We start from the raw sequence: 57,671 nt of genomic DNA, 5'->3' as shown, positions 1-57,671 counted from the left end.
AATTTTTGCATTAAACCCAAGTTTAAATACTCTATCTATAATCCAATATTTGAAAGAATTAATATCACTTTTATTTAATTTCCAATCTGCAGATATATATTTTGCTTCTAAAAATGGAATTACTTTTTCCAACAAATACAGTTTTTCGTTAGAATCAAAAATATCATCAATAAAATTCAACATTTTATTTAAAAAATCATCAATACTTTTTAATTGAGATTTGTGTTTATCTTCACCATATTTATATGTGAAAAGAGACTTATTTTTATTTATTGAAGCTTTTGTTTTTAAAATTTCAATTATTGTTCGTAAAAACTTCTTTTTACTATTATTTAATGATTTATAAAATGAATTATATTCTATTTCAAACGTAAAACTTGTTGGGGCAAAGTCATCTAAACAACCATCAATATGCTTACTAAAATCACCATAACCTGTTACTGAATGGTATATTCTATTGTTAGTTAATCTATAATCTTTTTTAGATTTAGGGTCATCATATGGAACGCTATATTTTAATACTTCTTCCTTAGAAGGCAGTCTGTTGGGTAGCTTACTTTTAAATGGAGGTCTTATTAAACTTATGTCAATTTTTAGTTTAGGATTTTTATATAAAGCATATTCTATCGTATTTCTTGCATAATCCCTTAATAAAATATGATTTGGAGGTATTCCTTTTTTGAAAATATAATTATAAATAACTAAAGCAATTTTATTGATCGAATCTACGTTTTCAGTTCTTAAAACACATCCATAGGCTATAGCATACAGTCTTTCAGATATGTATAAATCATCAATGTTTTTGAATACTTTTAAAATAGATATTAGTGCATCAGGTTGTTGCTCTAAAAGATTAACCATTGCTTTGGTAGTTTGGTCCCGTAATTTAATATTGGTAGAGGATAAAATCCAAGTTAGTGTTTGAGCAGTTAATCTAGTTGTTTCAGAATCTAACTTGTTAGAAATATCTGGTGTCCAAGCCCAATCAATTAAGCGACGAATGGGATAACCATTTTCATTGTCATCATAACTACTAAAATATCGTAAATGCTGTTGCCAAAAGCTATCTCTCACTGGCATTTTATAACTCTTCAATATTCTAAACAATCTATCACTATTAAATGGATGCCCTTTAATAGTTGATAATTCAATCAACTTATAAAAATAGTCATCGTCAGAAACTCTAAAATATTCTCCTCTGAACCAATTTACAAGTTTTTCATTATCTATGCTTTCAATCTTTCGCCAATTTAAGCTGTCTAGTAAAAAGCTATTTAATACTTCTATGATGTGTGATTTATGAAATTTATCAATTTCGTCATTCTCAAAATACCAATTATAAACTTCAAATATTTCTAACTTGAATTTTTCTGGTAACAAAATCGAAAAAGCTTCGAGAATACCTTCATTATACCAATATCCGTTTCTATCGCTAATTAATTTTCCAAACTTATTTTCTTTTTTAAAACTATTTATGACATCATCTGAATTACTAAAGTTCTTTAATAAATTTTCGGCAATATAAAAATCTCCAAATCGTTGGTATGCAAAATATATTACTTCTTCTTGCTGATTTGTTTTATAGTTTGTTTGTGGATTTGTTATGAATATACTTTCTTCTATTAAATCATTTAATAAAAGTTTGTGGTCTGGAAATTCTGTTTTTAGCAATTGTCTAACATCTTTGAGTAGTAAAGAGTTATTTTCATTATTGTAGTTTGCAAATGCTACTTTGTGAATTGCGTCTAAAACAACATTACAATATTTATACTCATCGCGTTTGTTTTGAAACTTACGATTTATTGAATCAATATAAACTTGAAAAATACTACTTACTCCTTGGAAACCCTGCGGAAATGTTTTTTCGGGTGTGTCTTTAATTGTATCACAGATTAATTGCAAAAACAACGGTTTTGTAAATTCAGGTGCTAATATTGGAAAGTTAGGTTGTTTTAGTCCGTGAAATTCGCAGAATAATTTAAGAGCTGCATATTCATTGCCTTTAAATCCTTCGTGAGTTTTAAAAGTTATTTTAGCATCTTTTCTAACATTCTCCGGAATTACAAAATCTAAATAGGTTGTTCTAATGGTTAAAACTAAGCCAAGAAAAGGATAGTTGCTAAATTCATTAATAAAACTTGCAATTCGAGAATTCCATAAATCCGCGCCTGCTCCTTCATTTATTGCATCAACTAAAAGTAAAACCCTTGAGCCAACTTGTTTTCCTATATTATTTAAAGTTGCTAATAATTGTTTATTTGTACAATTAACAGATAAATTGGATTTAGTGTTTTCCCAAATATCTTTGGAATTATTAAATTGCTGGCCAAGTAATAAAACGGTTGGCAAACTCCTTTTTAATCTAGTTTTTGCAATATCTCCCAATAAATGTGATTTCCCATTTCCAGCATCTCCTTTAATTATTAAGTAAGGATTATTGGCAAGATTAACATTTATCTTATTTGAAAGATCATTAATAAAATCATTATTACATTGTTTTATTTCTCTTAATCTGCTTGTTTCTTGCTCATAAGGAGTTCGATAAGTATGATCTTGTTTGACATTTTTATTTTTTTCCTCTTCCTCCCTTCTCAATTTATAGACTTCTTGAGATTTATCGTCAATACAATCATTGAGTTTTTCTAAACTTTCCAAAAGCCATTCTACATTAATCTTTTGAGTAATTGAATTTTCTAATTTTTTAATCCAGGTAATAGTTTTCTGCTTGACAGTTTCATATTCTGTCTCAATTTTATTAAGATGAATATTATCATTTAATTGTCTATAACCTCTTTCTACAATCCATTTATCAACGATATTTAAAAATCTTTTGAAGAAATAATCATCTTTTGCAATATCATTGAAAATTTTAGCAATTGGTAATTGAAAATTCAAGTCTTCATTAAATCTAGGACCTAAATCTTTTATAGAGTTTTGAATATGCTTACTAAAAAACTCAGATGTTAATCCGTAATTTCCAAAATATCCAAAAGTTATACTTGGTAGATATTGTTTATTTAACAATTCGTTAATTATTTCAATATATTGGCAATAGATAACTTTCCCTTTTTCTTCAGGTCTGAATCTAGTGAAAATCCCATATAAATAAATTTCGTCTTCAGCTATTATATAAATTGGACTCCCAGAAAAGCCCTCAATTGAATATTTTGAATAGTCTTCATGTAGTTGTAATTGAAATTGATTATCTATACCGTGCACCCAAGTTGGGTATAAAGTTGCAAGTTCTTTTCCATAAGTAGCGTTTGGAAACCCTTTAGTTATGAAATTACTATAATTGCTTCTTTCTTTTACAGGTGAAATTTTTGGAATTATACCAATAATATTTTCAACTTCTTTTTTATCTAAAATTAAAACAGCGACATCTTTAGTTATATCGGTAAATAATAATTCTCTACTTACTTGTACTTTGATAGTCTCATATTCTGTAGAATCTGATTTTAGAATGTCTATGCAGATTTCATTTCTTATGTCTTTGAATGTATCTCCATCTACGAATAGGCAATGTGAAGCAGTTAGTACGTAAACTTTGTCCTTAAAGTTATCTTGAAAATGTAAAACACCACTTCCTATATAATTATTGTTTGAATATTCTTTAAGTCTTACTGTAATTTTTGTAATTATTCTATCTAAGGATGTTTCTAACATAAGATTTCAATTATGAACAATAGGGAAAGCTTGTGAATTGTCCTTTTTAATTTATTATTTGTTCTATTTTCTTCATCAACATTTGAAATAGTTCTTCTCTAATTAACAATCTTTCATCATGCTGTATTGCATATTGCGATTTAAAATATAACATTATTGATTACTCAAATTTAGTGATTTTTACTATCACAAAGTAAATTATAAAGTCTTCTTCTGCCAAACAACTCCACATAAGGACAACTTATTAAACTGCAACTGTTTCCAAATGATATTTGTTCCGTACTCCTGTAAAGTACAGGAACAAAGAACAATTTAATTTTTTCAAATCATGGAAAAACAAAGAAAAAAAGTTTTGCTGTCAGCAATGGTAATGCTGACAGGTTTGGGTGCGATGGCACAGGGAGACGGTTCAGCTGGTATCACCGAAGCCACTCAAATGGTTACATCCTATTTCGATCCTGCCACACAACTCATCTATGCTATTGGAGCCGTGGTAGGTCTCATTGGAGGGGTTAAAGTGTACGGCAAGTTCAGTAGCGGAGATCCCGACACAAGCAAGACTGCAGCAAGCTGGTTCGGTGCCTGTATCTTCTTGATTGTTGCGGCTACCATTTTGCGTTCATTCTTCCTTTAATCCCTTGCCTTATGAATTACAATATCAACAAAGGCATCGGAAGAACAGTAGAATTTAAGGGCCTGAAAGCACAATACCTGTTCATATTCGCAGGCGGACTGCTAGGAACGCTTATTCTGGTCATGATACTTTACATGGCCGGCGTCAATTCCTACATCTGCCTATTTCTTGGAACTGGTGGTGCTTCGCTGATAGTATGGCAGACCTTTTCACTGAACAAAAAATATGGAGAACATGGTCTGATGAAAATCGGTGCAAGAAAAAGGCATCCTCGTTACATCATCTGTCGCAAGCCTGTACATCGCTATTTAAAGTTCACCCCTAAATCGAATGCCGTATGAGGAATGTAGCCAAGACCACTACGTTGGAAAAGAAGTTTCCCTTACTAGCGCTGGAAAACAACTGTATCCTGTCAAAGGATGCAGACATTACTGCCTGTTTTGAAGTGCGTTTACCGGAACTGTTTACGGTGGCTTCTGCGGAATATGAAGCCATTCATTCTGCTTGGCACAAAGCCATCAAGACGTTGCCAGATTATACAGTTATCCATAAACAGGACTGGTATATCAAGGAAAATTATGCACCCGATATTGCGGATGATGGTTTGAGTTTTTTGGGCAAATCCTACCAACAGCATTTTAACGAACGTCCTTTTCTTAACCATTATTGCTACCTGTTCCTGACCAAAACCACTAAGGAAAGAATGCGTACGCAGAGTAATTTTTCATCGCTTTGTAAAGGTGCTCTCATACCAAAAGAAATCAGGGATAAGGAAGCGATTCATCGTTTTATGGAAGCGGTTGCACAGTTTGAGCGTATTATAAATGACAGCGGATTTATCGGGTTACGACGCCTAACGGAAGAAGACATCATCGGTACGGATGAAAAACAAGGATTATTGGAACAGTATCTAACGCTGTCAAGGGAAGCCGGAACACCAATGCAGGATATAGCAATCGGAGCCGAAGAAGTGCGCGTTGGTAACAAAAGATTGTGCCTGCACACTTTATCCGATACGGACGATCTGCCTTCAACTGTATCAGCAGATACCCGTTATGAAAAACTATCTACCGACCGGAGTGACAGCCGTTTGTCGTTTGCTGCTCCAGTGGGCTTGCTCTTAAATTGCAATCATATCTACAACCAATATCTGTTTTTGGATAACAGCGAAGACAACCTACAAAAGTTTGAGAAGTCCGCAAGGAATATGCACTCACTGGCTCGATACAGTCGTGCCAACCAGATCAATAAAGAATGGATAGAGCGGTACCTGAACGAAGCACACAGTTTTGGACTGTCGTCCATCAGGGCACACTTTAACGTTATGGCTTGGTCGGATGACCCTAGCGAATTCAAACAGCTAAAGAATGATAGCGGTAGTGCTTTGGCACTGATGGAATGCAAACCCCGCCATAATACCACCGATGTGGCTACGCTCTACTGGGCAGGAATGCCTGGAAATGCTGGAGATTTTCCAAGTGAAGAAAGCTTTTACACGTTCATTGAACCCGCTTTGTGCTTCTTCACTGAAGAAACCAATTATCATAATTCGCCATCACCATTTGGTATCAAGATGGCAGACCGTCTGACTGGAAAACCTATCCATCTTGACATTTCCGACCTGCCGATGAAGCGAGGTATTATCACGAACCGAAACAAGTTTATATTGGGTCCTTCGGGAAGCGGTAAATCTTTCTTTACCAACCACATGGTTAGGCAATACTACGAGCAAGGCGCACACGTTCTGCTGGTAGATACGGGTAACTCGTATCAGGGATTATGTGAACTTATCAAAGGAAAAACCAAAGGCGAAGACGGGGTTTACTTCACTTACACAGAAGACAATCCCATTGCCTTCAATCCATTCTATACCGATGATGGCGTGTTCGACATAGAGAAAAGAGAAAGTGTCAAAACCCTGATACTTACACTTTGGAAACGTGACGATGAACCGCCGACCCGTTCCGAAGAAGTGGCATTATCCAATGCGGTAAGTGGCTATATAGAGCGTATCAAACAGGATGATGTATATCCTTCTTTCAATGGTTTCTATAATTACGTGCAGGGCGATTATCGTAAGGTACTACACGAAAAACAGGTCAGGGAAAAAGACTTTGACATCGCTAATTTTTTGAACGTACTGGAACCTTATTACAAAGGAGGTGAATACGATTACCTGCTCAATTCTGATAAACAGCTAGACCTGCTTTCCAAACGCTTCATTGTGTTTGAAATTGATGCAATCAAAGACCATAAGATCCTATTCCCAATAGTGACCATCATCATCATGGAGGTGTTCATTAACAAGATGAGAAGATTGAAAGGTATTCGTAAACTCATTCTGATTGAAGAGGCTTGGAAAGCTATTGCTAAAGAGGGAATGGCAGAATATATAAAGTATCTCTTTAAAACAGTTAGGAAGTTTTTCGGAGAAGCCATCGTAGTAACGCAAGAGGTAGATGACATCATCCAATCACCCATTGTCAAGGAAAGTATCATCAACAATTCCGATTGTAAAATCCTGCTCGACCAGCGCAAGTACATGAACAAGTTTGATGACATACAGGCAATGCTTGGCTTGACTGATAAAGAAAAGGCCCAGGTACTTTCCATCAATATGAACAATGACCCATCACGGTTGTACAAGGAAGTTTGGATTGGTTTGGGTGGAACCCATTCGGCTGTATATGCCACAGAAGTGTCGGTTGAAGAATATCTAGCTTACACCACCGAAGAAACAGAGAAAATGGAAGTGATGCGGCTTGCTGGTGAACTGGGCGGAAATGTCGAGCAGGCCATCAAGCGGATAGCCCTGCAAAGAAGAGAAAAGTAAAACAATTATTAATCATTTAAAGATCGAAAAACAATGAAAAAAATACTATTCATGGTGTATGCAGCTCTAATGTTGGCTGCAGCACCATCCGCAAAAGCCCAATGGGTCGTTACGGATCCCACAAATCTGGCTCAGGGAATTGTTAACAGTGCCAATGAAATGGTACAGACTTCATCCACGGTATCCAATGTCATTAAAAATTTCAAGGAAGTGGAAAAGGTATATAAACAGGGCAAAGAATACTATGATAAGTTGCAAGCTGTCAATAATTTGGTAAAAGATGCCCGTAAGGTGCAGCAGACAGTACTGCTGGTTGGCGATGTTTCCGAAATGTATGTTCAGAATTTTGGCAAGATGATGAACGACCCCAATTTTTCTGCTCAAGAATTAATAGCTATCGCCAATGGTTATGCAGCACTACTTAACGAAAGTACCGAACTGCTGAAAGAACTAAAGCAGATTGTAAGTTCTTCCAGTTTGTCATTGAATGACAAAGAACGTATGGATATTATTGAACGTGTGTACAAAGAAGTGAAGGAATACCATAGCCTTGTACGCTATTACACGAACAAAAATATATCAGTAAGTTTTCTAAGGGCAAAAAAGCAGAACAATACTAAAAGAGTATTCGAACTCTACGGAACAGCTAACCAAAAATACTGGTAAGTTATGGAATTTAATAATCTTCACGAGGTTCTGCGCTCCTTGTACGATGAGATGATGCCACTCTCCGCCGATATGGCGGCAGTGGCTAAAGGAGTGGCTGGTCTGGGAGCCTTATTCTATGTAGCTATTAAGGTATGGCAGGCACTAAGCCGGGCAGAGCCTATTGATATGTATCCTTTGCTCCGTCCTTTTGCATTGGGTCTTTGTATTATGTTCTTCCCGACCATGGTACTTGGAACCATCAATGCTGTGTTAAGCCCAGTGGTACAGGGGACACATGCCATTCTAGAAAAGCAGGTGCTTGACCTGAACGACCTGCAGACAAAAAAAGACCTGTTGGAACGGGAAGCCATGCTTCGAAATCCTGAAAACGCTTATTTGGTATCGGACGAAGAGTTCGATAAAAAACTGGAAGAACTGGGTTGGTCGCCATCTGATCTGGTCACGATGTCGGGCATGTATATGGAAAGAGGGATGCACAGCATTGAGCAGTCCGTAAAGAACTGGTCCAGGGAATTGCTGGAAATTTTATTTCAGGCAGCTGCTCTGGTAATTGACACCATACGTACTTTCTTTTTGATTGTGCTGTCTATTTTGGGTCCGATAGCTTTTGCTATATCGGTTTGGGATGGTTTTCAATCCACACTTTCGCAATGGCTTACCCGATACGTTAGTGTATATCTATGGCTACCCGTTGCCGACCTGTTCAGCTGCATGCTTGCTAAGATACAATCTCTGATTATAGAAAGGGATATCGAAATGCTTGCTGACCCGACTTTCATTCCCGATACGTCAAATACCGTGTATGTGATTTTTATGATCATTGGCATTGTGGGATATTTTACTATCCCAACCGTGACAGGCTGGATTATTCAGGCTGGTGGGGCAGGGAATTTTACTCGTAATGTAAACCAAACCGCAATGAAAGCCGGAAATATTGCTGGAGCCGGAGCCGGCTCGGCAGCCGGAAATATCGGCGGGCAATTACTCAAATAATGTAGAACGATTAATCAGTTAAAAATGGAATTTAAAACGCTAAGAAATATCGAAAACAGTTTTCGCCAAATCAGGTTGTACGCTCTTGTATTTGCTGTTCTCTGCATCAGTGTTACAGGATATGCAGTATGGCAATCCTTCCGCTTTGCGGAAGAACAACGCCAGAAGATCTATGTACTGGACAATGGCAAATCACTGATGCTGGCACTTGCACAGGATGCATCCATCAACCGTCCGGTCGAAGCAAGGGAACACGTAAGACGTTTTCACGAACTGTTCTTTACGCTGGCTCCCGATAAGAATGCTATCGAAAGTAATATGAGCCGGGCGTTTAACCTTGCCGATAAAAGTGCTTTTGATTATTACAAAGACCTTTCGGAAAAGGGATATTACAATCGTATTATATCGGGCAACGTACAGCAACGTATCGAAGTAGATAGTGTGGTCTGCAATTTCGACACCTATCCCTATTCGGTACGTACCTATGCCAGACAGTTCATCATCCGTTCCAGTAATGTGACCAAACGTAATCTGGTTACTTCCTGTTTTCTTGTGAACTCTGTCCGTTCGGACAATAACCCGCAGGGCTTCAATATCGAAAAGTTTACTGTTGTGGAAAACAAAGATATAGAGGTCATTGAACGGTAAAAACGCAGGATATGAAAAAATTACGAACTGATATGGACAAGTGGTTTGAGAAACTGGATGAACGTTGGCGAACACTGCCTTTAAGAAAACAGCACAAGTACACGCTTTACTTTTTTGCGGGGTATCTGTTGCTTAGCGCAGGGGTTATTTTCAAAGTATGGTATGATACCGGCAAGTCCAATAACGATATGGTTATCGAGCATATCGAAAACCCTGTTCTCAAAAAGAAAGGAAGTCCTGCACTCTTGCAGGATACAGTATCAACAATTTTAAAAAATAAGATTTATGAAAGAAAATGAGAATAAAAAAACGGTTGTTCGGGTAACGGAAGGTAACCCGAAAGAAACCGAAGATGTATTGCAAAACAGTACACAGAACAAAGCCCAAAAGCTTAAAAAACCGCTCATATTCGGTTTGATGGGTGTTGTGTTCTTCGGCTGTATGTACTTGATATTTAAACCGTCTTCCGAGAAAAAGGAAATCGATAAAATCGGACTGAACGAGGTCGTACCTCAGGCTACCGGTGCAGGAATGCCTGCCGATAAGGGTAAGGCATACGAGGAGGAAATGCTGGAACGTAAGAATCAGGAAAAACGGAACGCTCTCACATCTCTTTCTGATTACTGGAATGCAGACGAAAAGGTAGAAGCGGAGGAGGAGCTGCCTAAAGAGGAAGAAAGCTACAGCAGTGCCAACGGATCTGGAAAACAAAGTAATCCTGCTTTGAACAGTTACCGCAATGTGCAAAGCACATTAGGTTCTTTCTATAAGGACGATAATTCTGAAACGCAGGAACTCCGCAAGCAATTGGAGGAATTAAAGGGAAAACTGGCTGAGAAAGACGTTCCTGCGGGAGTATCGGTAGATAACCAATTGGCATTGATGGAGAAATCCTATCAGATGGCTGCAAAATATCTTCCTTCAGGTACAAATATGGGAGAAGTTGTACCTGCCAATGGTGCTGTTTCTAAGTCGACTTCGTCTACACAAAAAGAGCAGTTTGTGGCATTCACTTCTACAAGAAAGAACACCGTATCCACCTTGTACCGTGAGCCTACCGATAGTGCCTTTTTAGCAGATTGGAGCCAAAACAAGAACAGCCGTTTTTATACTGCCAGTGCTTTAGAACAAGTGGTACAACCCAAAAACAGTATTAAAGCCTGTGTACAGGAAACGCAGACCATTATCGGTGAAACTGGAGTACGCTTACGGTTACTGGAACCCGCCCAAACGCCTAATCGTAGCATTCCCAAAGGAACAATTTTAACGGCTAATGCCAAACTTGAGGGAGGGCGTTTACAGCTCAAAGTTACTTCCATAGAACTGGACGGAAATATCCTCCCAGTTGATATTACGATTTATGATCTGGACGGTCAGCAGGGTTTGTATGTGCCCTATTCGCATGAAATGAATGCCCTTACTGAAATGGCTGGCAATATGAGCCAGCAATCCGGGACGAGCCTGATGCTTACCCAATCGGCAGGACAACAGGTTGCCGCTGATTTGAGCCGTGGTGTAGTACAGGGCATTTCGGGCTATTTCTCCAAAAAAGTGAAGACACCGAAAGTTACCTTAAAGGCAGGGCATCAACTGTTCCTTGTTTCCATAAAATAATGTTAAACATAAATAGAATTAAACAATGAAAAATTACTTAAAAACCTTTTGGGCATTTGCCATGATCATTGGCTTTGCCGTATCCTCTTTTGCACAGGACAGTGCAAAAATTCCTCTTGCTTTGGGTAAGATAGAACCGTACTTTATGGAAGTTACTTATGACAAGACTTCGCATCTGATTTTTCCGACCGCTATCCGCTACGTGGATCTGGGCAGTGAATACCTGATTGCGGGAAAAGCAGAAGATGCGGACAATGTACTTCGTGTAAAAGCATCGGTAAAAGAATTTGAACCGGAAACCAATTTTTCGGTAATTACCAATGACGGCCATTTTTACAGCTTCAATGTGCATTACAGCTCATCCCCGGAGGTGTTGAGCTATGACCTGCTAACAATGCAAAAGACAGTGGACAAGGCTAATGGAAGTGATGTGCTTTTTGAAGAGTTGGGCAACAACTCACCATCTCTGGCAGGCTTGTTACTGGAAACAATTTACAAAAACGACAATCGAATTGTAAAGCATATCGGGGCGAAAAGTTTCGGCATACAGTTTATCCTGAAAGGAATTTACATCCATAATGGTAAATACTATTTCTATACGGAACTCGCAAACCGTACCAATGTTCCTTTCCAGATTGATTTTATCAATTTCAAGGTAGTGGATAAAAAGATTACCAAGCGAACCGTGGTACAGGAAAGACCAATGATACCGCTAAGAACTTACAAGCCACTGGGTGAGATTGGCGGAAAAATAACAGAACAAAATGTGTTCTTGTTGGACCAGTTTACCATTGCCGATGACAAGGTGTTATTGATTGAGATTTTCGAGAAGAATGGGGGCAGACATCAAACACTTCAGGTAGAAAATTCCGATTTGATTAAGGCTCGTTTGATTAACGATATGCACCTGAAATTTTAGTAATCTATTAAACGTAATAACAGAAAAATGAAAAAGTATATTTATACGATGATGTTTGTTCTTATAGGCATCACTATTGCACAGGCACAACGAATGCTGCCTAAACAGAAAGGACTGGAAGTAAACACAGGAACCTTATCCGATGACTATCCCGGCAGGAACTACTACCTCAATATCGGTATGATCGTAAACGGTAAAAATGGCAATTATCAGCTTTGGGTATTGGAATATACGTACCAGTATGATGAGTATAAAAATTTCCGTTTACCACAGGAAACCTATACAGTCGAAGGTGGTTACAGTTTCTTCCTGCTGGGGGATGCCCGTAAGAACATTACACTGAATGCAGCAATAGCTGGTGTGTTGGGTTATGAAAGCATTAACCGTGGCGAAGCTTTGTTGTATGACGGGGCAAAAATACTGACTGAGGACAATTTCATTTACGGGGCAGGCGGACGGCTGTCTTTTGAAACATACTTGTCCGACCGTTTTGTGTTGACTCTTCAGGGTCGCACAAAAGTTTTGTGGGGTACGGATCTGGAACAATTCCGACCTTCAGCCGGTCTGGGATTGAGGATTAACTTTTAAAATATAAAACAATGATAACATTTTTTAATAAATTCAGAATTGGCATACTGCCAATGTATGTATTGTTGGCAATCCTGATAAATTCTGTTTCATCCTGTAGCAAAGACGAACTGGAAATACAAAATGATTTCCCTTTTGAGGTAAAGGTGATGCCTGTACCCAAAGAGATTGCTAATGGCAATTCCGTGGAGATTAGGCTGACGATACAGCCAACCGGCAATTACAGTAACACACAATACTTTATTCGTTACTTCCAATCTGATGGACAAGGAACTTTGAAGTATTACGATGAACCGCCGTATCTGCCCAACGATTTGTATCCGTTGCGGGCTAAGCAATTCAGGTTGTATTATACTTCGGGCTCCACCGTCTCCCAATCCTTTGATGTATGGATTTCGGATAATTTCGGGAACGAAAGGCAGTTGAGCTTTGAGTTTAACAGTAGCGATTAACTGCCAGGTATTCGTTTACGTTTATATTATAAACATTCGCATTTAATCACAACCCGAAGTTGAGCTTCGGGTTGTTTCATTTAATGTTTTCCAGACGGATCTATAATACAAACATTGGATAACTCCATAAACCTTGCTATCTTTAAATAAAATATAGAAAAAAACTTCACTAAAGAGGATATTATTTCAGTGATAAAGTAATTTAACTGCATTCCTATGAAAGATGTAATAGCACGTACCAATAGATTTTATATCGAAATGTCCCGAAAAGTACTCTCTGAAAAGGAATATGATGTATTGCAGAAGCTCCTGATAGAAAAAATGACACTACAGGAAGTGGCGTCCATTTATGGGGTCACTGGTGAAAACGTCCGCCAAATTTTCGAAAGAACATATAAAAAAGTAAAAAGCGTAACGGAGTTACTTGCTGAAATTGATGACTATAAGCAAAAATTACAACAGTTAAAATACGACTTTAAATGCGAGACCCAGCAAATCAAAAAAAGGAAAAGTAAAACTGAAATTGAAATTGACCAGCATAAGTTACTAATTGCAAGCCATTTCCCTTTCAGTAAAAGAATGTATAGCATGTTCGAGGTTTTGGATATTGATACCATAGGGCAATTAGCTGAAATACCTCTGAAAAGTTTTGGGTGTTTCAGGCGATTTAAAGGACAGTGCAAAAAAGAACTAATTGCATTTATAGAATTTGAAAACATTGAACATCTTTTTGAAGGCTTTTCTGTTTGGAAAACACAGCCAATAGAGTAATTAGCAATGGTAGAAAATCCAATTTTAATATTGCGGTCTTCTTTTGCTTCTTTGCTTTGACCGCTGCTGTGGAAAGAAAAGAAGTCCCCTAAAACAACGAAAGGGATAATGAATATCCCTTAGAAATTAGATTGCAACCTGTTTGGTAAAATATGAGAGAGAAATTTAAGGATTGACATATATTTTAGCAAAGTGGTTGCACCGATTAGGCGCAAAAAGACTATCCCGACCATAGGAGGGAGTGTCTTTTTGCTGCCCGATTTTGACTTTCAGGCTACTTTTATGGGGTGGGTACGAAAGTCTTTCAGATTGTGGAAAAAGCCTCTGTACGGTGTCATACCATATCGAAACAAGCTCCATAAAAGCGAACAGCCCATTTGTGTTAAAGAGGAATTGATAAACAAATCCTGTTTCTCCAAAGCTTCCGCTAAACTGCAACTCGGTGTGTCGTCTTCTTGTTCGGACTGCTTCAATAATTCTCCAAATTCTTCCGTAATCATTGGCAGACTTGCCACCGTTTCATATTTTTCCGAACTGGGTTGGCGAATATTTCCTATGGTGGATAGTAACACTTGCCCTGTATGCTGGCTGTTACCAAAATCCAACCAATATTTCGGTTCGTCCCTGTAGTGTCTGCGGTTACAAATTTCTTTCAGAATTTCGGCAACTCCAAACCTCGCCTGTACATTATCCGCGCAGGTAATGTAAATAGTTGCCTGTGCTTCTTCGGGTATTCTGCCCAATCTGTCCTTTTCAAACTTTGCGGTTTCGGCTTTCCAATTTGTCCCTGAAAAGCGGTTGGCACGATTGATGAGTGCAACGGATTTGTACAAGCCAGTTTCACTTTCTGCAAAACGCTGTCTTCCTAAATTGGCATTGGTCACAATATCATCATCCCACAAACGCACCTGTAACCCTGCGTGTTCCAATTCGATTAAGCTATGGTTTATTTCCATTAAAGCGGTCAAAACTTTTGAACCTGTGCCACCTGCACCGATTAAGTTTACCGCAATGGGATTGTTTGGGCTTATCAGATAGTTATCTGTAAAATGTACTTTTTGTTTCTCGGTATTCATCACAAAAGATTTTTAAGGGTTTTGTTGTTCTTTTTCAATACATCTTTAGGAAAGGCTTCGCCTGTTTCAATCAGTTTTTTCCAAAGGCTTACGCAGTTCCCTTTTATGGGATTTTGTTTTCCTAATAAATGGCTGAAATAGCTGTTAAAAAAGTAGTCTTCCCAAGCATCGGTAAATTCCTCTACACAAGCAGAATTTTTAATGTCTATACTTACAGTTCCCATACATACTTTACCATCTTCATAAATGTTGAAGAAAGGAGCAAAATACAATGGTGTATTTTCTGTTGGTCTTCTGTCAGTAGTAAGAGCAAATACGGCAAGGCTGTTTTTACTAGCATACCAAAGCATTGACGGTACAGACGCTTTGCCGTTGGGAATGCCCAAGCCGTTTACAAAATATAATTGCTGTTCCTGTGCATTGGTGTACCAAAGTACAGTGCCTTTTTCGCTCGGATTAATATGCAGTATATTGGTCGGCAAAATTCCTTTTGGTTTTAAAAAGGCTTTGTCCTTTTCTTTATCGGTGTGCAAAGCCTTTGCCAATATTTTGGCTTCATTTACGGTCAATGGATGGGCATTGATAGGGTTTCCATTTTTGTTCATATCAAAATGCTCCACGTACATATCGGTATTAGTTCCTTTGGTTTGGTAAAAAACCAATGCAGATTTTGGATGGTAAAGCGTTCCAAAATTATCGGTTATGTCGTTTACGTTGCTCATTTTCTTGTTGTTTTATAATCATATAGTAGTGTGCATAGTTCGTCCAAAAGGGCAAACAGGCGGTTCTCAAAATCAAGATTGGTTTGTGTTATATTGCTTCCGTCAAAGTATTTACAAATCGTTGGTTCTTCCATTGCTCCATACTCGTTAAACTCATTGTTAATATTATCGGCAAGTCTCTCATACAGCCAACCTGTAGTATCAGCTATAAACGAGATGTATTTTTCCATTCCAATAGTTTCGGATTCGTTTTCATCAGTATAGGGGTCTTCCTCGGGTCTTGGTGCGTTTCGGAAAATGCTCTCGTGTGGATATTGTGAATAAAGGGCAAAGGCATCGCAAGCGACTTTTTGGCATTCCTGGTCGAATGTATCACGGCTTTTAAAGCGGTTAAAACGCTGTTCAAATACCTGTAAATTGATGCGATTGAATAGTTTTTGTTCAATTCGTTCGCCTATCCATTCGGCTTTTTTAATCTCTGCAATACAGTTATCCGTTTCTTCGGTATAATCATCTTGTTCCACGCAATCATTCATCATTTCGTACATCCAATACAGATAGCTGTTTTCCTGACTGTAATACGGTATATTAACAATATGGTACAGATAACTGCAAACCGAAACAAGCAATTGAGCCGTCTTTTTGCGCTTTGGTTCATGGAGCATTAAAAAGAGTGGCACAATTGGAATATAGTACAGGGTTGTACCCATGCTGTATCGTTCTTCGCTCGTAAAAAATGTTTTCTTACTATCCTGTACCAAACGTAAATTATCCCAATTGACATTGTTTTGTTTTAATTTGGTTTCAGCATCCCACATAGCCAAAGCCATATTGTAGGGATAGCCATAATCATGCGTTTGTAATGGTTCAATGTCGTAATGTTCTGCAAGTTGGGAAAGGGACTTGTAAAAATCCCTCTCCGTTTTTGCTGTTTTCTTGCAAGGCTGTGTGGATTGCACTGTTTTCAGTTTAGGCAGAAACGCACACTTTAGAAAACCATTGGTAGCATTGCTATCGGTACGGATTTCTGCTTGTCTTTCCGTACTTCGTTTGTGTCTTTGGTTCTCTGCATCCAATTTGCGAACTCGCCCAATTGTTGGTGCAGTTGTCGTTGTATTTTCTGTTTGGGTATGCTGATAGTTCCCGATAGGATATTGTGTTGCATAGTTCATCATTTTTGATTTTTGGTTTAACCTTTCGTTCCCATTACGCTCTCTAATTTGTACTCTATCTTATCATCACGGATAATAGGGGCAGATACTTTTGCGGTGGTTAGTCTAGGATAAGTATTGGCGTAAAAATTCAACACCGCTTCCACACTCCAACGTGGCTCGGGGTCGGTCAGTATGATGTCCTGTCCTTTATCTTTAAGTATAAATACTCGTTCTAACTGCGTTGCTAATAACATAACTTTTGGATTTTGTGTTAAACGGTAGTTTGTTCAGTCGCAAACAGACCTGTCGAAGAAAACTGGTTTGACAGTTCCGATTTGCATTTGCGTATCTCGTCTGCCTTTTCGGGGAAGTCGGTAATTTCGGGTACTTTCATCCATGCTTCACGGAACTTGCCCTCTTTTTCCAATTCGTCTGCCTTTGCCATACCGTCTTTAAACTTCTTGTCTTTGGCTTCCTGTTCTTTCTTCTCTTTTTCGGTTTTTTCTTTCTCCATTGCCGATTTCTTTTTGGCTTCTTCCAATTGCTTCATAAAGGCTTCCATATTAACCAATAAACCCGAAGCGGTTTGCAAAGGCGTTGTTATCTGCTGAAAAAATCCCTCGTCCAATTCTTCTGCCGTTCCCCTTAAATTAAGCGGTGGTATCAGTTGTTTTGCGTTATCGTCACATTGCTCATTTTGAAGCATTATAGAAACAATAAGGTTGTTTTCTATGCCCTTTGATATAGTGAGTTGTAAATCTCCTGTAATGCCCATTTGCGCTATCTGATTGAAAAAATTTGCATTCATCGTTTTAAAAATTTAATTGTTTTTTAATTCTTCTTTTATTGTTGTCAGCTTCTCGTACATATCTGTCCAGTAGGCGTTCTGCTTTTTGTCATAATCGGAGTAGCTTTTATTCTCATTCCTGTATTTTTTATACCGTTTGGTTATACGGATTGCTTCGTTAAGGTTTGTTACTTCAATAGGGCAACCGTTTAAATCTATTACTTTCATTTTCGGCTATTTAAAGGCAACCACCCGTAGGCGGTCGCCTGTGGTTATACATTCGGATTAATTGAAATTGAATACATCTGAACCGATTTTATCGAAAGAAGTACACAATTCAAATGCTTTCTGTGATTTGATTTGAGCGGTTCCACCCATTACAATACTTTGTAACTTGGCTTCATCATCTTTGTAATTGCGTACATTCTGATAGTACCCTGTCACAGCATTGTACGCCCCGAACAATGTGCCTTTGGTGGTATCCATTTGTTGAGTGTCGCTTGTCATGGCATAGGCAAAGGCATCTTGCACCACATTTTTGAACACTGTGGAAACTTCATCTTCCGCACCCTTTTTAAGCAAATCCAATGTTTCCTTGTTCGGGCAAAGAGCCAATTGGATTAGTTTTTTTACTTCTTGGTCAGTCACCTTTACTTTAGCCCACTGGTTGAATATTCCTTCTAACTGGTTACTTAAGGTATCCGCTAATCCCATAACCTTGTGGGCATTTTCCAAATGCTGTTTTGCTCCCGAAGTATGTTTGATGCGTACCACGTTGCTCATCGAACGAAGCGAGGCGTTAAGGGTATTTTGGCAAACAATACGGATAGGGGTGAAGGCTGCTGTTATGCTTCCACTGCCATCGTGTGAAGTGGTCAGGAAAATATACTTTTCCGTTACATCATCGCCATTCCCTACTCGGATATAGTCGGGTAGTTTGGCAGTGATAAAGATGCGTTCCCCTTGTCCCAATGCTCCTGCGGTTTCGTACAATATTCCTTGTGAACCACCAACAATGGCATCAAAGAAATTGAATGCTTCACGGTTTTGTACGATGTGATAGTCTTTGCCAACCACGCCCAATACGGCATTGTTATCGGCACGGATATTGGCATAATAGGATGGTACTTCCAATTCGCTACTACCTATTTCAATACCGTTCGTGGTTTCGATGATGCCCGAACCTTTGGTATATAATGGTGTTTTAATGACTTCATAATCTAATCCTGCGTGCTTGATTGCTTCTTCGCTTGTAGGGTATTGCTCTACGACTTGCCCTAAGCCGTGCCACGCTTTTTCTTTTACGCTAAAGAATGAATAACGTCCTGTTGTGCTGTTGAAATTGATATTATGTGCCATGATAAAATGATTTAAAAATTTGATAATTGTTTGAATGCTCTTGATTAAAATGGGAGGTCGTCCTTTTCCTTGTCGTTGCTGTTTCCTGCGTGAGCCTGCACCGTTTCGGATTTTTTGCCACCCCCGTGCAGTTTGATTTGCGAGGTGTTGAAGTTCAGTCCTGCGTGTGGTTGTCCGTCACTTCCTGTCCACGCCCTTGCACTTACTCTGCCTGTCAGTTCTACCACCGTACCTTTTGTGAGTATCTGCGCTACTTTTGGACTAAGCCAATACGCACAGTCGAAGTACGTTGTCTGCTCTATGCGTTCGCCCTGCTTGTTTCTGTAGCTGTCGTTAGTAGCTACCGAAAAGTTTACTACCTGTTTACTGTTTGACACATTGCGAACCTGCGCATCCGCTGTAACTCTTCCAATGATGTTCATGATTTCTACGATTTTTAGTGAATTACTTTTTTTTAAAATTTTATTCGGAAATGAGAGGAGATGCTGTTTTGTTTCATCAAATCCATTTGTAATATTTTATTTCTCATTGCTGACATTTTTTTTATTCGTTTAAAGAGCCGGAGTATGCTATGTTTTGTTTCATGAGCATAAAAAGGTGAGTGTTTAGCAACAGCAAGGCTTTGATAAAAAATACAACCTGGATGGGTGGAGATTTTTTATCAAATCTGAAGGACTAGGCCTTGCTATTGCGTTAAGAACACGGAGTTACCTTTGCTCCTGAAATAAGACAAAAGCATACTGGTTTTTATACAAAAATGAAGGGGAAGCAACGAAGAGATTGGTAAATGGTTCTAATGATCAGAAAATTTCATCAATATGACAAAATCTATAAATCGATGTTTAAGATTTTTTTTTAAAACTGCTGCCGAGGGAGTTATTGATTGATAATATTAAATGTAGTTACAGCACATGTAATGAGTGCTGCTGTTGTTATGCGGATAAATAATTATATAGTTGTTCATTAATATTAAGTGTTCACGTTTTCATGAACGTAAGTGTAAAGTGAACAAGATAAATGAGCAGGCAAATACTATATCTCTGATGATGATTAACAATCATCCTTCAGGAAAGCTCACAATCATTATTGGCAAAACTATTGATTAATTTATTATATTTGCATGATAGGCTAATTTATATGCAACAAGATAGGCTAATTTAAATACAACACAATAGGCTAATTTATGTACGGCGCGATAGGCTAATTACGATGCAAAATCATTAAGTTTTTTTTTTGTTTTGAAAAAATAGTAGGTTAATAATTTCGGATATAAAATATTTCAAGAAAAGAATAATATGGCTACACCTGGAGAAAAATTGGCGGCATCGCTTCAGATACTTCGTGATTTACAGGAGGATCAGAATATTGTCGCAATAAAATCATCGGAAATAAACAGAACGCATAGAGAGCGTTTGATAAAAAACGGCTTCTTGAAGGAAGTATCTAGAGGCTGGTACATTGTGTCAAATCCCCACGAAGCTGCTGGTGACACTACTTCATGGTATACATCCTATTGGCAATTCTGCTCACGTTATCTCAAGGATAAATATGGTGATGCCTACTGTATTTCAGCTGATCAGTCTCTCATGATACATTCAGGAAATAGCACTGTGCCTACACAATTGATTATTCGCGCATTGGAAGCTTCGAATAAAGTCATACCATTGTTGTATAAAACGTCATTACTGGAAATGAAGTCGCCACTTTCATATATGGCCGATATTGTCGAGATAAATGGCATCAGAATGTTACCATTGCACTCCGCTTTGATAAACTGCTCTACAGCAATGTTCGAAAGGAATGCGGTCGATGTACGTGCCGCGATGGCACTAGTGCAGGATGCATCCGAACTTCTCGGCACGCTTCTCGAAGGCTCACACTCAGTAGTGGCCGGACGGTTAGCCGGCGCGTTTCGGAATATTGGACGAGACCGTATTGCCGATGATATTTTGAAAACAATGAAAGCCGCTGATTACAATGTACGCGAAGCAGATCCTTTCCAAAGTAAATCTCCCGTTGCTCTATCATTCAGAGAAAGATCACCCTATGCAAACCGTATCAAGCTGATGTGGAATGAATGGCGAAAAGTTGTTATAAAGTATTTTCCCGATGAACCAGGTCTTCCAAAAGACAAAGAAAAATACCTTGAAGTTGTAGAACAGATATATGTCACAGACGCCTACCATTCCCTTTCAATCGAAAGATATGTGGTATCGGTAGAGTTGATTGAAAAAGTCCGCATTGGCGATTGGGACAGCAAGGGAAATGAAAATGATAGAAACCATAGGAATGCAATGGCAGCAAGAGGTTACTGGCAGGCTACACAAGCTGTAAAGAAAAGTCTCGGTAAAATTTTAGAAGGCGATAATGCAGGAAAAGTAGCTGACGAAGACCATAGAGATTGGTATCAGGAATTATTTTCGCCGAGTGTAGCAGCCGGAATTTTAAAAGCTTCGGATTTGGCAGGATACAGAACCAATCAGGTCTATATTTCTAATTCTCTGCACGTACCTCTAAAAAGAGATGCTCTGAGAGATGCAATGCCCACGCTTTTTGAATTACTCGAAAACGAAACCAGTGCCGCAGTGCGTGCAGTGCTAGGGCACTTTATATTTGTGTACATACATCCCTATATGGACGGCAATGGCAGGATGGCAAGATTCCTAATGAATGTAATGCTAGCCTCCGGAGGATTTCCTTGGACTGTTATTCCTGTGGAAGAACGTGATCCTTACATGGCAGCTCTTGAAAGCGCAAGTGTGAGAGGTGATATAGAGCCCTTTACAATATTTCTTTCAAAACTGGTAAGTGAAAGCTTAAAGGGAAAACCAGTCGCCAGAATATAAATAGTTATGCGTCATTGCAGATGATAAAGCTCTCATTTTGAGGGCTTTTTTACGTTATGATTAAGGGTGCTAATTCCAGTGATATTGACCACCCAATTCCAATTTAAAGTGAGCACCTGATTCCAATTCAAAATGACCACCTAATTCCGGAGCAAAATGACCACCCCATTTTTCATTAAAAACTACTCTTTTTCATCTGTTAATTAGTATTCAAATATACTTAAATATTACCCTTTGTTTATCCCTCTTTTTTTTCTCATAGATTCTCTGGATATGCAAATAAAAACTGCACATTAAGTTAAGCTACATTTTTGTAATTAATTTGATTGTTAAATTCTTCAATAGTTGCATAATTCAAAGCAGAATGTCTCCTTTTTCTATTGTACCAAATTTCAATGTATTCAAAGATTTCTAGTTTCATTTATTCTTTAGAAATCAGTTTGTTCCCATAAATCAATTCCGTTTTCAAAGATTTGAAGAAGCTTTCCGCCACAGCATTATCCCAGCAATTTCCTTTACGGCTAATACTGCGGGTTATTTTTTTATAGGAATCAAGAACATTTACAAACTTTTTACTGGCATATTGAACACCTCTGTCAGAATGAAAAATCAAACCTTCATCAATATCTCGGTTTTTAACCGCCATTTTCCAAGCTCCAAGCGTAGTTTCTTCTGTACTCATTCCGTCACTCAAACTCCAACCGATAATTTTTCTGTCGTATAAATCCATAATAGTGGTCAGATATACAAACCCCTCTTTAGTTTGGATATATGTAATATCCGAAACCCAAACTTTTGAAGGCATTTTTACAATAAACTCTCTGTTTAATACATTTTCGATAACTAAATAATTATGATTTGAGTTGGTTGTAACTTTGAACTTCTTGCTTAATTTGCTTCGTAAGCCAAGTTCTTTCATATATTTTGCAACTGTAATTCGTGAAACTTTATAACCTAAATACTGTAATTCCAATGTTATTCTAGGACTTTCATATCTTTGCTTGGCTGCAAAATAAATCAATGTTATCTGTTCTTTTATGGTAATTTTTAGTTGTTGTCTTGCTGTGATTGCTTGTTTTTTCTATCGGTAATAACTTTCGCTGCTCACTTGTAGAACTTTGCACATTTTTTCAATCGAGAATAGTTGTTCATTGCTTTTTATGAAACTATAAATCATCGAACGCTCTTGGAAAAAATGCCGATTGCTTTTTTTAATATATCACGTTCTAACTCGGCATCTTTGAGTCTTTTCTCCAGTTCGTGGATTTTTTCTTGCTCGGGAGTGAGTTTTAAATTTCCTTTCCCAGGAAAACTTCCTTCTCCAAATTCCTCAAACTCTTTACGCCATTTATACAACTGTGGTGCTGTGACTCCCAACTCTCTGGCGAGTTCTGATACATTTGTTCTATCATAACTCAATTGAACGGCTTTTTCTTTAAAAGCTTTGTCATAAATTTTGCGGACTTGTTTCATAGGCTAAAATTAAGATTATTTCTTAACTTTCTGTGATGGCTAAGTTAGCATGTCCACTTTACTAAAAATTAATTACCAGAAGTCGATGAACAGCCAATCATAGCCAAGAATCTCCTTTTAAAGCCGAAGATTGATTATTTCTAAATCATTGTAATAATTTAGTAGTTGTACCGATTACAAAAAGAAGTAAAAAAAGATGAATTTATTTTTTGGTAAATGAAAATATGTGAGAGTTAAATTTTAAAAAAAATGTAATGGAAGAAATTATAACAAAAGAAGATTTAAGGCAGTTTGGTCTGCAATTATTAGATAAAATGCGCATTATAGTACAAGAGACCACTCATGTGCAAACGGAATTAGCACAGCCAGAATGGCTCAAAAGTAAGGCTGTCAAAAAGCTGCTGGATATCTCTGCAGGTTCAGTGCAGAATCTCAGAGTGACACAGAAAATCCGATTTAAAAAAGTTCTGGGTTCGTATTATTACAATAAAGAAGATCTTCAGAAACTTTTCAATGATGAACCAGACAAATAAACCAAGTGAAGACCAAATCATGAACTATTTATCCATTTGTATGGATGATTCAAGGCTTAATGTTTGGCATCTTGCAATTTTAATGGCAATTCTAAGTTTGGCATACAAGCAGGGACAGAGGCAGAGAATTAAAGTCAGTCGCAGTAAAATAATGGCATTGTCGCATATAAATACACTGCCAACATATCATAAATACTTTAAACAGCTTCAAGATTTTGGATATTTCAAGTACAGCCCCTCATACCATCCAGACTATAGGAGTGAAGTTGAACTACATGAAAAAAGGTTATCTCATAACTAATGAGATAACCTCTTTGTTGTACTATTTATTTATGTTTCCAGTTTATGAATTAAGATGAGGGTATATTATATTTTTCCTTAATTGTTTTTATATCTTTTTCTAATCTTGAAAGTACAGCTAAATCTACTTTGGACATCTTAAAGGACGTTTTAGTCAATCTTTTATTGAGCAGTGACATTTCGCGTCCAATGGTTACCTGTTCTGTAATGGCATAGGCTTCCGTCTGTTTAACAGACGCATGGCCTAGCATTTCTTTAACTACATTAATGGGGACATTATTGTTTAATGTAACTGTACTTCCAAAGGTTCGACGTGCCATATGTGTATTTAGTGTGAAGGGAAAACCGCATAAAGTCGCAATCTCTTTAAGATACTCGTTCATTTTCTGGTTGGAAGAAACTGGTAAAACGGTGCCACGCTGTAAACAGAGAGGGTGCTCTTCATATTTTTTAATTATTTTTAGTGCTTGCGGTAATAGTGGGACATTTGTGGGAGAACCCGTTTTTTGTCTTTCAGACATTATCCAAGAATTCCCGTCAATACCATCTTTGATATCGGTTTTTTTTAATTGATATGCGTCGATATAAGCCAATCCCGTGTAACATTGGAATACAAATACATCTCTGACGACATTAAGTCTTTCTGTGGTAAAATAATGCCTTTCCAATTCATATAGTTCTTGTGTGGAAAGAGGTTTCTTAACTATTTTGGTTTTTCGACTTTTAAAGTTTTTAAAAGGGTCTTTTAGGATGACTTCCTTATCGATTGCACGAATGACAATTTTTTTGAAATTAGCAATGTATTTAAGCGTGGTATTATTGCTACAATTTCGAACTGTTCTCAGGTAAAACTCAAAGTCCTTAATAAATTCAAGATTTAGATCTGTAAATTCAATATCATCAGTATTAAATTTAAATCGAATAAATGACCTTAAATGATTTATCGTAATGGTAAAACGATCAAGAGTTCCTTTAGCATATCCTTTTCCCAGTAAGGCAGTCATTTCATCATTATGTTTTTGAAATTCTTCCAGTACTTTAACCCTTGGAGTTACGTTTCCTAATATGTAATCCATTATCTTTTGGGAAGTTATCGGTTTTCCGCTGTACATAATCTCGGTCTTGTATTCATTGATTTTTAAAATCAGTGAATCCAGAAAAAAGTTAAGGGATCTCGCATCTTCTTTGGTGCCGATAGCCCTTTCGGTTTTCTGGTCCCAGCGGGCGCTGTCCCATTTTCGTTTGGTGGATGTTTCCTTTGGCATCCCATCTACAGTTATTCTAAGATAAACTGTTCTAATTTTACTTTCATTGCGGGGGATTTTCAAAAAGAAAACCAACCCAAAGCTGCTCTCTAACATAATTCAACTTTTTAGATTAATAAATGTAGAATTATAGCATCAAAAAAACAAGTCGTTAACCTCGTTAACCTCTGTATTTACTAGTGTTTAAGTGGTCTTCTGTGGCACATTTTGCGAACATCGAAATGTGCCACGATTTTGCCATAGAAACTTTGAGCGTTTTTATAAATATTGAAAAGTGCTTTAAAACAAAAAAACCTGCGAATCCTTGGATTTGCAGGTTTTACCACGTTTTTTGCGGGTTTTTGAAAAGATTGAAAAAGTTGCCTTTTTGCTTCTTTTACCCTTTTGGTGGGGAGAGCAGGATTCGAACCTGCGAAGTTTACACAGCAGATTTACAGTCTGCCCTCGTTGGCCGCTTGAGTATCTCCCCTAAGCCTTTGAGTACAACACTTGTTTGTTGTAAGCGGTTGCAAATATAGAAACAGTTTTGGTTTCTGCAAACTAATTTTACACTTAATTTTACTATTATTTTTAATGCATTGGTATTGAATAAAATAAAAAAATCTCCACTAGGGAGATTTTTTGTTTTATACTGATAAATGCAATTATTTTGCTAGAAGTTCAATAACTTTTGCTCTAAGTGCATCACCTCTTAAATCTTTTGCGACTACATTTCCAGATGCATCCAGAATGAAAGTAGCCGGTATTGATTCTACTTTATATTGAGCAGCTATTGGTTCGTCCCAAAATTTTAAATTTGAAACATGATTCCAAGTTAGCTTATCTTTTGCAATGGCATCTTTCCAAGCTTTGGCATCCTTATCTAAAGATACGCCAATTATGTTCAGACCTTTGCTGTGTAACTCTTTGTATATTGCTACAACATTTGGATTTTCTTGTCGACAAGGTCCACACCATGAAGCCCAAAAATCAACTATTGTAACCTTTCCTAAATTTTCTTTCAGAGAAATTATTTTTCCTTGAGGATTAGGGCCAGAAAAATCTGTTCTTCATTTAGCTTCAGCAGCTGATGCTGGAGCAACAGGAGCAGCTCCTACAGCTGGCATTTTCAATTCAGCAAGTTTAGCTTTGATAGCAATACCTGGTTTTGTTTTTTTCAATGACTCTTCTAAGCTGTTGTATAATTTTTCAGATTTTGCAACATCAGCAGTTGGATCATTTAGCATACCTTGGATAATCAAAGCAGAAATGAATGCTTTAGGATGTGTTTCAGCATAAGTTACGTATTTAGCTTTTGAAGCTACACTAACTTCTTCTTGGATTTTAGAAAATTCTTGCATCAACTTATTGATAACAGTTGTATCTTTAGTTTGTTGAGCAGCTTCCATAGCTTTCATGTTCTTGTTTTGGAAATCCATAAGTTTCTTTTGAACTTTGGTGATTTCTTCATTAAATGCTACGTATTCGTCATTGTTATAAGTTCCTGAAACTTTAGATTTTGGTATACTGTCTTTATTAATGACGATAGTTACTTCAGCATTTTCTAATATAAAAGGTATTTTAGCTTGTGCTCCTTCTAATTGAATCGTGTAGAAAGCAGGTTCTGTTATGGTTCCTTTCATTTCGAATTTACCATTTTCAACTTTTACAGTATCTTTAGCAATCAATCCCATACCATTCGCATCTTGCGTTTCCAAGATAATTGTTTTACCATTTTCAATTCCTGTTGCAGTCCCCGAAATGATGTATTCATCTTTGCCAACTTTGCTACAAGAAATTAAAACAACAGCAGCCGAAAGTAATAAAATTATTTTTTTCATTATTAATTAGTTAATTAAGTTAAGGTTGCAAAAGTATTTAAAAAATATAAAATACAAATTATTTTGCAACCTAAATTTTTGTTATAATTTTTCATTCTTAATTAGAAGGTTTCGTGTATTTTATTTGTCTGTATTTTGGAATGTAAATGATTGATATTTATAATTTTAATTTTGATTCAAAATTTAAATTTTTCTATCCTAATTCCTTGTTTAAGAGTTAGTTGTTGCAAAGCAACTTGAAATTATGAAATAAAAAAAGCATCCTGATGAAGGATGCTTAATTATTTTTTGATTTTATAAAAAACTAGTCTTGGTTGATTGTTTTTCTCCAAGTAAAAGAATTTAGTATGTGTCTTTTTGCAAATCTTCCAGGAGAATCAGCATTTACCATTTTTACATACGTTGCTTTTGGCACGCTAATGTATTCGTAAACACTACCATTTGAAAAGTTGATAATCAATCTACCTTCAACAAATTTATAATCTGTGATGGTAGAAGTTGAGATTGTCTCAGTATATTCTGGTAAATTTTGTTTAATCGTTTCAGGATTGATACTTACCAAGAAATGGTATGCTTCAATGATTTTTTTACTGTTTTCTTCTGCAGCTTTCAATCCATCTTCATCGCCCTGAAATTTGTCAGGATGCGCTTCTTTCATAGCGTTGCGATAAATTGTTTTCAAATCTTTTAGCTCTGCAGTTTTATCTACATTAAGCAGTTTGCGGTATTCAACTATTTTTTTCATAAATAAGGTAACTACTTGTCTTTTACTATTAAATCAATATAATTTGATTTCAAAATCGACAAATTTTTTGCAAAGGTACACTTTTTTTTAAATTTTTAGTTTGTGACAAAAAAATATTCAAAAAAAAGAATTTGAATTCTATTTTTAGGTTAAAAAAGTAGGATGCAAAAACATTATTGCTGTGGTTTATTATTGGCTTTATCGAAGTTTTTTGATTTTTTTGGATACTTATTATAACTGATATCGCTTGGATTTTCAATTATTGATTTTATTGTAATCCAATCACCAACAGTATGTTTTTGGGCCATTTTATAGTCTAAAAGATATTCACCACAAAAAAAGTTGTTGTTCTCATCTTTTTCCATAATTCCGGTATAAACACCTTTTTGTAACATTCTTTCTTCAGAAGCTTTAGTCATAATCAATTTATTTTTACTAATTCTAGTTGGCAAAGTTAATCAAATATTATTTGTCTTTTTCTATTTTAGACTTTCTGATTACCTTTGTTTAATGGAAAAAATATTTCGTCCCAATCCCAATTCTTTCAAAAATACTTTTTGTGTCTTTAACGAAGCGTCTTTGGACAGCATAAAAGGATTAGAACTTCAATACGATAGTAAGTCAGGAAGTAAGTATTATTTTACTAAAGTAGGGATGTTTCGTTTATCAAATCATTGGGGACGATTGGCTAACAGTAAATGGCGTCTAGAACCATTAGAACCGGAAACAAATTCTAAAATAAGATTAGGTTTTGCACCTTGGACTAATTTTTATCCTGATAATGCTCTCGATGAATTGTATTATTTAGAGGCAAATTATCTGATGAAAACGGTTAATTATCAGCATAAAAAGAATCCAAATTATGATAATAAAGCAATGCTTAGAACCAGTTTTGAAACCACAAAAAGAATCAAGCAAGTCCGTAATTTATTTAATCTTACTTCTTGGGCTAAGTATTTTGAGTATAATGATTTAGATATTTTGAGAAAAAAAATTATTGACGAATTAATCTTTACCAATAAAACATTGGAAGAAATAAAAAGAGAAGTGAAGTCAATCTAAAGGATGATTTATTCAAAATGTTCTCTTTTAATCATCCGAAGCAATCAATTCTAAATCATTTATAGTAACTGGTTTAGATAAATAACCTAAAATATCTGAATATTTTTTTGATTTGTTTTTGTCCTCAGTGGCAATAGAAGAACTTACAATGTATACGGTGATGTTTTTGCTGAATTTAGATTTTAGCAATCCCATTTTTTCCATAAATTCCCAACCATCCATAACCGGCATATTAATATCTAAAAGGATTAAATCTGGAAGTATTTCACTATTATCTGTAGTAGTATTTAGGATTTCGTGCAATGCATCTATTGCTTCTTTTCCGTTTTTGAAAGAAGAAATAGTTGAAAACATTTCAGATCGTTGAATAATCTTATTTATGATGATTTGATAAATAGGATCATCATCGATGACCCAGATTACTTTTTTTGTCATTGGATATAGATTTTAAATGTTGTTCCTATATTGGGTTCGCTTTCCACAGTGATATTCCCGCCCATAGCATCAATTTGATTTTTTGTAATAAATAATCCAATTCCTTTTGAATCAGCATTATTAGTGAATGTTTTATACATTCCAAAAATTTTATCAGCGTTCTTAACAAGATCAATTCCAATACCATTGTCTGTAATTTGAAGAATTTTGTCATCATAATTAGTAATCCATTTAATAATGATAATTGGTTTGCGATCGGGATGGCTGTATCTTATACAATTTGAAATAATATTGTAAAGAATACTTTCTAAGTATGCCGGATTATAATTTATCATCACATCATCAGGCATTATAGTAGAAATTGAAACATTTTTTGAATTTATTTGTTCAGAAAGAACACTTTGAACAGTTTCCAAATATTGATGTAAATTTAATGATTCTGAAACTAGACCAATATTAGTTCTTATATTGATGACTTCGTTTAAGTGAATCATGGTTTCGTTTAAAGAATTAGAAACTGATTTTAACAATTGGATCATTTCGTTTTTTTCTTGCTCAGATTCTGAAGATTCAATCAAGGACATAATAGATGCTATGTTACTGGTGTGTGACCTTAAATTGTGTGAAACTATATAGGAAAAGTTAAGCAGTCTTTTGTTTTGTTCGGTCACTAAATTGAAAGACTCATTTAAATCTTTTTCGGCTTCTTTTGTAGTAGTGATATCAATCATGATACCCCGCAGACTAATAACTTGTCCATTCTCGGAAATTACATTGACAATATCTCTTAACCAGACAATAGCTCCATTTTTAGCAATCATCCGATATTCAAAATCATGATTTAAATTTTCTTTGGTTTTTAAAGTACAATAATCGATTGTCCATTTTCTGTCTTCCGGATGAATATGATCTACCCAAAAGGTTTTGCTCTCCAACCATTCTTCAGCGGTATATCCCAATATTTTTTCTGCTTTTTGACTTATGAAATTAAAAGCAAAAGTATTAGCATCACATTCCCAAACAATTCCATCAATAGTATTAATTAAAGACTCAATTCTTTGTTGTGATTGAAGAATTATATTTTCGGATATTTTTCGTTCCGTAATATCTTCAGTGGAAACAATGATTCTTTCCAGTGATTTTTCATATCCTTGAATTACATTCCATCTTAAATTTACATCACGATATTCTCCTACAGCAGTTTTTATTATAGAATCAAAAATAAATTGCTTCTTACCTTGTGTAATAGTTACTATATTTTTTATAAAATCATTTTTAGATTGCAAATTAAATAACTCCGATTTATTGTTAATTAATTCTTCCTTGGTTTTAACTTTATAAAGACTGAGACTAGCTTTATTAACAGCTATAACCTTGATTAAGGAGTGACATTTGTGAGCAATTGAGGGGTTGTTTTTGAAGTATTCTATAACTACTTCGTGTGGTTTATTTACTAATTCCAGTTCCTGTAAATATTTTTTAACACTGGAAAAATCTTCTTCCCGTAAAGGTAACGGGGAATCATCAAATAGACTTTTAAACCGGGTTTCACTTTTTTTGATTTGTTTTTCAGCTTCTTTTTTTAAAGATATATCTTCAACAATCGAGATAAGAGAAGTTAGTTTTTCACCTTTTTTAAAGAGTGGTGATACTGATAGGTTTACCCAAACAATAGCTCCGGATTTATTATAATAACGTTTTTCTATGTTGTATTCTTTAATTTTTCCGGAGAGCAATTGGTTTAATTTTAGTAAATCAGCTGCTAAATCATCAGGATGTGTTATTGCTTGAAAATTTTTTTCTTTCATTTCTTGATCTGAATAGCCAAGTAATTTGCAAAATTGATTGTTTATTTCTATGAAATTGCCAGTAGATGAATCAATGTGAGCTATTCCTACAGCTGCCTGATCAAAAATCGCTTCAAATTTTATTTCAGAATTAAAAAGTTTTGTGGCTTGAATGTTTACCAGAGTCTGCAGTTCTACTGGGATTTTTAATAAAGTATAAATCAAAAAACCAAAAAGAGCAGTTAGAATTAAACCTATAATTCCAGGAATCAGAATTTGGGCGTAATAATAATTTTGATGTTTCGATATTAAGTATAATTTCCAATCGCCATCAGGAATAATTGTAGATATGTTGTATTTTTTAGAAAAATCACTTTTGTTGGGCAAGTAAAAAATTTCCTTTTTAGTAGTTATGTTTTCCTTTGAAAATTGAAAATAATATTTTGAATCATCTACAGTATTTATTCCGGAAAATTTTAATAAATCATTTAATTTAATAATTACAGCAGAAAATCCCCAAAACATATTGTTCCTATAAACAGGAAATCTTCCCACAATACCCATTCCGCCTTGTTTTAGTTCTAATGGTCCTGCGAAATACATTTTTTGAGATTCAACGGACTTCAAAGCTTCTTCTTTAAGATAAGGAGATGTTAAAATATTTAAATTTATAGCTGCTTCATTACCCTTCATTGGATAAATATACTTTATCACTCCATTAGGAACTAGTTGTACGGCACTGATGCTATTGTTTGATTCCATCAGCTTTTTGCCTACATAATCAAAATTTTCAGGAACACCTTTGTCATTAATGGTTAATGCTAATGTTAGTGTGGTTGTATAGCAGTTTTTGAGGGATTGCTCTAAATTTTGATTAACAATATTAAGAATGCTATTCATCTCTCTCTGCTTATCTTCTTTTAGTAGTTGATATTCCTGATACACGATGAATCCTACAAAATAGCTAAGAAATAAGAAAGTGATAAAGCCCGTTGTTTTCGGTTTGTTTAAGAACCAACTGATAAATTTAGGGTATTTTTTATTGTCCATTTGCACTATTTGGAAGGATTGAGAAAACTCAATTTTTGATTAAATAAATGTATATAAAAATAGTATAACACCATACTCTTTTGGTATTATAGTTAAATTATTAATTTTAGCTTAATAAAATGTTCTATCTTGATTAATAATATTCATTGTCGCCTTCAAAATTAAATAAAAACTAAAATTTCCAAAAAAAAGTGCAATGTATTAAAAAAAAATAGGAATGATAAAAGTAAATATTAAAGGGAATTAAAGCTACTATTTTGGAAATGCTAAACTCTCCAATTAAAAACAATTTAAATTTGAATTATAAACACGAACTTTGCAAGAGTTCTCAGATTTGATAGTTTAAAAAAATGACATGGGTAGAAATAACGAAAGAAATATTAAAAAGCACAATGACAAGTTGCACAAAGCCCAGGATAAAGTAAAACAAGCGGAAATGTTGCGTAAAGAAAAACTAAAGCAAATTACCAAAAAGTTTAACGATACTAAGGATTTAGAAAATAATTAAAGATGGAAAACAATAAATTCGCGAATCTAAAAAAAGGGGTTCAGGAAATAATTGATTTGATTGCCAGTAGAAATGGTACAGATGCTAACAATAAATTAGTTGAAGTCAGTGAAGATTTAGATGAACTGCTAGACTTTGCAGAAGAAGATGAAGATTTAATAGAAATTAGTAAGTACCAGGTATTATTGAATCAATTGCAGCAAAAAATAATTACACTTGACGGACAATCGTAAGGTGTAGCTCTTAATAGTTTTGATATAAAATGACAAAAATAAAATGCCATTGTGGTTCCCTAAAAACCTTTGATGAATGTTGCAAACCATTTATTAATGGAACTGAAAAGGCAACAACATCTTTAGAACTAATGCGTTCCCGTTATTCGGCTTACGCTACCCATGCTGCAGAATACTTATTGGCAACAACTTATATTTCAGAGAGAAAACAGTATTCTAAATCTGAAATTCTAAAATGGGCGACTTCAAATCAATGGCTTCAACTAGAAATTATTGAGGCTACAGAAAATACAGTAACATTCAAAGCTTATTTTTTGGACAACAAATTACAAAAACAAATTCATCACGAATTTTCTACTTTCAAACTCGAAAATGGAATTTGGTTTTATGTTGACGGACAATTTTTTAATTAGTTTCAGTATCTGTTTTTTCTCTACTGTTTTTAACTAAAAATTAATAAACGTTTGTATAGAGGACATTTTTTATTAATGTAATTTTATTGTCTATGAAAAATGATAATAAAAAAGGATTTTATTTCAAGCAATACGAAGCCCCATTTCAGTCTCCGTTTGATAAACTCTTTGGGATTTTTAAAGAATTAATCACGCATACTTCTGGAGACTTTGATGAAGCTATCGACTGGTTGCGAGAATTGGATAAAGAATATAAACTCACCGATGAACACTACACAATCGATGATTTTATAGAAGATTTAAAGAAAAAAGGCTATATCCGTGATGAACTCAAAGAAGATGGAACTTCGGGAACTGGAATTACCGCCAAAACAGAACGCGCTATTCGGCAACAAGCTTTAGACAACATTTTCGGCAACTTAAAACGTTCCGGAAGTGGCAATCACAAAACTAAACATTCCGGAAACGGTGATGAACATACCGGCGAATTTCGAGAGTTTTATTTTGGTGATGGACTCGAACGAATTTCTTTGACCGAAAGTTTACGGAACGCTCAAATTAATAATGGAGTAGCAGATTTTATGTTGACCGAAAATGATTTGGTTGTCGAAGAAACTCAGTACAAATCCCAAATGAGTACGGTTTTGATGATCGACATTAGTCATAGCATGATTTTGTATGGTGAAGATAGAATTACACCGGCCAAAAAAGTAGCAATGGCTCTGGCTGAGTTGATTACGACACGTTATCCAAAAGATACTTTAGATATCTTGGTTTTTGGAAATGACGCTTGGACGATTGCAATCCGAGATTTACCGTATTTAAAAGTTGGTCCGTTTCACACTAATACTGTGGCAGGTTTGCAGTTGGCGATGGATTTACTCCGCCGAAAGCGAAACACTAATAAACAAATTTTCATGATTACTGATGGAAAGCCAAGTTGTGTTCGTGAAAAAGATGGTTCCTATTATATGAACAGTAATGGACTTGACGAATATATTGTGGATAAATGCTACACTCAAGCTCAACAAGCCCGCAAATTGCACATTCCAATAACGACTTTTATGATTACCAGTGATCCGTATTTGCAGCAATTTGTCAACCGTTTTACCGAAGCTAATCAAGGAAAAGCGTTTTACACTGGATTGAAAGGTTTGGGCGAAATGATTTTTCAAGATTATGAAGCTAATCGTAAAAAAAGGATAAAATAGCAGTCAATTTATTGTCTCAGCTGAGACCAGAATAAATAATAATTTCAATAGCAATTATAATAGTAATATGAAAATAGAAAATATAAAAACACTCGGAGAATTAAAAAAATCAGGTTACGAAAGTAAAAGCATTAAAGATGAATTGCGTTCCAACCTTAGAGAAAAAATAAAATCGGGAAAACCAACATTTGAAGGCGTTCACGGTTTTGAGAATACCGTAATTCCAGAATTGGAACGTGCTATTTTGTCGCGTCACAACATCAATTTATTAGGGCTTCGCGGTCAAGCCAAAACTAGACTTGCGCGTAAAATGATTGAGTTATTGGATGAATACATTCCGTTTGTGACTGGTTCAGAAATTAATGATGATCCGTTAAAACCAATTTCGCGTTTTGCTAAAGATATAATAGAAACTAAAGGAGATGAAACTCCAATTTCCTGGTTGCATAGAAGCGATCGTTTTTTCGAAAAATTAGCCACGCCAGATGTAACCGTTGCGGATTTGATAGGTGATGTAGATCCTATAAAGGCTGCAAATTTGAAGCTGTCTTACGCGGATGATCGGGTGATTCACTTTGGGATGATTCCAAGAGCAAATCGTTGTATTTTTGTCATTAATGAATTACCGGATTTACAGGCTAGAATACAAGTAGCATTATTTAATATTCTACAAGAAGGTGATATACAGATTCGTGGATTCAAATTAAGAATGCCGCTCGATATGCAATTTGTTTTCACAGCAAATCCAGAAGATTATACGAATCGTGGAAGTATTGTAACGCCATTAAAAGACAGAATTGGTTCGCAAATTTTAACGCATTATCCGGATACGATAAAAATTGCTAGAACCATTACAGAACAAGAAGCTAAACTGGATGCGATACAAAACGATATGGTTTATGTGCCTTCGTTAGCTCGAGATTTATTGGAACAAATCAGTTTTGAAGCACGTGAAAGTGAATACATTGATAATAAAAGTGGTGTAAGTGCCAGACTGAGTATCACAGCCTTTGAGAATTTATTAAGCACCGCTGAAAGAAGAGCTTTGAAATCTGGAGCTGATAAAACCAGATTGCGTTTGTCCGATTTTATGGGGATTATTCCAGCAATTACTGGAAAAGTCGAATTGGTTTATGAAGGGGAGCAGGAGGGAGCAGCCGTTGTAGCACAGCATCTAATTGGTGATTCGATTCACACTTTCTTCCCAGCTTATTTTCCAAAAATTGAAAAACTGGAAAAACAAGATGATAAAACACCTTACACGGACATCATTGAATGGTTTTTTGCTGAAAGTGGATTCGAATTATTAGACGATTGTTCTGATGAGGAATATGAAAGAATTCTTGGAAGTATTGTGCCGCTTGAAGTTTTAATCAAGAAATACCAACCACAATTGGAAAAAGAAGACAAGTTTTTCATGAAAGAATTTATTCTTTGGGGATTGGTAGAATACAAGAAACTGAGTAAAGACAGATTCTCGGAAGGTTATCAGTTTAAGGATATTTATGGAAGTTTTATCAGTAAATTATAAATAACAAAAGGGTTTAGATTGATTTCTAAACCCTTTTTTCTTGATCGTTATTGCTATTAAAAGGAGGGATTATGAATAATAATTTTATTTATTACATAATTAGTCTCTAACTGTTTTTATTAGTCTACCTTGCCCTGTTGGCAGTATTTTCAGTCAATATAAAAAGAAATGGAAAATAGCTTTGAGACTTTGATTGCTACTTATATTGAAAATAAGGTAGGTATATCCGAACATTTTTTGAGTACTAATTTGGCCAATAATCTAAAACAAAATTTAATTGCTTTAAACCAACAGAGTTTGTTGACAGAAGCAGGAACAGGTAACTCAGAAGCTATTTCTTACGATAGTGCTGTACGAAGTGATTCTATTTATTGGCTAGATAAAAAACACAACAACGCATTCGAAAATGAATTTTTTGCTCAAATTGAAGCCTTTATTATTTATTTGAACCAAAGTTGTTACGCCGGAATAACAGGTTATGAATTTCATTATTCGTTGTATGAATCGGGTGATTTTTATTTAAAGCATTTGGATCAGTTCAAGAATAATCCCAGCCGCAAATATTCTATGATTAGTTATTTGAATAGCAATTGGCAAGAAAGTGACGGTGGCGAATTATTGATTCATCAAGCAAACAATAATCAGAAAATTACTCCTACACAAGGGAAAACTGTTTTCTTTAAAAGTGACGAGTTGGTTCACGAGGTTTTAGTAACACAAAATACCAGAATGAGCATTACAGGTTGGTTAAAGAGTGATTAATGTTACTGCCTATAAAGATTAATAAAAAAAATCTATTTAATGTTTATAAATATTTGATTTTTGGTTAATATAAAAAAAGAGTGTTGCTAGAAAGGAAGTAGTATCATTTGTTTACACATACAACAGCTTTAAATTTAAATTTAACACTTTCAAAGTCAATAGGTGAACTTTTATCAAAATATGTGGCTCCCATAGTATTTAACATTTTTCCATTACCTAAAATAAGTTTGTCCCCTCGCTTTAAAAATGCCATTGGATTTTTAAATGTTACTTTTTGATTATCGCCCTGGATGAAGGTGTAACTGGCAAATAATGTATCCCCACTAAATTCTCCAGCGATTTTCCCGACTTTTTTTTCTGTATTGAAAAATTTCATTACCATATCCCCGGTTATTTTTCCGTTTTTTAAAGTATTTATTTTCAATTCAATAGTGTCTTGCTCATATAGCGCTTTAAAGCATTGGACACTTATTGGTTTTTCAGCTTGGATTTGTTTAGCCTTATCGACTTCTTCGATTTGATTTTTTTTACAACTTTGGAATCCTATACAAGCAAATAATAGACTAAAAAGAATAGAAGTTTTCATAGTATAAATTTTATAGTTAATAACTATAACTAATATAGTCAAAATAATGCTTTATATTTAAAATATTGACAGTTAATATTTTAAAATTATTTTTTGAATTTATTTCCCGATGCAGAAATTCGCAAAGATGTTTCCTAACAATTCATCATTAGTAACCTGACCAGTAATCATCCCAAAATGATACAAGGCTTCTTTAATATCAAGTGCCATCAAGTCGCTGGACAAGTTGGTTTCCAGTCCATATTTTACTTTTTGTATTTCATCTAAAGCTTTCAGTAATGAATCGTAATGTCTTGTATTAGTTACAATTGTTTCATTATTGCGTAATGCTCCAGTGTTGACAAATGATAGCAATTGATTTTTTAAATCCTCAACGCCCAGTTTTTCTTTGGCAGAAATAAGTAAGATTTCGGGAATTTCAGATTTTATATTTTGGATTTCACTGTCTTCTAGTTTGTCGGCTTTATTACCAATAATCACAAGCGGTTTCAATGGAAATTGATTTTTAATTTTCTCCAATTCTACTTTCAACTTTAAACCTGAAACTTTAAACTCCGAACTATCAAACAGAAAAACGACTACTTGCGCTTGTTCTATTTTTTCGAACGTTTTTTTGATTCCAATGCTTTCCACCACATCTTCAGTTTCCCTAATTCCAGCCGTATCGATGAATCTAAATCCAATTCCACCAATCACTAATTCGTCTTCAATAGTATCACGCGTTGTTCCAGCAATTTCCGAAACTATCGCTCGTTCTTCATTCAATAAAGCGTTCAAAAGTGTCGATTTCCCTACATTGGGTTCACCCACAATAGCCACAGGAATTCCGTTTTTAATCACATTTCCTACGGCAAACGAATCGATTAATCGTTTTAGGACAAACTCAATTCGATTCAATAATTCATGAAATTGGGTTCGGTCAGCAAATTCTACATCTTCTTCTGCAAAGTCTAATTCGAGTTCGATAAGTGAAGCGAAATTCAAGAGTTCTTCTCTTAGTTTAGCTATTTCATTAGAAAAACCACCACGCATTTGCTGCATCGCAATTTGGTGTGAAGCTTCATTATCAGATGAAATTAAGTCGGCAATAGCTTCTGCTTGTGACAAATCGAGTTTTCCATTTAAGAATGCGCGTAATGTAAATTCACCGGCATCAGCCATCCGACAGCCTTTTCGAAGCAATAATTGAATAATTTGCTGTTGGATATAAGTAGAACCATGACACGAAATTTCTATCGTATTTTCGCCAGTATAGGAATTTGGTCCTTTAAAAATAGACACTAGGACTTCATCCAAAGTTTTGGAGTCGTCCATAATATGTCCTAAATGTAAAGTATGCGTTTTTTGGGTCGTTAATTCTTTGTTTTTGATGGATTTAAAAACAGAATTTCCAATAGTAATGGCATCTTGCCCGGAAATTCGGATTACGGCTATAGCACCCGCTCCCGAAGGAGTTGCCAGTGCCACTATGGAATCGTGAGGTATCATATTAAAATTCAATTTAATGCAAAAGTAAGTAAAATTGATAACGCAACAAGACCTGCTTGTTAAACCAGTAACTTTATTTTTGTTAAAAATTCGCCAAACTGATAATTATCATATTAATTTATTTTTTCTTTCGTAATTTTATATAGATTATTGATTTGTAGTAAATTACTATATGTTATGAGAAAAATTTTATTTCCAACAGACTTTTCAGAGGTATCCAAAAATGCATTTATTTACACATTAAAATTGGCAGATTCCATAGATGCTGAAATCATTACTATGCATGTTTATCAACTGCCACAGGCAAACTATGTAAATGTTGCGGAATACTTGCATGAAATTTATGATGTTACGGAGTTGAGTAATTTTGATAACTACAAAGATGAAGTTCCCATTTTAAGGCATATTGCCGAAGAAAATAATTTAGATAAGGTAAAAATAAGTCATGTTTTAATTTTGGGTAATTTGATTGAGGAAATCCAAAAAATTACTAAACATGAAAATATAGATTTTATAGTAATGGGAACTAAAGGTGCGACCAGTTTAAAAGAAACCTTTTTAGGAACTGTTGTAACAAAAGTAATGAATGATGTAAAAGCAGTTGTTTTAGCTATTCCTGAGCGCTGTAAATACCAACCTATAAAAAATTTACTTTATATTACTGAATATAATTCTACAGATATTGAATCTTTTATGCGCGTTATGGCTTTGGCCAAAGTGTTTCAGGCACATATTGATTGTTTGCACGTAGAACCGCTACAACATAAAAATAAGAAAAACGATATGGAAGATTGGAATGAATTAATTAAAAACCATAATATTGCTTTACATTCCATTTCAGGGGATGATATTGAAGGTATTATTTTGAATTTCATTGATTTGTATAAAATTAATATGATTGCAATGCATGTGTACTATAAAAATTTCTTTCAAAAATTATTTGAAATCAGTCTTTCAAAAAAATTAGCATTTCATGTCAATGTACCTATTTTGGCGATCCACGAATGAATTTAATTTCGATATTTATCTAAATAACCGAAAAAAATAATTCAGCAATTTATTTTAATAAACGAACTTTTTAATATTTAATAAAATGAAAAAAATTCTATTTCCAACAGATTTTTCTGAAGTGGCTGCAAATGCATTTGTCCATGCTTTAGAATTCGCAAAAATAGTTCAGGGTGAACTCGTTTTATTGCACACATTTGAACTGCCAATATATGACAATCAGTTTTTTCCTGAAAATTATGCTGTCATTTATGATTCTTTAGAGTTGTCTCAGTTTGATATGTTTAAGGATGAAATCCCAAAATTGCGCGCTATAGCCGAAGAACGCCATTTGGATAAAATTAAAATGTCACATAGGCTTATGGATGGAGATTTACTTTTTAACATCAAAAGATCGATTAAAGAAGATAAAATAGATTTTGTCATAATGGGTACTTCTGGAGCTACAGGTTGGGATGCTTTTTTTGTAGGAACTAATGCAGGAGCTGTAATTTCTGGAATAGAAGTTCCAATGTTATGTGTACCTGCTGAAGCAAAATTCAAAAAAACAGAAATTATAGGATTTACAACCCGTTTTAGAACCAAAGATAAAAAGGCACTAAAGATGGTTTTGGATATAGCAAAAAAAACAAAGGCCAAAGTGAAATGTCTTTATGTAAAAACCATTGATTCTGATGTCTCTAAAGATACAGTTGCTAAATGGGAAGACGAATTTATTAATGAACCCATTGAATTTTTTGTCATCAACAGCGATGAAGTCAAAGAAACAATTCTGGATTTTATAATGTATAAAGAAGTAGATGTCTTGACAATGCTTACGTATAAAAGAGGTTTTTTTGAAGGGATTTTCAAACCTAGTTTAACAAAAAAAATAGCTACAAATTTTGATATCCCAATTTTAGCTATTCACATTGATTGATTACGTGTTGATTCAATTGAAATCTTGATTTCTATGTAGTTTGGCATCGCCATTGCCTTTTAATTTAGACTTCAAAGTAATCTATTTCGTTATATTTGCAATTCATCAAATTGAATTATGGAAATATACAAAGCAAAAAAGATTCGCTTTTCAACGGCATTAACTACAATCAATAAAAAGTACAATAGTATAAGTATTTTAAGACTTTTTACTATTGTACTTTTTTTGGTTTCTATTTATTATTACATCAAAAACAGCCAAATTATTTTTGTAGTTGCCGCTATTTTTCTTTTTGGACTATTTGTTTTCTTGATGCGCATTCACACCAAATTACTTTTCGAAAAGCAAGTTAATCAAGCCTTATTCGATATTAATGAAAATGAAATTTCGTACTTAGAAAGAAATAAAATCCCCTTTGAAAACGGACAGGAATTTAATGATTTTCATCATCCGTATGCGTATGATTTAGATATTTTTGGCGAACATTCCTTGTTCCAAAACTTGAATAGAACCGCTACTTTTATTGGTAAAAAAACATTTGCAAACCAATTGTTATCCATTTTACCAAATGATGAAATTACCAGAAATCATCAAGCAGTAAAAGAATTAACCGAAAAATTAGATTGGCGTCAGGAATTTTTGGCTTTCGCCAAAGTTAGCAATGACACTCAATCAAATTATGAGACGCTACTCAAGTGGAGTACATTCAATAGTACGCCTTTGTCTAAAATGAGTGTTTTTATTTCCTATTTTTCACCACTTCTTTTTCTAGGAGTTCTGATTGCTTATGTAGTGACTTCTAATACTTTTTTTGCTTCTGTTTTGTCGTATTTGTTTGTTATTAATTTAATGATTTTAGGACGTTTTATGAAGCGAATCCAAGCTGAAGTTGCTAATTCTACCAACATTGATAAAACCATTCATCAATATAGTTTGCTGTTGCAAAAAATTGAAAACGAATCTTTTCAATCACAAAAGTTAATCGATTTACAGCAAAAATTAATGTTCAAAAAAGAAAATGCCAGCGTTCATTTGAAACAATTAGCAGGTTTGTTTTCGAATATGGACAGCATTAGTAATTTCGTAACTGCTATTGTATTCAATGGAACGTTTCTATTTAATTTACATGTTTTAAAATCATTAATTCAGTGGAAAAAAGACCATGCTGAAGCATTAGAAAATTGGCTGGAAGTTATTGGTGAATTCGAAATGCTGAACAGTTTAGCCAATTTTTCGTATAACAATCCCGAGTTTGTGTATCCAACATTGAACACCAATTTTAAAATAGATTTCAAGGATTTAAGTCATCCTTTATTGAATGAAAAAACAAGAATAGGAAATGATGTGCGTTTTCATCCCGAATCGTTTATGATTTTAACAGGTTCTAATATGTCCGGTAAAAGTACTTTTCTAAGAAGTTTAGGAATCAATATGGTTTTATCAGGAATGGGTTCGCCAGTTTGTGCCAGTCAGGCAAACGTGCATCCGTTACCCGTTTTAGTTTCCATGCGATTATCCGATTCGTTGTCCGATAGTGAATCGTATTTCTTTGCCGAAATCAAGCGCTTAAAGCAAATCATGGACGAATTGGAAAACAGACCAGCATTTGTTTTATTGGACGAAATATTGCGCGGAACCAATTCAGATGATAAACGCAATGGAACAATAGAAGTAGTCAAAAAAGTGATTGGTAAAAAAGCCGTTGGAGCCATAGCTACACATGATATTGAAGTTTGCTTGACCACAAATGAGTATCCAAATATACTAACCAATAAATGTTTTGAAGTGGAGATTATAAATAATGAACTTCATTTTGATTACAAACTGCGTGACGGAATTTGTAAAAATAGAAGTGCTACATTCCTAATGAAAAAAATGGGAGTGATTTAGTTTAAATTGTTAGACTTCTTACATTAATTGTATTTTAATGTTTAGTTTGTCTTTGCGGGGAACGAAGCAATCACATACTAGATAATTATAGTGGATAATTGAAACTTTAAATACTTAGTGATAACTCTTTCGTTGGAACGAAAAATAGAGAAATGAATAAAAGCAAAAAACCGTCCCGATTTATCGGGACGGTTTCTTAAATATAAAAATGGTTTGGTTAATAGCGTATTTTTAAACTGAATTAACTGTTTAGCATTACAGGCATTACAAGCATTGTAACAGTTTCACCTTCTTCTAATCCATCAACAGGAGTAAGGATTCCGGCTCTGTTTGGCAATGACATTTCAAGCATAATCATATCGGATTGCAAGTTAGTCAACATTTCAGTCAAGAAACGAGAATTGTATCCTATTTGCATATCATCACCTTGATAATCACATGTCAATCTTTCTTCGGCCTTGTTTGAATAGTCAATATCTTCAGCAGAAACATTCAATTCAGCACCAGCGATTTTCAAACGAATTTGGTGTGTTGTTTTATTTGAAAAGATGGCAACACGACGCACAGAACTCAAAAATTGAGAACGGTCAATCATCAATTTATTTGGATTCTCTTTTGGAATTACCGCTTCGTAATTTGGATATTTTCCATCAATTAAACGACACATTAAAACATAATTGTCAAAAGAAAAAGTAGCATTCGAATCGTTATATTCAATTTTAACTTCAGCATCTGAAGTTCCAAGAATATTTTTTAAGATGTTCAAAGGTTTCTTTGGCATAATGAAATCAGCCACTTGAGAAGCCGTTACATCCGTACGGGCATATTTTACTAATTTATGTGCGTCAGTGGCAACAAATGTCAATCCTTGTGGCGAAAACTGGAAGAATACACCAGACATTACCGGACGTAAATCATCGTTTCCGGCAGCAAATATGGTTTTGCTTATGGCTGTTGCCAAAACATCAGCAGGAACAAGTGTTACAGATGGATCGTCTAAGTTAACCGATTTTGGAAATTCATTTCCAGGAGCATAAGCTAAAGCATATTTTCCAGAATTAGAACTGATTTCAATCGTACTGTTTTCTTCAACCGTAAAAGTTAAGGGTTGTTCAGGGAATGTTTTAAGGATTTCCAAAAGCAATTTTGCAGGGACAGCAACGCTTCCTTTACTTTCTGAATCAATTCCTAACGTAGCAGACATAGTTGTCTCTAAATCAGAAGCAGAAACCGTTAGCACATTATGGTCTAAATCAAATAAAAAGTTATCTAAAATAGGTAAAGTATTACTGCTGTTGATAACGTTACCTAAAACTTGTAATTGTTTCAATAAGTACGAACTCGATACTATAAATTTCATCTGTTTTGTTTTATTTTTTAAGGTATTTCTTTAATATCCGAAATACGTTACATTTTACAAATATATCGTAAACTATTCTAGTTTGGAAACTTTTTTATTAACATCTATTTGCTGTGTTTTCTTTTTCGAAGGAAAGTAAATGCGACTCCAAAAAGCACCAAAATAAGAATTGGAAGCCCGATAGTTAGGATTTGTGTTCGGGTATAGTTTTCATAAATTTTTTCTTTATCTAATAAAGGTAAATCAAGATCTTTGCTTCGAATGTTAATAAGTCCCGTGTCATCCAATAGATAATTGACGCAATTTGTGAGGAAATCTTTATTATCATACAAATTTCCAGACCTTTGGTCGTAGCCCAATTCTATCGGTTGAAAGTTTTTATCCAATTGGTTTTTTATCAAATCCCCATCTGATATCACAATCATTTTGTTCACTTTTCCTGTTGCTTGAAATGTTTTTTGTTCAAATGGCAACACTCTATTTTCAAACATGGAATGAAACGAGCCTTCTAATAATACCGATAATGGAATCTTTCCTTTGTTCAGGTAATCAGCAGGCGAAGTTTCTTCGGTAACGATATTCAAATTGACTTCTGTTGGAGTTCCTATTTTTTTAGAATACTGTGACGATTGCAACAAAATGGTTTTCTTAATTCCGTTTTTTAAGGTGTCAATTGGATTCGCAAAATCAAATTTGATTCCACCTAAATTTTTCACAATCGGATGCAAACTGTTTGGATACACTTGTGGTGCAAATTTCCAGTTGAATTCTTGAAATTGAGTTGCACTTCCTTGTTCCCCGGTGGCCAGTTTTATGGGACTTCCTTGTTCATCTTTTACTAAATCAGGATTGATTCGGATTCCGTATTTAAAGAACATATCATTCAAATTCAAATCTTTTGGATAGGCTAGAGTGGCTCCAGATGAATCGTATAAACTATCCATTTCCGCCGTAACTTGGTCAATCAACCACAATGTTTTTCCACCATTAATGATAAATTGATCTAAAACTTGTTTCTCCGCATCGGTAAACGTTTCAGTTGGTTTAGCGATAACAGCCAAGTCATATTTTTCTAAAGCTTCTAAACTTCCAATAGGATTTTTAGCAACTGAATCTAAAGTAAAAGGTCCGATATGGTAGCTTTCGCGCACCTGTAAAAGAAATTTAGCCATCAAAATATCTTGTAATTCACCGTTTCCTTTGATAACAGCAATTTTCTTTTGTTTGGCTTTGGTAATCTTATTCAAAGCTTCGGCAATTGAGTATTCCAAATGCTGAACGGAACCAATCACTTTTTGGGTAGTTGACGCACCCATAATGTTTTTCAGCAATGGAATATTTACTTCCTTGTTGTCATAAACGGCAATCGCCCAAGGAAAAACCATCGCTTGTGATTGCTTTCCTTTGTCGTCAACGGTTATGTTTATTGGCGTAAGCCCTTTTCTATACAAGTCTTTAATATTGTCCATGCTGGCGTCTTCGTTTTCCAAAGGATCTACGAATTCAAAAACAATATTGGAGTTGTACGCCTGAAATTCTTCCAGTAATTGTTTTGTTTCTTGTTGTAAACGTTTGAATTCGGCAGGTAAATCGCCTTGCATATACACTTTTATGGACAGCGGATTTTGAACTTGCTTTATGATGTTCAAAGAGGTCTGGGAAAGGGTGTATCTTTTATCTTTTGTTAAATCAAAACGATGAAAAAAGGAACTTCCTATCACATTCGCAAGTACTACAATTGCAAGGATAATCAATACTGATTTTAGATTATTTTTCTTAGAAGTATTCATTACGATTTGAAAGATTTTAGATTATAAACAGTAAATGAAAGAAAGACAACAGTTATGCTTGTAAAATAAAGGATATCTCTTGAGTCTAATACGCCTCGGCTCATGCTTTTGAAATGATCTTGCATTCCTAATGATGCGATTATAGAAGATACATTTGGAACAACTGAAGCTAAACCTTCAAATCCAAAATAGAAGAAGAAACATAAAAATACTGCAACAATAAAAGCCACAATTTGATTATCAGATAGCGTTGATGTGAATATTCCAATGGCTGAATAAGCTGCAATCAGGAACAATAGTCCAAAATAAGAACCAACTGTACTTCCCATATCGAGATTACCTTCAGGCATTCCTAAATTAGAAATAACGGCTACATAAATGAATGTTGGGATAATTGCCATTACAATTAAAAGCAAAGCGCCAAGAAATTTTCCGTTTACAATTTGCCAAATACTCAATGGTTTGGTCAACAATAATTCTAACGTTCCCTGTTTTTTTTCATCCGAAAAACTACGCATGGTTACCGCGGGAATTAAGAATATCAAAATCCATGGTGCCAAAGTGAAAAACGGAGTCAAATCAGAAAAACCGGTATTCAGAATGTTATAATCTCCTTCGAAAACCCAAAGAAACAATCCGTTGATAATTAGAAAAATGGCGATTACTAAATAACCTATAGGCGAACCGAAAAAGGATTTTATTTCTCGTAATACTATTGATTTCATTTATTTTTTTTGTTTAAAGTTTCAAATGTTTAAGGTTTAAAGTTCCCAATCCAACAACTTTAAACCTTAAACTTTAAACTATTTTTATTCTAAACTAACTAATTTATCCACGCTCCACGCTTCTGGTTTGTCATTGAATAATTTTTTGGTGAATGTCCAAACATCATAAAAAAGTTCGGAATTCCTGTAATTTTCTAAATCAGCTTCGGTTTCCCAATAGCTGTAAGTAAAGAAAATGCTTTTATTATTTTTATCCTGATACAATTCTAAGAAACGATTTCCGGGCGCATTTCGTATTTTATCTTTCATTAACTCGAAGTTTTCTAAAAATGCAGGAATATGTTCCTCGTGAAAACTCAATTTTACTATTCGTACAAACATTTAGATTTAAGATTTTAGATTAACGATTTATGATTTCAGATTTTGCAATTAGTTAAGAACAAATGTGACATCTTTTCTTAAAGAAAACTTTCCTTGAATTTTGGATGTAATTAAATCTCCCATTGTTAAATCTTTCTTTTTATGTTGATTCCTTCTAATAAAAAAATTAAAATCATTAATTTTTTTTGAAGGGCTTTTTGAGAATGGTTTGAATATTAGGAATAGAATAAGTTTAATAAAATATAATGGGATTAGCAATATTGTTAATAATACAGTGGCAGAACTAAAAAGTTCACCCTCACTTTCGAAATGTTCATCATATTTAAAATTTGAAAAATCTAAATTATATTTTGTAATAAAATCTTCTAACATATCATAATTATCATCTCCCCAAAGACTTAAATCAATTGCTACTTTTGATTTATCACATATTTTAGTTTCACCAGATTTATCTTCAAGAAATTGTTGCATTTCAATATAATTTTGTTTCAAATCTTTAAAACTTATTTTTATAATTGTTTTCATATTATCTTGCTTTAAATCTGAAATCATAAATCGTTAATCTTCAATCAAAAATCAAAAAAAATTACCTAAATACTATATTTATTATATCTCTATAATTCAATCCTAATAAACTATTCGCAGAACCTACTTTAGAAGGATTACTTCTAAAAATGGCAATCTCCAGAAAACCAGCTTCGTTGAAAATTGCTAATTTTTCGCCTTCATACGATTTTATCGGATATTTATCGGAACTGGCAATTGCGGAATAGTTGGGCAAAATGGTTTTGATATTTTTGGTTTTCAAAACAATTTCATAAGGTCTTCCTTTGGCAACTTCGATAAAATATTTTTTAGAAATATTGGTAATTACATTCCCAAAATGATCAATGTAAATCACATGCCCTTTTAATGAATTTCCATCATCTGAAATAGTGGCTTGCAGATTTGTAACTTGCTTAATCGTATTTATTTCTTTACCAATGACATTCATCAAACCACCTTTGGCTAAATGGCAGGCCACTTTTACAAACACATCCAGATCAGTAGCTTCGCTTGGCAAACGATCATGAATGTTAATCGCGACTATTTTTTGTGGAACAATTTTTTGCGAAAGCATACTTAAAATGCCATTATCTGCAGCAATAAAATAGTGACCGTTCCATTGCATCACAATATGTTGATTCTCTTTATTTGATTCCATATCGACTCCTACAAGGTGAACTGTACCTTTTGGAAAACTCGCATACGATGCTCCAATAATGTAACTTGCTTCTACTGTGTTGAATGGGTCAATGTCATGTGAAATATCAATAATTATAGCCTCGGAATACTCAGATAAGATTTTCCCTTTTAACGCACCTACAAAGTGATCTTTCAAGCCGTAATCGGTAGTTAGGGTAATTATTGACATAAATTTGTTTATAACTATTGGTGTTATGTAAACCTAATTTTATTAAATTTGAGAAGTGCAAAGCTAATAATAGTAAACTCAAAAAACGAAAAACAAAAAACAAATTCTATTTAAATAAAAGAAATATACCCGACAGCCAATTGATTTATGAAAAAATTAATTCTAATTTAAAACTACCTCATTTGAACGAAAGAATAATCGAGCTCATAGACATCGCTCCAAAAGACTTTTGGGGCGCTCAAGACACTCATCTTGAAACAATTAAAAAATACTACCCAAAATTAAAAATTGTCGCTAGGGGAACAACCATAAAAGCTTTTGGAGAAAAAGAGGTTTTAGACGAGTTTGAAAAACGTTTTCAACGTTTAATGCTTCACTTTACACGTTATAACACTATTGATAACAATGTTATTGAACGAGTGATTTTAAATGATGGGAAACAGATTGAGAGAATGGGCGATCACGATAAAATTTTAGTACATGGAGTAGGTGGGAAGATCATCAAACCGATGACACCCAATCAACAGTTGTTGGTGGATACTATGGAAAAAAATGATATGGTTTTTGCAGTAGGGCCAGCCGGTACTGGAAAAACGTATACTGGGGTAGCCATGGCTGTGAAAGCACTGAAAGAAAAGCAAGTGAAACGAATCATACTCACGCGTCCAGCAGTAGAAGCAGGGGAAAATCTTGGTTTTCTGCCAGGAGATATGAAAGAAAAATTAGATCCTTATATGCAACCTCTTTACGATGCTTTACGTGATATGTTACCTAACGAAAAATTAGAAGATTATATTCTAAAGGGAATTATTCAAATTGCACCTTTGGCTTTTATGCGTGGTAGAACGCTGGATAATGCTTTTGTAATTTTGGATGAAGCACAAAACACTACACATTCCCAAATGAAAATGTTCTTGACACGTATGGGTAAAAGTGCTAAATTTATGATTACAGGTGATCCTGGTCAAGTCGATTTACCACGAAGAACCATTTCCGGACTCAAAGAAGCTTTGTTGGTTTTGAAAGATATTGATGGAATTGGAATCATTTATCTGGATGACAAAGACATTGTACGACACCGATTAGTTAAAAAAGTGATTGATGCGTATAAGATGATTGAAAATAACGATTAGGAAATACACAAAATTCTTTTAAAGCGGAAAGCAAGATCATTTTAGTAAAAAATGGATTTGCTTTCCGCTTCATTATTTTAAAGTAAAAATGGTTTTCGTTAACTGCTTAAAATAAAAATCAATCGATTCCTTTTGTATCTCTTGAAAATGCAATAAATTTGGAATTAATTAAATTTCAGTTAAAAAGAAATGATTTTAAAAGAAAAAATTAAAGTAGTTATTAGTGATTTAGACGGAACTTTACTCAATTCAGATCACAAAATATCCCAATATACTAAAACTGTTTTTCAAGAACTCCACAATCAAAATTATTTAATAATTGTAGCAACTGGCCGTCATCACTTGGATGCAATGCCTATTGTAGCAGGATTGAATGTTCCTCTTTATTTAGTAACTTCAAATGGAGCACGGATACATTCTCCTGAAAAAGAACTTCTTTTTTCTTTTAATATGGAAAGTGAAGCTGTTAAATCAGTCTTGTCATTAGATATTGATCCTGAAATAACCACCGTATTGTTCAGAGAAAATGTTTGGCAAACAAATAAGCACAATGAAAAATTAAACGAATTTCAACCAGAAGTAAATTATCATCCTGAACTTGTCGATTTTTCTAGTTTGGAGGATTTGAGTGCAATAAAAGTATTCTTCACACACGATAAACATTCAAAATTAATTGAATTACGCGATAAAATTTTAGAAAATCATACAGGACTTTTTAGCCATGCGTTTAGTTTGCCTTTTTGTTTAGAATTTATGGACAAATCAGTGGACAAAAGTGTTGCGATTGCTAAAATTCTGGAAAAAGAAAATTTTGTTTTTCAGGAAGCACTATCTTTTGGTGATGGATATAATGATGAAAATATGCTTACATCTTCCGGTAAAGGTCTAGTTATGGGGAATGCACCAAATAGTTTGAAAGATAGACTTTCTCATTTAGAAGTGATTTTAACTAATGATAATGAAGGAGTTGCAAAATATATAGCACAGCAACTATTAAATAGTTAAAAGTCTTTAAATACGCACTTTTTAAAATAATTTTAGAATCCATTTTTTATAAAAATAGTAAAATGAATAAAAAAATAATCCTTGTTATCTGTATTTTGTTTTCCATAACAATGCAAAGTCAAACGCTAAAACTGGAAGAAATCATGAAAGGTAACGCTTTCATTGGTGCGCAACCAGAAAATGAAAGATGGTCTTTAGATGGACAAAAAGTTTATTTTGATTGGAATCCAAATAATGAATTGGGGTCAAGTACTTATTTTTGGAAAAATGGATTGTCAAAAACTGAATTGGCATCACCATATGAAGCTGCTTTTTCGAAATTAGATTTCAAAAAAACAACGAATCCGGATTTGTATTATTACATCGATAAAGGAAGACTATTTTCGTATTCCTTGAAAAGTAAAACTTCTAAAAAACTCTACCAACAAAGTAGTCCGATTGCTAATTTACAAATGGGTTCAGTGCCAGGAGTGCTTTATTTCAGACAAAATGAAAACCTTTTTCAGTTCAATACCAATGAAGGTTCTATTATTCAAATCACAAACTTTCGTAAAGGAAAATCGGACGAGAAAGCCTCTGATAAAGAATCATTTTTGAAAAGCCAACAGGAGGAATTGTTTCAATTCGTCAGAGATCAGGAAGCACTTAAAAAATGGAATTTGGCAAAATCAAAAACTACAAAATCTGATTTTCCAAAACCGTATTATTATGGAAAAAACACTTTTGGAAGCTTAAAAGTGGATTCAAAGGGAAACTTCGCTACGTTCAGATTAATAGAAGATTTAGAACGCAAGAGTGAAAAAATGGAACTTTTTATAACTGCCGATGGTTACAACCAAATTGAAGACACGAAGGAAAAAGTTTCTGTAGATAATTTGTTGGCAACCAAATTCGGGATTTACAACATCGCCAAAGATTCTGTTTATTTTATGAATTTTTCATCATTGAGTCACATTCAGGATGTTCCTAAATATTTTGAGTCCTATGAAAAATCAAAAACTGCAGCAAATAAGGACAAACTAATTGTAGTTCAGGAACCTGTTTACAATGAAAATGGTTCATATGCAATTAGTGAAATAAGAAGTCAGGATAACAAAGACCGATGGATTGTTAGTTTGAATTTAGAAAATGGAACTTTTCAGGAATTAGATCATCAACATGATGAAGCTTGGATCGGTGGACCCGGAATTCCTTCTAATTCTTATGGAAGAGGAACGCTTGGGTTTTTGGGAGATAATGAAACAGTCTATTTTCAATCCGAAGAAACCGGTTATTCTCATTTATACACTTATAATTTAAAGTCAAAAAACAAAACACAGCTGACTAAAGGAAATTGGGAAGTGCGCAACGTAAGTTTGGCAAAAGATAAAAAGTCTTTTTATTTAACCACAACTACCACACATCCGGGAAACAGAAATTTTTATAAATTGGAAGTTGCTAATACAGTTTTGCAACCTATCTTAACTAAAGATGGCGCTCATGAAGTGAGTTTATCTCCAGATGAAAGCACTTTATTGGTCCGTTATTCTTATAAAAATAAACCTTGGGAATTGTATGTAGCTCCTAATAAAAAGAATACCAACTTAAATCAGATAACGTTTTCAACATCGGAAAGTTTCAAAGGATATTCATGGCGTGAACCGGAAGTAATTACTTTCAAATCTCAGGATGGAACTCCGGTAAATGCTAGATTATACAAGCCACAAACTGCGAATGCGAATAAAGCAGCAATTTTGTTTGTTCATGGTGCTGGTTACTTGCAAAACGCACACAATTATTGGAGTACGTATCACAGAGAATACATGTTTCATAATTTATTAGTCGATTTAGGCTATACCGTTTTGGATATTGATTATAGAGGAAGTGATGGATACGGACGTGATTTTAGAACAGGAATTTACCGATTTATGGGCGGGAAAGATTTAACAGATCAAATTGACGGCAAGAAATATCTAGTCGAAAATTACGGAATTGACGCGTCAAGAGTTGGGATTTATGGTGGTTCTTACGGAGGCTTCATCACGTTGATGGGAATGCTGACTACTCCAAAAGAGTTTGCTTCTGGAGCTGCTTTACGTTCTGTTACTGATTGGGCACATTACAATCATGGCTATACTGGAAATATTCTTAATTTCCCTGAAACGGATCCGGATGCTTACAAAAAAAGTTCTCCAATCTATTTTGCGGATAATTTACAAGGCGATTTATTGATGCTTCACGGAATGGTAGATGACAATGTAGAGTACAAAGATATTGTTCGTTTGTCTCAGCGTTTTATCGAATTAGGTAAGAAAAAATGGAGTTTAGCAAGTTTCCCGGTGGAAGCACATGGATTTAAAGAAACCTATTCTTGGGTTGATGAATACAGCCGAATTTTAAATTTATTCAACGATACGTTGCTTAAAAAATAATTGTAGAGATAAAAATAAAATTTAAGAGTTCCGTTCTTTTCTTTGCGTAACTCTATGAAATAGTTTTAAATTTGCAGGAACAAAAATAAACACACACAACTATTATAATGAGCAATACAATCACAACTACTAATTTTAATTTTCCAAACCAGAAATCTGTTTACCGCGGTAAAGTAAGAGAAGTGTATAATATCAATGATGAACTTTTGGTTATGGTAGCTACAGACAGGCTTTCGGCTTTTGATGTAGTTTTACCAAAAGGAATTCCATATAAAGGTCAAATTCTAAACCAGATTGCTACTAAATTTATGGAATTGACTGAGGATATTGTTCCTAACTGGTTAATCGCAACTCCTGATCCTAATGTAGCTGTTGGCCATTTATGTGAGCCTTTTAAGGTAGAAATGGTGATTCGTGGATATCTTTCAGGTCATGCTGCTCGTGAATACGCTCTTGGCAAAAGAGAAATTTGCGGAGTTTCAATGCCTGACTATTTGAAAGAAAATGATAAATTCCCAGAACCTATTATTACCCCAACCACAAAAGCGGATAACGGAGAACATGATGCTGATATTTCTCGTGAGGATATTTTATCGAAAGGAATCGTTTCTGAAGAAGATTACCTTGTTTTAGAAAAATTCACAAGAGATTTGTTTCAAAGAGGAACTGAAATTGCAGCCAGTCGTGGATTGATTTTGGTGGATACTAAATATGAATTCGGTAAAACTAAAGAAGGTGTAATTGTCTTGATTGACGAAATTCACACACCGGATTCTTCTCGTTATTTTTATGCTGAAGGCTACCAAGAAAGACAAAATAATGGTGAAGAACAAAAACAATTATCGAAAGAGTTTGTTCGTCGATGGTTAATAGAAAATGGTTTTCAAGGTCTGGAAGGGCAACAAATTCCAAATATGACTGACGAATATATTGAAACAGTTTCTGAAAGATATATTGAATTATACGAAAATATCTTAGGAGAGAAATTTGTAAAAGCAGACATCACTAATATAGATGAAAGAATTGAGAAAAATGTTTTGGAATATCTAGCGAACAGATAAAAACATTTGTATAAAAAAATAAAAACCGCAATTCATAATTTTGAATCGCGGTTTTTTTTATTTTTTAAATGATGATTCATAACAAGTAATCCATTCATCTATTGACATTTTTTGCACGAGTTCAGCAATTAAATCAAAAGGGATTTGGTCCATCTTCTTAAATCGGATGCAACTTTTTCCCATGTCTAATTTTTGTTTGCTGTGTTTTGGGTATTCGGAGACAAACCAATTCAGTAATTCGGGTTTAGCATAAATTCCAATGTGGTAAAGCGCAATGAAATTTTTTTGAGAAGCGATGTTAAGAAAGGGTAACGGGAGTTTTGGTTCGCAATGATAGCCGCCAGGATAAATAGAATGTGGCACTACATAACCAATCATACCGTAGGACATTTGTTCAACAAATCCTTTGGGAATATTTTCTAGAATAGTTTCCTTAAGTTTTGTAAAAGCATCTTTTCTATCTTCTGGAATTTCTTCTAAATAGGCTTCTATTGATGTGGCGGTTGATTGCATTTTTATAAATTGTATGAGTAAAGTTAACAAAAAAACCGCAATTCATAATTTGAACTGCGGTTTTTTAGCCCCGATTATCTCACTTTGTTTCTACTTTTAGCGGAGTTCAGTGAACTTCGTTTGAAGAGGAAATCCTTTCCCTTTTTGCTACCAAAAAGGGAAAGATTGCAATCTCGTTTTTAGAACGAGACGCGATTAGCTCCTAAAACTATTTGAAATAAGAGAATGTTTCTTCGTTTTCTAATTTCAATAGGGTCTCGTAAATTAATTTAATCACGTTTTCAACATCTTCACGATGCACCATTTCGACCGTAGTATGCATATAGCGCAATGGCAAGGATATCAAAGCAGAAGCCACACCGCCATTACTGTACGCAAAAGCATCGGTATCTGTTCCGGTAACGCGAGAAGAAGCCAATCTTTGGAACGGAATTTCTTTTGCCATAGCCGTTTCAAGAATCAATTCTCTCAAATTATTCTGAACTGCAGGCGCATAGGTTACTACTGGACCTTTACCAATTTTAGTATCTCCTTCAATCTTTTTATCGATCATTGGAGTAGTGGAGTCATGGCAAACATCGGTAACAATTGCTACGTTTGGTTTGATGGTTTTGGTAATCATTTCAGCACCACGAAGACCAACTTCTTCCTGAACAGAATTAGTGATATACAATCCGAAAGGGAGTTTTATTTTGTTTTCGTGTAACAAACGAGCTACTTCTGCAATCATAAACCCACCCATTCGGTTGTCAATCGCACGACAAACAAATTTGTTTTCGTTCAAAATCATAAATTCATCAGGATACGTAATCACGCAACCTACATGCACACCCATTTTATCAACTTGTTCTTTGGTTTCACAACCAATGTCAATAAATAGATTGTCAACTTTTGCCACTTCTTCTTTTCCTCTATTGCGAGTATGAATAGCCGGCCAACCAAAAACACCTTTTACAATTCCTGCTTTAGTATGAATGTTAACGCGTTTCGAAGGTGCAATTTGGTGATCTGAACCACCATTTCTAATCACGTAGATTAATCCATCATCGGTAATATAATTGACGTACCATGAAATTTCGTCAGCATGCCCTTCGATCACTACCTTATATGGTGCATCTGGATTTATGATTCCAACAGCAGAACCATAAGTGTCCGTTATAAAAGTATCAACATAAGGTTTTAGGTATTCCATCCATAATTTTTGGCCGCCACTTTCATAACCTGTGGGTGATGCATTATTAAGGTAGTTTTCTAAAAACTCAAGTGATGACTTGTTTAATATTGATTTAGTGCTCATAAAATTATTTTTTTGCTAAATTATAAATTTGGCATTACACTTGTGTATATAATGTATAATTTTGGCAATTAAATTTCCCTATATGAAGCTAATTAAATTTTTGTTGTTTTGTTTATTTACCACTCTGTCTGTTAATGCGCAGGTAATACCTCAGGATACCACAAAGATGGGGAATGAGTTAGAAGATGACGAATCTATCCTTAATGATACAATCCAATTACCGGAAGTCTTAATACATAAGGAGAAAATGGATCCCGAAGCAAGAAAGCAATTCCTAATCCTTCAAAATCGTGTTTATAAAACCTATCCTTATGCAAAGTTGGCCTCTGAAAGACTGTCAAATCTAAATAAAGGAATGGCAAACCTAAAATCAAATAAGGAGAAAAAAAGATATTTTAAGATAGTAGAAAATTATTTGAGTGATGAGTTCGAAGCCAAGCTCAAAAAGCTTTCCCGTAAACAAGGTCAAATACTGGTAAAGTTAATACATCGTCAAACTGGCACCACAACTTATGAATTAGTAAAAAACCTCAAAAGTGGTTGGAAAGCATTTTGGTCTAATACGGCAGCCAGTATGTTTGATATTAATTTGAAAACAAAGTACGCACCTTTCGATGTTAATGAAGACTATCTAATAGAAACGATATTAGTTCGAGCATTCGATTCTGGAAGATTACAAAACCAGAATCCGGCTAAACCAGTTGATTATGATAATCTAACTGACTCTTGGGAATCTAGAGCTGAAAAGCTGAAAAAGTAATTTTTTTTGGCGTTCCTCCTTATATATATAAAGGCGATTATCGAAAAGGATAATCGCCTTTATATATATAAGGAGTGGGGCTATACGCTACAAGTCCTCGTTAAGTTCCGTTGTACTTCACTTAACTGTGGGCTATTCGCTGCTATCCCTAACGCGAGGACCAGAATAATTAGGATAATCAGTGTAATCCAGAGGATAAGAACTATCGCCAACCCAAAATCCAGTTACCTTATATATAGGAGAAAATGAAAAAGCGATTAGTATAGAAGGAAAAGTATAAAGCATTTTATCGATTTAGCGTATTTTTTAGTTTTAATGCTGTTAAGGCAGGCTATTTTGAGAGATTCAGACAAAGGGAAGAGCTACTCAAACAAGAACAAAGAACGAATTCCGAAAGATCTAAGAAATATATCCAGGTAAGATACGCATGCGTTTAGGTATGCAAAGCCCATTATTTTATCCGTTTTGTCACCTTCTGCTTTGTAGTGTGCTTATGAGTGAAAAAAAAAATACTTACAAAATTCACGTTTACAGGGATTTAAAACATAAGTTAAGAAAAAGGCAAAAAAAAGTAAATAAAAAGCTTGTAGAAGTGAATAAAGGTGGTACTTTTGCACCCGCAATAGCGCAGAAGTCCATTCTTAAATACTGAAAAGCGGATTAAAAAAAATCGGAATAAAATTCGAAAAAAGATTTGCCAGAGCGGAAAATAAGTTTTAATTTTGCTGCCCCGAAAGGGAGTGAGTTCTTAGAAATTTTGAGTGAGTGGGAATAGGGTTGAGACCTTATTTTAGTTGAAGAAAAACGAAATTAAAGTTTTCAAAAAAAACTTCAAAAAACATTTGCGAGAAACAAAAAAGAGTTCTACTTTTGCACCCGCTTCGAGAAACACTTTAACAAGTGTTAACCAGGAGTTGGAGACTGAAATAAATTCAGTTTAAAAACAAGAAGAATACGTTCCTAGACATATTGAATTGACAGCCGTTCCGATGCAAATCGGAACAAAAGAATAAGAGTAATAGAATCGAGAGATTTGAAAAAACCACTAGAATTTAGTCGAATAAACAAAGA

General features: G+C 34.6%; 59 protein-coding genes and 1 tRNA gene (1 of these 60 running past the window's edge). 29 read left to right on the top strand and 31 right to left on the bottom strand.

Going from position 1 to position 57,671, the window contains the following annotated elements; genetic code table 11:
• Positions 1-3,666 carry the 5' portion of an AVAST type 2 anti-phage system protein Avs2 gene (avs2, locus tag ACNQF6_RS11490; protein WP_417966001.1) on the bottom strand. The gene continues 1,080 nt to the left of window position 1, outside the view, so only the first 3,666 of its 4,746 coding nucleotides appear in the window; it begins with the start codon at positions 3,664-3,666; its stop codon lies off the left edge, out of view.
• Between the two features lie 328 nt (positions 3,667-3,994).
• Here avs2 and ACNQF6_RS11485 point away from each other — a divergent pair, with 328 nt between their 5' ends.
• The 12 genes from ACNQF6_RS11485 (at position 3,995) to ACNQF6_RS11430 (ending at position 13,787) form a co-directional block, all read left to right on the top strand.
• Entirely contained in the window at positions 3,995-4,300 is a 306-nt protein-coding gene (locus ACNQF6_RS11485; protein ID WP_131993822.1) for a DUF4134 domain-containing protein, read from the top strand.
• 11 nt (positions 4,301-4,311) lie between these two features.
• The gene (locus ACNQF6_RS11480) at positions 4,312-4,641 is read left to right on the top strand and encodes a DUF4133 domain-containing protein (RefSeq protein WP_131910816.1); all 330 of its coding nucleotides are present in this window, start codon (positions 4,312-4,314) and stop codon (positions 4,639-4,641) included.
• Positions 4,638-7,133 (top strand): TraG family conjugative transposon ATPase, encoded by a 2,496-nt coding sequence (locus tag ACNQF6_RS11475; RefSeq protein ID WP_417965999.1) that lies wholly within the window; start codon positions 4,638-4,640, stop codon positions 7,131-7,133. Before ACNQF6_RS11480 ends, ACNQF6_RS11475 begins: the two co-directional genes overlap by 4 nt.
• A 33-nt stretch (positions 7,134-7,166) precedes the next feature.
• Positions 7,167-7,799: a DUF4141 domain-containing protein gene (locus tag ACNQF6_RS11470; RefSeq protein WP_417965997.1), complete on the top strand. Its 633-nt coding sequence runs from the start codon at positions 7,167-7,169 to the stop codon at positions 7,797-7,799.
• Between the two features lie 3 nt (positions 7,800-7,802).
• Positions 7,803-8,795 carry a conjugative transposon protein TraJ gene (gene traJ, locus ACNQF6_RS11465; protein ID WP_417965995.1) on the top strand — a complete coding sequence of 331 codons (993 nt, stop codon included), beginning with the start codon at positions 7,803-7,805 and terminating at the stop codon, positions 8,793-8,795.
• A 24-nt stretch (positions 8,796-8,819) separates the two neighbouring features.
• Positions 8,820-9,443 carry a conjugative transposon protein TraK gene (gene traK, locus ACNQF6_RS11460; RefSeq protein ID WP_417965993.1) on the top strand — a complete coding sequence of 208 codons (624 nt, stop codon included), beginning with the start codon at positions 8,820-8,822 and terminating at the stop codon, positions 9,441-9,443.
• Positions 9,444-9,454: 11 nt separating this feature from the next.
• Entirely contained in the window at positions 9,455-9,742 is a 288-nt protein-coding gene (locus tag ACNQF6_RS11455; protein WP_417965991.1) for a nitrogen regulatory IIA protein, read from the top strand.
• Positions 9,729-11,057 (top strand): conjugative transposon protein TraM, encoded by a 1,329-nt coding sequence (gene traM / locus ACNQF6_RS11450; RefSeq protein ID WP_417965989.1) that lies wholly within the window; start codon positions 9,729-9,731, stop codon positions 11,055-11,057. The genes ACNQF6_RS11455 and traM overlap by 14 nt, the downstream gene beginning before the upstream one ends.
• Before the next feature lie 25 nt (positions 11,058-11,082).
• Positions 11,083-11,976 (top strand): conjugative transposon protein TraN, encoded by an 894-nt coding sequence (gene traN / locus ACNQF6_RS11445; RefSeq protein ID WP_417965987.1) that lies wholly within the window; start codon positions 11,083-11,085, stop codon positions 11,974-11,976.
• Positions 11,977-12,003: 27 nt separating this feature from the next.
• A complete protein-coding gene (locus ACNQF6_RS11440; protein WP_417965985.1) occupies positions 12,004-12,564 on the top strand; it encodes a conjugal transfer protein TraO in 561 nt (186 codons plus the stop codon).
• A gap of 11 nt (positions 12,565-12,575) precedes the next feature.
• The gene (locus tag ACNQF6_RS11435; protein WP_417965983.1) at positions 12,576-13,016 is read left to right on the top strand and encodes a DUF3872 domain-containing protein; all 441 of its coding nucleotides are present in this window, start codon (positions 12,576-12,578) and stop codon (positions 13,014-13,016) included.
• Positions 13,017-13,232: 216 nt separating this feature from the next.
• Positions 13,233-13,787 (top strand): sigma factor-like helix-turn-helix DNA-binding protein, encoded by a 555-nt coding sequence (locus ACNQF6_RS11430; protein WP_131908971.1) that lies wholly within the window; start codon positions 13,233-13,235, stop codon positions 13,785-13,787.
• A 269-nt stretch (positions 13,788-14,056) separates the two neighbouring features.
• Here the strand turns inward: ACNQF6_RS11430 and ACNQF6_RS11425 are convergent, their stop codons facing one another.
• From ACNQF6_RS11425 to ACNQF6_RS11390, 8 genes are read right to left on the bottom strand one after another with little or no spacing between them, the layout of a single operon-like run.
• Positions 14,057-14,863: a PRTRC system ThiF family protein gene (locus tag ACNQF6_RS11425; RefSeq protein ID WP_417965981.1), complete on the bottom strand. Its 807-nt coding sequence runs from the start codon at positions 14,861-14,863 to the stop codon at positions 14,057-14,059.
• Positions 14,863-15,585, bottom strand: coding sequence for a PRTRC system protein B (locus ACNQF6_RS11420; protein ID WP_417965979.1), 723 nt, complete (start codon positions 15,583-15,585; stop codon positions 14,863-14,865). Before ACNQF6_RS11420 ends, ACNQF6_RS11425 begins: the two co-directional genes overlap by 1 nt.
• Complete coding sequence (locus ACNQF6_RS11415) at positions 15,582-16,760, bottom strand: hypothetical protein (RefSeq protein WP_470303390.1); 1,179 nt, start codon at positions 16,758-16,760, stop codon at positions 15,582-15,584. The genes ACNQF6_RS11420 and ACNQF6_RS11415 overlap by 4 nt, the downstream gene beginning before the upstream one ends.
• A 14-nt stretch (positions 16,761-16,774) precedes the next feature.
• Positions 16,775-16,993, bottom strand: coding sequence for a PRTRC system protein C (locus ACNQF6_RS11410; RefSeq protein ID WP_417965977.1), 219 nt, complete (start codon positions 16,991-16,993; stop codon positions 16,775-16,777).
• A 17-nt stretch (positions 16,994-17,010) separates the two neighbouring features.
• Entirely contained in the window at positions 17,011-17,547 is a 537-nt protein-coding gene (locus tag ACNQF6_RS11405; RefSeq protein WP_417965975.1) for a PRTRC system protein E, read from the bottom strand.
• Between the two features lie 12 nt (positions 17,548-17,559).
• Complete coding sequence (locus ACNQF6_RS11400) at positions 17,560-17,754, bottom strand: hypothetical protein (protein ID WP_417965973.1); 195 nt, start codon at positions 17,752-17,754, stop codon at positions 17,560-17,562.
• A 57-nt stretch (positions 17,755-17,811) separates the two neighbouring features.
• Positions 17,812-18,885 (bottom strand): DUF932 domain-containing protein, encoded by a 1,074-nt coding sequence (locus tag ACNQF6_RS11395; RefSeq protein ID WP_113667195.1) that lies wholly within the window; start codon positions 18,883-18,885, stop codon positions 17,812-17,814.
• Positions 18,886-18,929: 44 nt separating this feature from the next.
• Positions 18,930-19,307, bottom strand: coding sequence for a single-stranded DNA-binding protein (locus tag ACNQF6_RS11390; RefSeq protein ID WP_417965971.1), 378 nt, complete (start codon positions 19,305-19,307; stop codon positions 18,930-18,932).
• A gap of 873 nt (positions 19,308-20,180) precedes the next feature.
• Between ACNQF6_RS11390 and ACNQF6_RS11385 the strand changes: the two genes are divergently transcribed.
• Complete coding sequence (locus tag ACNQF6_RS11385) at positions 20,181-21,731, top strand: Fic family protein (protein WP_417965969.1); 1,551 nt, start codon at positions 20,181-20,183, stop codon at positions 21,729-21,731.
• A gap of 298 nt (positions 21,732-22,029) precedes the next feature.
• Here the strand turns inward: ACNQF6_RS11385 and ACNQF6_RS11380 are convergent, their stop codons facing one another.
• From ACNQF6_RS11380 to ACNQF6_RS11370, 3 genes are all read right to left on the bottom strand, one after another.
• Positions 22,030-22,152, bottom strand: coding sequence for an IS3 family transposase (locus ACNQF6_RS11380; protein ID WP_231739524.1), 123 nt, complete (start codon positions 22,150-22,152; stop codon positions 22,030-22,032).
• On the bottom strand, positions 22,153-22,752 hold the full coding sequence (locus ACNQF6_RS11375; protein WP_417965967.1) for an IS3 family transposase: 600 nt from the start codon (positions 22,750-22,752) through the stop codon (positions 22,153-22,155).
• Positions 22,753-22,904: 152 nt separating this feature from the next.
• Positions 22,905-23,204 (bottom strand): transposase, encoded by a 300-nt coding sequence (locus ACNQF6_RS11370; RefSeq protein ID WP_417965964.1) that lies wholly within the window; start codon positions 23,202-23,204, stop codon positions 22,905-22,907.
• 254 nt (positions 23,205-23,458) lie between these two features.
• Here ACNQF6_RS11370 and ACNQF6_RS11365 point away from each other — a divergent pair, with 254 nt between their 5' ends.
• Complete coding sequence (locus ACNQF6_RS11365; RefSeq protein WP_417965962.1) at positions 23,459-23,737, top strand: DNA-binding protein; 279 nt, start codon at positions 23,459-23,461, stop codon at positions 23,735-23,737.
• Between the two features lie 350 nt (positions 23,738-24,087).
• Here ACNQF6_RS11365 and ACNQF6_RS11360 read toward each other — a convergent pair whose 3' ends face one another.
• From ACNQF6_RS11360 to ACNQF6_RS11335, 6 genes are all read right to left on the bottom strand, one after another.
• Positions 24,088-25,398 (bottom strand): site-specific integrase, encoded by a 1,311-nt coding sequence (locus ACNQF6_RS11360; RefSeq protein WP_417965960.1) that lies wholly within the window; start codon positions 25,396-25,398, stop codon positions 24,088-24,090.
• A gap of 289 nt (positions 25,399-25,687) precedes the next feature.
• Positions 25,688-25,771 (bottom strand) — tRNA-Tyr (locus tag ACNQF6_RS11355).
• A 175-nt stretch (positions 25,772-25,946) separates the two neighbouring features.
• Positions 25,947-26,306: a TlpA family protein disulfide reductase gene (locus ACNQF6_RS11350; protein WP_367881678.1), complete on the bottom strand. Its 360-nt coding sequence runs from the start codon at positions 26,304-26,306 to the stop codon at positions 25,947-25,949.
• Positions 26,307-26,351: 45 nt separating this feature from the next.
• A complete protein-coding gene (locus tag ACNQF6_RS11345; protein ID WP_417965958.1) occupies positions 26,352-27,122 on the bottom strand; it encodes a DUF4369 domain-containing protein in 771 nt (256 codons plus the stop codon).
• 304 nt (positions 27,123-27,426) lie between these two features.
• Positions 27,427-27,867, bottom strand: coding sequence for a KTSC domain-containing protein (locus tag ACNQF6_RS11340; RefSeq protein ID WP_099715348.1), 441 nt, complete (start codon positions 27,865-27,867; stop codon positions 27,427-27,429).
• A gap of 173 nt (positions 27,868-28,040) precedes the next feature.
• Complete coding sequence (locus tag ACNQF6_RS11335) at positions 28,041-28,286, bottom strand: hypothetical protein (RefSeq protein ID WP_035672083.1); 246 nt, start codon at positions 28,284-28,286, stop codon at positions 28,041-28,043.
• 91 nt (positions 28,287-28,377) lie between these two features.
• Here ACNQF6_RS11335 and ACNQF6_RS11330 point away from each other — a divergent pair, with 91 nt between their 5' ends.
• Positions 28,378-28,929, top strand: coding sequence for a hypothetical protein (locus tag ACNQF6_RS11330; RefSeq protein ID WP_417965956.1), 552 nt, complete (start codon positions 28,378-28,380; stop codon positions 28,927-28,929).
• A gap of 27 nt (positions 28,930-28,956) precedes the next feature.
• Here the strand turns inward: ACNQF6_RS11330 and ACNQF6_RS11325 are convergent, their stop codons facing one another.
• Both ACNQF6_RS11325 and ACNQF6_RS11320 read right to left on the bottom strand, forming a co-directional pair.
• Positions 28,957-29,364, bottom strand: a complete 408-nt coding sequence (locus ACNQF6_RS11325; RefSeq protein WP_417965955.1) for a response regulator — start codon at positions 29,362-29,364, stop codon at positions 28,957-28,959.
• Positions 29,361-32,201 carry a PAS domain S-box protein gene (locus ACNQF6_RS11320; RefSeq protein WP_417965953.1) on the bottom strand — a complete coding sequence of 947 codons (2,841 nt, stop codon included), beginning with the start codon at positions 32,199-32,201 and terminating at the stop codon, positions 29,361-29,363. The genes ACNQF6_RS11325 and ACNQF6_RS11320 overlap by 4 nt, the downstream gene beginning before the upstream one ends.
• Positions 32,202-32,556: 355 nt before the next feature.
• On the opposite strand from ACNQF6_RS11320, the gene ACNQF6_RS11315 reads away from it, so the two are divergent.
• From ACNQF6_RS11315 to ACNQF6_RS11290, 6 genes are all read left to right on the top strand, one after another.
• A complete protein-coding gene (locus ACNQF6_RS11315; protein ID WP_417965951.1) occupies positions 32,557-32,709 on the top strand; it encodes a hypothetical protein in 153 nt (50 codons plus the stop codon).
• Between the two features lie 2 nt (positions 32,710-32,711).
• Entirely contained in the window at positions 32,712-32,942 is a 231-nt protein-coding gene (locus ACNQF6_RS11310; protein ID WP_417965949.1) for a hypothetical protein, read from the top strand.
• Positions 32,943-32,971: 29 nt separating this feature from the next.
• Positions 32,972-33,355, top strand: coding sequence for a YchJ family protein (locus tag ACNQF6_RS11305; RefSeq protein ID WP_417965947.1), 384 nt, complete (start codon positions 32,972-32,974; stop codon positions 33,353-33,355).
• A 92-nt stretch (positions 33,356-33,447) separates the two neighbouring features.
• Positions 33,448-34,566, top strand: a complete 1,119-nt coding sequence (locus ACNQF6_RS11300) for a vWA domain-containing protein (RefSeq protein ID WP_417965945.1) — start codon at positions 33,448-33,450, stop codon at positions 34,564-34,566.
• A 67-nt stretch (positions 34,567-34,633) separates the two neighbouring features.
• Positions 34,634-36,097 carry an AAA family ATPase gene (locus ACNQF6_RS11295; RefSeq protein WP_417965943.1) on the top strand — a complete coding sequence of 488 codons (1,464 nt, stop codon included), beginning with the start codon at positions 34,634-34,636 and terminating at the stop codon, positions 36,095-36,097.
• Between the two features lie 168 nt (positions 36,098-36,265).
• Positions 36,266-36,859, top strand: coding sequence for a 2OG-Fe(II) oxygenase (locus tag ACNQF6_RS11290; protein WP_417965940.1), 594 nt, complete (start codon positions 36,266-36,268; stop codon positions 36,857-36,859).
• Positions 36,860-36,962: 103 nt separating this feature from the next.
• Here the strand turns inward: ACNQF6_RS11290 and ACNQF6_RS11285 are convergent, their stop codons facing one another.
• Together ACNQF6_RS11285 and mnmE are read right to left on the bottom strand one after the other, a co-directional pair.
• Positions 36,963-37,445 (bottom strand): hypothetical protein, encoded by a 483-nt coding sequence (locus ACNQF6_RS11285; RefSeq protein ID WP_417965938.1) that lies wholly within the window; start codon positions 37,443-37,445, stop codon positions 36,963-36,965.
• Positions 37,446-37,544: 99 nt separating this feature from the next.
• On the bottom strand, positions 37,545-38,933 hold the full coding sequence (mnmE, locus tag ACNQF6_RS11280; RefSeq protein WP_417965936.1) for a tRNA uridine-5-carboxymethylaminomethyl(34) synthesis GTPase MnmE: 1,389 nt from the start codon (positions 38,931-38,933) through the stop codon (positions 37,545-37,547).
• Between the two features lie 177 nt (positions 38,934-39,110).
• Between mnmE and ACNQF6_RS11275 the strand changes: the two genes are divergently transcribed.
• From ACNQF6_RS11275 to ACNQF6_RS11265, 3 genes are all read left to right on the top strand, one after another.
• Positions 39,111-39,941: a universal stress protein gene (locus ACNQF6_RS11275; protein WP_417965934.1), complete on the top strand. Its 831-nt coding sequence runs from the start codon at positions 39,111-39,113 to the stop codon at positions 39,939-39,941.
• A gap of 85 nt (positions 39,942-40,026) precedes the next feature.
• The gene (locus tag ACNQF6_RS11270; RefSeq protein WP_417965932.1) at positions 40,027-40,860 is read left to right on the top strand and encodes a universal stress protein; all 834 of its coding nucleotides are present in this window, start codon (positions 40,027-40,029) and stop codon (positions 40,858-40,860) included.
• Between the two features lie 117 nt (positions 40,861-40,977).
• Complete coding sequence (locus ACNQF6_RS11265; protein ID WP_417965930.1) at positions 40,978-42,750, top strand: MutS-related protein; 1,773 nt, start codon at positions 40,978-40,980, stop codon at positions 42,748-42,750.
• Positions 42,751-42,991: 241 nt separating this feature from the next.
• Here the strand turns inward: ACNQF6_RS11265 and dnaN are convergent, their stop codons facing one another.
• The 6 genes from dnaN to ACNQF6_RS11235 form a co-directional block, all read right to left on the bottom strand.
• A complete protein-coding gene (gene dnaN, locus ACNQF6_RS11260; RefSeq protein ID WP_126459175.1) occupies positions 42,992-44,110 on the bottom strand; it encodes a DNA polymerase III subunit beta in 1,119 nt (372 codons plus the stop codon).
• 104 nt (positions 44,111-44,214) lie between these two features.
• The gene (gldG, locus tag ACNQF6_RS11255) at positions 44,215-45,900 is read right to left on the bottom strand and encodes a gliding motility-associated ABC transporter substrate-binding protein GldG (RefSeq protein WP_417965928.1); all 1,686 of its coding nucleotides are present in this window, start codon (positions 45,898-45,900) and stop codon (positions 44,215-44,217) included.
• Positions 45,900-46,625 (bottom strand): gliding motility-associated ABC transporter permease subunit GldF, encoded by a 726-nt coding sequence (gene gldF / locus ACNQF6_RS11250; protein ID WP_417965926.1) that lies wholly within the window; start codon positions 46,623-46,625, stop codon positions 45,900-45,902. The genes gldG and gldF overlap by 1 nt, the downstream gene beginning before the upstream one ends.
• Positions 46,626-46,709: 84 nt before the next feature.
• Positions 46,710-47,006, bottom strand: coding sequence for a putative quinol monooxygenase (locus ACNQF6_RS11245; RefSeq protein WP_121365948.1), 297 nt, complete (start codon positions 47,004-47,006; stop codon positions 46,710-46,712).
• Positions 47,007-47,054: 48 nt separating this feature from the next.
• On the bottom strand, positions 47,055-47,531 hold the full coding sequence (locus ACNQF6_RS11240) for a hypothetical protein (protein ID WP_417965924.1): 477 nt from the start codon (positions 47,529-47,531) through the stop codon (positions 47,055-47,057).
• A gap of 61 nt (positions 47,532-47,592) precedes the next feature.
• Positions 47,593-48,420, bottom strand: a complete 828-nt coding sequence (locus ACNQF6_RS11235; RefSeq protein ID WP_417965922.1) for an SAM hydrolase/SAM-dependent halogenase family protein — start codon at positions 48,418-48,420, stop codon at positions 47,593-47,595.
• Between the two features lie 182 nt (positions 48,421-48,602).
• Here ACNQF6_RS11235 and ACNQF6_RS11230 point away from each other — a divergent pair, with 182 nt between their 5' ends.
• From ACNQF6_RS11230 to ACNQF6_RS11215, 4 genes are all read left to right on the top strand, one after another.
• Positions 48,603-49,553, top strand: a complete 951-nt coding sequence (locus ACNQF6_RS11230; RefSeq protein WP_417965920.1) for a PhoH family protein — start codon at positions 48,603-48,605, stop codon at positions 49,551-49,553.
• A 189-nt stretch (positions 49,554-49,742) separates the two neighbouring features.
• Entirely contained in the window at positions 49,743-50,558 is an 816-nt protein-coding gene (locus ACNQF6_RS11225) for a Cof-type HAD-IIB family hydrolase (protein ID WP_417965918.1), read from the top strand.
• 62 nt (positions 50,559-50,620) lie between these two features.
• Positions 50,621-52,969: a S9 family peptidase gene (locus ACNQF6_RS11220; RefSeq protein WP_417965916.1), complete on the top strand. Its 2,349-nt coding sequence runs from the start codon at positions 50,621-50,623 to the stop codon at positions 52,967-52,969.
• A 107-nt stretch (positions 52,970-53,076) separates the two neighbouring features.
• Positions 53,077-54,030: a phosphoribosylaminoimidazolesuccinocarboxamide synthase gene (locus ACNQF6_RS11215; protein ID WP_417965914.1), complete on the top strand. Its 954-nt coding sequence runs from the start codon at positions 53,077-53,079 to the stop codon at positions 54,028-54,030.
• A 57-nt stretch (positions 54,031-54,087) separates the two neighbouring features.
• On the opposite strand, the gene ACNQF6_RS11210 is transcribed toward ACNQF6_RS11215, so the two are convergent.
• A complete protein-coding gene (locus ACNQF6_RS11210) occupies positions 54,088-54,543 on the bottom strand; it encodes a DUF1801 domain-containing protein (RefSeq protein ID WP_417965912.1) in 456 nt (151 codons plus the stop codon).
• A 208-nt stretch (positions 54,544-54,751) separates the two neighbouring features.
• Entirely contained in the window at positions 54,752-55,840 is a 1,089-nt protein-coding gene (locus ACNQF6_RS11205; RefSeq protein ID WP_417965910.1) for a M42 family metallopeptidase, read from the bottom strand.
• 82 nt (positions 55,841-55,922) lie between these two features.
• Between ACNQF6_RS11205 and ACNQF6_RS11200 the strand changes: the two genes are divergently transcribed.
• Positions 55,923-56,600, top strand: coding sequence for a DUF4294 domain-containing protein (locus tag ACNQF6_RS11200; protein WP_417965908.1), 678 nt, complete (start codon positions 55,923-55,925; stop codon positions 56,598-56,600).
• A gap of 132 nt (positions 56,601-56,732) precedes the next feature.
• Here the strand turns inward: ACNQF6_RS11200 and ACNQF6_RS11195 are convergent, their stop codons facing one another.
• Positions 56,733-56,885 (bottom strand): hypothetical protein, encoded by a 153-nt coding sequence (locus ACNQF6_RS11195; protein ID WP_417965906.1) that lies wholly within the window; start codon positions 56,883-56,885, stop codon positions 56,733-56,735.
• Positions 56,886-57,671 lie beyond the last annotated feature (786 nt).

Origin of the sequence: Flavobacterium pasteuri (genome assembly GCF_048286615.1) — a bacterium.
Taxonomy (GTDB): Bacteria; Bacteroidota; Bacteroidia; order Flavobacteriales; family Flavobacteriaceae; genus Flavobacterium.
The sequence above is the reverse complement of the archived record's forward strand: the minus strand, read 5'-3'. Positions and strand labels throughout refer to the sequence as shown.

Bases quoted from the DNA above. Each gene is read 5' to 3' on its own strand.
- ACNQF6_RS11285 (WP_417965938.1), bottom strand. From the start codon at position 37,445: ATGAAAACTTCTATTCTTTTTAGTCTATTATTTGCTTGTATAGGATTC.
- ACNQF6_RS11395 (WP_113667195.1), bottom strand. From the start codon at position 18,885: ATGGCACATAATATCAATTTCAACAGCACAACAGGACGTTATTCATTC.
- traM (WP_417965989.1), top strand. From the start codon at position 9,729: ATGAAAGAAAATGAGAATAAAAAAACGGTTGTTCGGGTAACGGAAGGT.
- ACNQF6_RS11195 (WP_417965906.1), bottom strand. From the start codon at position 56,885: ATGCTTTATACTTTTCCTTCTATACTAATCGCTTTTTCATTTTCTCCT.
- ACNQF6_RS11420 (WP_417965979.1), bottom strand. From the start codon at position 15,585: ATGAGCAACGTAAACGACATAACCGATAATTTTGGAACGCTTTACCAT.
- ACNQF6_RS11240 (WP_417965924.1), bottom strand. From the start codon at position 47,531: ATGAAAACAATTATAAAAATAAGTTTTAAAGATTTGAAACAAAATTAT.
- traK (WP_417965993.1), top strand. From the start codon at position 8,820: ATGGAATTTAAAACGCTAAGAAATATCGAAAACAGTTTTCGCCAAATC.
- ACNQF6_RS11225 (WP_417965918.1), top strand. From the start codon at position 49,743: ATGATTTTAAAAGAAAAAATTAAAGTAGTTATTAGTGATTTAGACGGA.
- ACNQF6_RS11290 (WP_417965940.1), top strand. From the start codon at position 36,266: ATGGAAAATAGCTTTGAGACTTTGATTGCTACTTATATTGAAAATAAG.
- dnaN (WP_126459175.1), bottom strand. From the start codon at position 44,110: ATGAAATTTATAGTATCGAGTTCGTACTTATTGAAACAATTACAAGTT.
- ACNQF6_RS11245 (WP_121365948.1), bottom strand. From the start codon at position 47,006: ATGTTTGTACGAATAGTAAAATTGAGTTTTCACGAGGAACATATTCCT.
- ACNQF6_RS11415 (WP_470303390.1), bottom strand. From the start codon at position 16,760: ATGATGAACTATGCAACACAATATCCTATCGGGAACTATCAGCATACC.
- ACNQF6_RS11360 (WP_417965960.1), bottom strand. From the start codon at position 25,398: ATGTTAGAGAGCAGCTTTGGGTTGGTTTTCTTTTTGAAAATCCCCCGC.
- ACNQF6_RS11210 (WP_417965912.1), bottom strand. From the start codon at position 54,543: ATGCAATCAACCGCCACATCAATAGAAGCCTATTTAGAAGAAATTCCA.
- ACNQF6_RS11435 (WP_417965983.1), top strand. From the start codon at position 12,576: ATGATAACATTTTTTAATAAATTCAGAATTGGCATACTGCCAATGTAT.
- ACNQF6_RS11370 (WP_417965964.1), bottom strand. From the start codon at position 23,204: ATGAAACAAGTCCGCAAAATTTATGACAAAGCTTTTAAAGAAAAAGCC.
- ACNQF6_RS11345 (WP_417965958.1), bottom strand. From the start codon at position 27,122: ATGAAAAAAATAATTTTATTACTTTCGGCTGCTGTTGTTTTAATTTCT.
- ACNQF6_RS11365 (WP_417965962.1), top strand. From the start codon at position 23,459: ATGGAAGAAATTATAACAAAAGAAGATTTAAGGCAGTTTGGTCTGCAA.
- ACNQF6_RS11235 (WP_417965922.1), bottom strand. From the start codon at position 48,420: ATGTCAATAATTACCCTAACTACCGATTACGGCTTGAAAGATCACTTT.
- ACNQF6_RS11315 (WP_417965951.1), top strand. From the start codon at position 32,557: ATGGGTAGAAATAACGAAAGAAATATTAAAAAGCACAATGACAAGTTG.
- ACNQF6_RS11300 (WP_417965945.1), top strand. From the start codon at position 33,448: ATGAAAAATGATAATAAAAAAGGATTTTATTTCAAGCAATACGAAGCC.
- gldG (WP_417965928.1), bottom strand. From the start codon at position 45,900: ATGAATACTTCTAAGAAAAATAATCTAAAATCAGTATTGATTATCCTT.
- ACNQF6_RS11390 (WP_417965971.1), bottom strand. From the start codon at position 19,307: ATGAACATCATTGGAAGAGTTACAGCGGATGCGCAGGTTCGCAATGTG.
- traJ (WP_417965995.1), top strand. From the start codon at position 7,803: ATGGAATTTAATAATCTTCACGAGGTTCTGCGCTCCTTGTACGATGAG.
- ACNQF6_RS11480 (WP_131910816.1), top strand. From the start codon at position 4,312: ATGAATTACAATATCAACAAAGGCATCGGAAGAACAGTAGAATTTAAG.
- ACNQF6_RS11405 (WP_417965975.1), bottom strand. From the start codon at position 17,547: ATGAATGCAAATTTTTTCAATCAGATAGCGCAAATGGGCATTACAGGA.
- ACNQF6_RS11380 (WP_231739524.1), bottom strand. From the start codon at position 22,152: ATGAAACTAGAAATCTTTGAATACATTGAAATTTGGTACAATAGAAAA.
- ACNQF6_RS11425 (WP_417965981.1), bottom strand. From the start codon at position 14,863: ATGAATACCGAGAAACAAAAAGTACATTTTACAGATAACTATCTGATA.
- ACNQF6_RS11335 (WP_035672083.1), bottom strand. From the start codon at position 28,286: ATGACTAAAGCTTCTGAAGAAAGAATGTTACAAAAAGGTGTTTATACC.
- ACNQF6_RS11400 (WP_417965973.1), bottom strand. From the start codon at position 17,754: ATGAAAGTAATAGATTTAAACGGTTGCCCTATTGAAGTAACAAACCTT.
- ACNQF6_RS11440 (WP_417965985.1), top strand. From the start codon at position 12,004: ATGAAAAAGTATATTTATACGATGATGTTTGTTCTTATAGGCATCACT.
- ACNQF6_RS11310 (WP_417965949.1), top strand. From the start codon at position 32,712: ATGGAAAACAATAAATTCGCGAATCTAAAAAAAGGGGTTCAGGAAATA.
- ACNQF6_RS11205 (WP_417965910.1), bottom strand. From the start codon at position 55,840: ATGAGCACTAAATCAATATTAAACAAGTCATCACTTGAGTTTTTAGAA.
- mnmE (WP_417965936.1), bottom strand. From the start codon at position 38,933: ATGATACCTCACGATTCCATAGTGGCACTGGCAACTCCTTCGGGAGCG.
- ACNQF6_RS11385 (WP_417965969.1), top strand. From the start codon at position 20,181: ATGGCTACACCTGGAGAAAAATTGGCGGCATCGCTTCAGATACTTCGT.
- ACNQF6_RS11220 (WP_417965916.1), top strand. From the start codon at position 50,621: ATGAATAAAAAAATAATCCTTGTTATCTGTATTTTGTTTTCCATAACA.
- ACNQF6_RS11475 (WP_417965999.1), top strand. From the start codon at position 4,638: ATGAGGAATGTAGCCAAGACCACTACGTTGGAAAAGAAGTTTCCCTTA.
- ACNQF6_RS11320 (WP_417965953.1), bottom strand. From the start codon at position 32,201: ATGGACAATAAAAAATACCCTAAATTTATCAGTTGGTTCTTAAACAAA.
- traN (WP_417965987.1), top strand. From the start codon at position 11,083: ATGAAAAATTACTTAAAAACCTTTTGGGCATTTGCCATGATCATTGGC.
- ACNQF6_RS11200 (WP_417965908.1), top strand. From the start codon at position 55,923: ATGAAGCTAATTAAATTTTTGTTGTTTTGTTTATTTACCACTCTGTCT.
- ACNQF6_RS11485 (WP_131993822.1), top strand. From the start codon at position 3,995: ATGGAAAAACAAAGAAAAAAAGTTTTGCTGTCAGCAATGGTAATGCTG.
- ACNQF6_RS11305 (WP_417965947.1), top strand. From the start codon at position 32,972: ATGACAAAAATAAAATGCCATTGTGGTTCCCTAAAAACCTTTGATGAA.
- ACNQF6_RS11410 (WP_417965977.1), bottom strand. From the start codon at position 16,993: ATGTTATTAGCAACGCAGTTAGAACGAGTATTTATACTTAAAGATAAA.
- ACNQF6_RS11325 (WP_417965955.1), bottom strand. From the start codon at position 29,364: ATGACAAAAAAAGTAATCTGGGTCATCGATGATGATCCTATTTATCAA.
- gldF (WP_417965926.1), bottom strand. From the start codon at position 46,625: ATGAAATCAATAGTATTACGAGAAATAAAATCCTTTTTCGGTTCGCCT.
- ACNQF6_RS11265 (WP_417965930.1), top strand. From the start codon at position 40,978: ATGGAAATATACAAAGCAAAAAAGATTCGCTTTTCAACGGCATTAACT.
- ACNQF6_RS11295 (WP_417965943.1), top strand. From the start codon at position 34,634: ATGAAAATAGAAAATATAAAAACACTCGGAGAATTAAAAAAATCAGGT.
- ACNQF6_RS11455 (WP_417965991.1), top strand. From the start codon at position 9,455: ATGAAAAAATTACGAACTGATATGGACAAGTGGTTTGAGAAACTGGAT.
- ACNQF6_RS11330 (WP_417965956.1), top strand. From the start codon at position 28,378: ATGGAAAAAATATTTCGTCCCAATCCCAATTCTTTCAAAAATACTTTT.
- ACNQF6_RS11270 (WP_417965932.1), top strand. From the start codon at position 40,027: ATGAAAAAAATTCTATTTCCAACAGATTTTTCTGAAGTGGCTGCAAAT.
- ACNQF6_RS11275 (WP_417965934.1), top strand. From the start codon at position 39,111: ATGAGAAAAATTTTATTTCCAACAGACTTTTCAGAGGTATCCAAAAAT.
- ACNQF6_RS11340 (WP_099715348.1), bottom strand. From the start codon at position 27,867: ATGAAAAAAATAGTTGAATACCGCAAACTGCTTAATGTAGATAAAACT.
- ACNQF6_RS11470 (WP_417965997.1), top strand. From the start codon at position 7,167: ATGAAAAAAATACTATTCATGGTGTATGCAGCTCTAATGTTGGCTGCA.
- ACNQF6_RS11215 (WP_417965914.1), top strand. From the start codon at position 53,077: ATGAGCAATACAATCACAACTACTAATTTTAATTTTCCAAACCAGAAA.
- ACNQF6_RS11430 (WP_131908971.1), top strand. From the start codon at position 13,233: ATGAAAGATGTAATAGCACGTACCAATAGATTTTATATCGAAATGTCC.